The sequence below is a fragment of the Acrocarpospora pleiomorpha genome (genome assembly GCF_009687885.1).
Lineage (GTDB): Bacteria > Actinomycetota > Actinomycetes > Streptosporangiales > Streptosporangiaceae > Acrocarpospora > Acrocarpospora pleiomorpha.
In genome coordinates this window covers 1-57,671 of record NZ_BLAF01000056.1, presented here as the reverse complement: position 1 = coordinate 57,671, position 57,671 = coordinate 1, and the positions used below count along the sequence as shown (strand labels likewise).

Genomic DNA, 57,671 nt, shown 5'->3' with positions numbered 1-57,671 from the left:
ACGGTGTTGCGGTCGGGAAGGTAGTTCTTGAGGTTGGCGCGGATCGTGCGATCCCAGTCGATGTCGGCGGTGCGCCGGGGACGATGGGTGCGCGCGGCCCGGTCCAGCGCACCGGTCACCGCCGCCCGGGTCTTCTGGACGAGCTGCCGTTCCAGCTCGTTGACGACCTTCCGGACCACCATCCGCGCCGATTCGCGCGCCTGCTCCGGCATCACCCGGTTGAGCGACAACAGCGTCCCGACCAGGTGCACGTCGGCTTCGACGGCCTCCAGCATCTCCGGTTCCAGCAGCAGACGGCTCAGGTTGAGCCGTTCGATCGCGTCCTTCTGCATGACCTGAACGACGGAAGACGGGAAGTATGTCCTGATATCGCCGAGCCATCGGGTCACCTTGGGCGCCGACGACCCCAGCCCGGCACTACGCGAACTGTCGCTCCCGCCCTGGTCGTAGAGCGCGGCCAGGGCCGCGTCCATACCCGCGTCTCCCGCGCCCATTTCCCCGGTGGAACAGCCCGGCATGCCGTCGGCCTCGCTCCCGAGCACCAGCCGCCACCGGCGTAACCGCTCGTCCATCAAGCCCTCCCCAGAATCGCCAGCACGGTCCCTATGGCCCCGGCGGCCTGGCTCTCGTCATACGTGATCTCTACAGGCGCCGTCGCCCCGGAGGCGACCCGAGAGCCGATGGCCCGCCGTTCCGGCGGCGCGAAAGCCCCGAAGGTACGCCTCAGCAGCGGCAGCACATCAATGAACGCCTCCCCTTGGAGCCCGGTCAGCCACCCGTCCACCATCGCGAGCAACCGCGCGTCATGCACGAGCATCAGCCCGCCCCCGGACAGGAACCCCTCGATCCAGGCCGCAACCCGAACCGGCGGATGCCCCAGCGACATCGCCCTCGACATCCGGTCATCGGCGTCATCGATGACCTCGGCGTCGAACAGGATCCGCACGATCCTGCCTTCGATCACGCCCGGCACATCGGCCCGATCTGGCACCCCGCGCAACGCCGCCAACCATCTCCCTCTCGGCGATGCGACCGCATACGCCGCAGAGGAGTCCCCACTTCTTGATGCCACCGCACGCAATGCCGGAACCGCGCCCCCAATTGGCGTCCCGTCCTCCGACGAGACCGCAGCCTCCGGAGAACTCTCACCTTTGGACGAAACCTCACCCCCCGGAAAGACCACACCCTCCGGTGAAGTCACGTCTTCGGATAAAGCTGCGCCCTCCGGAGAAATCACACCTTCCCCTGAAACCGCACCCACGGGCGAAACTTCGCGACCGTGTGAGTGAGTGGCTTCATCTGAGGTCGCGTCCCCAGGCAAGGTCGCGTCCCCAGGCGAGGTCGCGTTCGTGGTGGCGGGGTCGTCGAGGAGGGTGACCGCTGAGGTCACCGCGTCTATTTGCCCGACCATTTCGCGGGCGGTGTCGTCGTCCAGGCCGGATACGGCTGGAGACAGGCCGGCGCAGCTGCGGGCCAGCAGGGAGGTGACGATCGAGCCGAGGCCGTCGGCGGGAGTGCCGCGGACGTCGCCGTAGCGTTGGGCGCGGACGAGAGCGGGCAGGGCGGCCATGAGATGCCGGACGTCGTGGTCGAGCGCCGCCCGGTCGCCGATCGCCTTCAGCACGTGCGGGAGCGCGTCCGGCAGATCGGCGAGCAGGCATTGCTCGACCAGACCGGTGAGATCCGCGAGGGAGACGCCCTGGGCCTCAGCCGCCGGAGAGCCGGGGGCGGGTCCTGCGGCGACTTCGCGGATCTTGGTCGTGGCGGCGGACGGGACGGTGATGCCGCAAGCTGCGGCTTCGATCAGGGTGATGTCGTATTCGGGATGCCATTCGAGGGTCCACGACTCCTTGAAGGTGCCCTTGCCGCGAGTCTCCCGTGGAGTGCCCCAGGGCACGCCGAGAACTCGCAGGCGGTGCAGCAGCTTGCTGCGCTCGAGGCCCAGGGGCTCGCGGAGGTCCAGATCGTAGTCGCGGGCAAGGGCGGCCGGCTTGAGACGCAGGCGCCGCTGTTCCTCGCGCAGGTGCCGTTGCAGCGGGACCATGGGGGTGGCGTCGGGGACATGGCCCAAGCTTTCGCCCACGACGAGCTGCCGCTGGATCAGTTCGACCGGGAGTTCGTCGCCCTCGCAGAGGACGGCCCTGGCCGCTTCGGTGACCTCGGCGAGGCCCGCGAGGGGCCTGCCGCGCAGGACGGCGAGGCTGTTGGCGAGCCGGACCGATTCGATGACGTGCGCGGAGGAGACGGGCAGCCCTTCCTCCCGGAGCACGCGCGCGGCTTTGGTCAGCCACCGTTCGATCGGCTGGACGGGGTTGTCGAACAGATGGTGATACCAGCCGGGCGAGGTGATGCCCGCGCCGTAACCACTCCAGCTGGCCAGCCGCCCATGAGTCCAGGGCACCCACGTCATCTCGGCCTTGACCTTGGGCAGCCCCTTAAGCACCCGATCATCGGCAACGGCCGTAGTCGCCTGAGTCAGGGCCGGCACATGCCACGCACCGCACACCACGACGATGTTCGTAAAGCCCTCTTTGACAGCCGCCCGAATAGTCCGGCGCATGTACGCCTCCCGCCGGGCCTCATACTCATCGGGCGTGTAACCCTCCCGAACAGCCGCCATCGCCTCAGCGATCACCTCGAACGGGGTATCCCCCCGATGCTCGACGGCGTCCTCCCACCAACGCTCCGGATCGTCATAACCAGCGGCAGCGGCCAGCGCCCCAATCGGATCCACCCGAAACCCAGCCCCATCAGCCTCCCGAGAAGATTCCTCCGAATCCTGCTCCACCGGCCCGTTCGGGCTGATCGCGCCCGGGCTACCGCGGTCGGGGATGGTCGCAATGACCTCACCCGGGCCACCACCGCCGGAAGCGGGCACAATGACCTCGGCTGGGCCAACGCCGTCAGAGTCGGGTTCGGTGGAGTCTCTTGGATCTTCGGGGGTGTCGCCTGAAGTGTCGTGTTGGGGACGGATGGCCAGAGAGTTGGTGGCGGGGAGATCGCAGAAGCGGGCGGGGATTGCGGCGTGGGCGGCGTATTGAAGGGCTTGCCATTCCGGGGAGAAGGTGGCGAAAGGCCAGAAGGCCGCCTTGGTGGGGTCGCCTGGGACGTGGGCTAGCAGGGCGACCGGGGGCTCCATCTCGGGGTCGCCGGCCAGGGAGATCAGAGCGTCGGCTTCGGGCGGGCCCTCAATCAGGACGATGTCGGGAGACAGCCGTTCCAACTCGGAGCGGACCGCGCGGGCCGACCCCGGGCCGTGGTGGCGGACACCGAGAACGGTCAGGCAGGGTTGCAAACTGCTCGAAATTGAGTCAACTCTAGTATGCATTGCAGCCTCTTAGTGATTGTTATGATCACTGCATGAACCTCAAGGAATGGGCGATAGCGAACGGTGTGCACCCGCATACCGCTTACCGCTGGTTCCGGGAGGGCACTCTGCCGGTCCCCGCCGAGCGGGTAGGGCAGCGCACGATCCTGGTGAACATCGAGGCGAACTCATCACCGTCCGTGACAGTCGGTGCGGGCTTGTATGCCCGCGTGTCGTCGCATGATCAGAATTCGGATCTTGAACGGCAGGTCGCGCGACTGGCCCAGTGGGCGGCAGCGTCCGGTCATCGCGTGGTGCGGATCGAGTCGGAGATCGCCTCCGGGATGGACGGGGGACGCGCCAAGGCCAAGCGTCTACTGGCCGATCCGGAGGTGAGCGTCGTGGTGGTGGAGCACCAGGACCGCCTCGGCCGCGCCAACGTGGAGCTGATCGAAGCCGCCTTGTCCGCGACCGGCCGCCGTCTGGTCGTGCTGGATGACGGTGAGTCCGAGGACGATCTCGCGCGCGACATGATCGAGATACTGACCTCGTTTTGTGCCCGCCTGTACGGGCGCCGCTCAGCGAACAACCGGGCGAGGAGAGCCCTAGAAGCGGCGACCGGTGATGGCTGAGCCGGACAAGCGGCCCCGTCCGATCGCCCCGTCGTTCGTCGCGCCGGGCCCCTCTGGCGTGTCGATACGCGACCGCCTTAAGGGTCTCACCGCGCAGGATGAAAAGGTGCTGCGTCTGCTCGGCGCGCATCTCGGGTCGCTGGCCTCGCGTGACCTCAAGGCCCGGTGCGCCGATGGTCTGGAGCACTCCGCGGACGCCTGGGCGGTGCGGAAGCGGGAACTGACCGCCGACTCGTCGTCGCGATGGGCCGGGTCGCTGACCAAAGCCACCCACGATCAGTGGGCGCTGGCCCGACGCGGCCAGGCCGCGCACATCCAGGGCCTTGAGGCCGGTATCAAGACCATCACGCACCGTCTGTCCCTCCCACTCGGGGACAAGGGCGGCACGCGCGCTCCGGGTGGTTACCGGTCGAAGGGCGAGTGGTTCCAAAAGACGCGCCGCCTGACGACTTTGGAGGACCGGCTCGCCGGTGTCCGAGCGGATCGCGACGCCGGGCGCGTGCGGGTGACACGGGGCGGCAAGGCTCTGATGAACAACCGCCACAACCTCACCAGAGCGCAGCTCACCGAGCCACAGTGGCGTGAGCGCTGGGAGAGCGCGCGCTGGTTCCTGTCGGCTGACGGAGAGTCCGGGAAGCGGTATGGCAACGAGACGATCCGCGTCACCCCGGACGGCGAGGTCAGTATCAAGCTGCCCGCTGTGCTGGCGGAGCACGCCAATGCCCGGCACGGCCGGTATGTACTGGCCGCGAAAGTGTCGTTCCGGCACCGGGGAACCGAGTGGGCCGACCGTGTGGAGGCCAACCGGGCTGTTGCCTACCGCATCCACCTGGATGTGCCACGGCAGCGCTGGTACGTGGACGCCTCCTGGACCTTCCCGCTCACCCAGACCATCCCCATGCAGACAGCTCTCGCACACGGGGTGATCGGCGTGGACACCAACGCCGACCACCTCGCCGCCTGGCGGCTCGACCGGCACGGCAACCCGATCGGCCGGCCCCGCCGCTTCTCCTACGACTTGTCCGGGACCGCCGGCCACCGCGACGCCCAGGTCCGCCACGCCCTGTCGGGGTTGCTGAACTGGGCCAAGACCTGTGGTGTCGCCGCCATCGCGGTCGAGGACCTGGACTTCACCGACTCCAAGACCCGCGAGAGGCACGGCCGCAAGCGCCGCTTCCGGCAGCTCATCTCCGGCATGCCCACCGGGAAACTCCGGGCGCGGCTCACCTCGATGGCTGACGCCACCGGTATCGCGATCATCGCCGTCGATCCGGCCTACACCAGCATGTGGGGAGCGCAGCACTGGCAGAAGCCCATGGCCGCGCCCCGACGTAAAACCAGCCGGCACGATGCCGCGAGCATCGCGATCGGCAGGCGCGCCCAAGGGCACCCGATCCGGCGACGGACGGCACCGCCCCACGACGACCGGAGCGATCGTCGTGGGCATCGGACCGTCCAGGCCCGACCGGAGACCCTTGGACGTGAGGAAACCCGCCGCCCCGTCACGGACCGTGGTCAAGAGCCACCGGCCCGGACGGGGAGAAAATGAGGAACGCGGGCGACCAGCACATCCAAAACCGTTCGGGATGCGCGCAGCGACGGGAAGCGGGTCCAAGACCCACTCCTGCTCACTGATTAGGAACGGTTCAGCTCGCATCGCGGCAGGCCCGGTAGAAGTCACGCCAGTCCTTCCGTTCCCGTACGACGGTTTCCAGGTACTCCTGCCAGACGACCCGGTCGGACACCGGATCCTGGATCACGGCCCCGACGATCCCGGCCGCGACGTCGGCGGGCCGCAGGACTCCGTCGCCGAAGTGGGCCGCCAGAGCGATGCCACTGGTCAGGACGGAGATCGCCTCGGCCGTGCTCAACGTGCCGCTCGGCGACTTGACCTTGGTACGGCCATCGCCGGTCACCCCGGCCCGCAGCTCGCGGAAGACCGTGACCACCCGGCGGATCTCCTCCATCCCGGCGGGCGTGTCGGGCAGCTCCAGGCTCCGGCCGAGCTGGGTGACCCGGCGGGAGACGATGTCGACCTCCTCCTCGGCGGTGGCGGGCGTCGGCAGCACCACCGTGTTGAACCGCCGCCGCAACGCGCTCGACAGCTCGTTCACGCCCCGGTCGCGGTCGTTGGCGGTGGCGATCACGTTGAAGCCCTTGGCCGCCTGGACCTCCTCGTTCAGCTCCGGAATCGGCAGCGTCTTCTCCGACAGCACGGTGATCAAGGCGTCCTGCACGTCGGACGGCATGCGGGTGAGCTCCTCGACCCGGGCCAGCCGCCCTTCGGCCATCGCCCGCATCACCGGGCTCGGCGTCAGAGCCTCCCGGGACGGACCTTCGGCGAGCAGGCGGGCGTAGTTCCAGCCGTACCGGATGGCTTCCTCGGCGGTGCCCGCGGTGCCCTGGACCAGGAGGGTGGAGTCGCCGCTGACGGCGGCGGCCAGGTGCTCGGAGAGCCAGGTCTTGGCCGTGCCTGGGACGCCGAGCAGGAGCAGCGCGCGATCGGTGGCCAGGGTGGCGACGGCAACCTCGACGATCCGGCGGGGGCCGATGTACTTGGGTGTGATCGGCCCGCCCGGGTAGTCGGCGTCGCCGAGCAGATATGTGGTCACGGCCCAGGGCGACAGCTTCCAGCCGGGCGGGCGCGGGCGGTCGTCGGCCTTGGCCAGGATCGCCAGCTCGTCCGCGTACTGATCTTCCGCGTGGGGGCGCAATACGGTGGTCACGAGAACTCCTTGGTCAGGTCGAATCGGAAACGCAGAGTGGTCGGGAGGACATGCAGGTCGTCGGGGAGGTGCCCCAGCTGGTCGTGCAGGGCGGGGTTGAGCCGTTCCGCGGCGAGTTTGGCCAGCTCGCCCGCGTTCCACGGCTGGCTGGCGGCGACTTCGACGACACGCTCGAGGACGGCGGCGGCCAGGGGGCCGCTCCACGGCCGGGCGATACCGCCGAGCATCATGATCAGCTGGCCGTTGACGCTCTTGGCGCGGACGAGCTCGGCGGCGCGGTGGGACTGCTCCGCGGGGGGCAGCACAGCCAGCAGGTCGGTTAGCGGCTCAAGGTCGAAGAGGGCGCGGGCCCAGCCGGGGTCGTGCTGGAGGATGGCCGCCCTGGTCCAGCCCATGACGACCTCGCGTCCCCAGTCGGGGATGGTCAGGCGGGTGATCTCGCTGACGCTGAGCCCGAGATGTCCGGGCCAGAAGTCGAGCGGGGTGTGCGCGATCAGCTGCTGCAGCCACCAGCTCTTGCGGCCGCCGCTGCGACCGGCGGGGAGCTCGCTTCTGATGCCGTCTCGCTCCATGGCGCTGTCGCACAGCTCTGGCAGCTCGACCGTCAGCGTGTTCCCGGCTCTGACCAGCAGCCCGGCCGCCCGCTCGGCCATCCGCTGCCCGAGTCGCGAGCCCCGCAGCCGGGTCAGCAGGTCAGCGGCGGCGCGGCGGACCTCGCGGCGGCGGTCATCGAGCGTGGCTTCCAGGAACGGCTCGTCGTCCAGGCTGAGCCCGTCCGCGAAGGTGCCGAGGAAGACCGCGCGTTCGGCGGGCGACTCCTTGTCCCAGCCGACGGCCAGGAGTTCCCGGGCGTCTCCCGGCGAGGCGGCCCGGAGCCGCTGCAGGAAGGCCCGGCGGTCGCCGCTGCTGCCGAACTCCCAGACGCCGTGATCGAGCAGCCCCTCCCCCGACGACTCCTGATGCAGATACGCCCAGGACGGGTTGAGCCCGGCCAGCCATCGACCCCGAGCCCCCGTCAGCACGCCGAGGTGAGCCCGGACCGATCGGTCACGCGCCCCGAGATCCAGCAGTTGCGGAATCAACCGCGCAGGAACACGCACGCCGTGCTCCACCGCGAGCTCCAGCCACTCGCCGATCAGACGGGAATGCTCCCCCGCCAGCATCCGAGCCAGCCGATCAGCAGCCCTGGACGACACCAGCGGCAAGCTCTCCACCGGAGCCGCGGCGAGCGGCTCAGCCCGCACCGGCATCTGCCCCGCCCTCCGGGCCACCACCTCCACAGCGGCCTGCTCCAACACGCTCGCGGCCGTGACACCAGCCCCGCGATCGCTCCCCATCAACGCCGCCGAAACCAACTGCTCCCATCCGGCCCGGCTCATCACCCGCTCATTCACAGGACCACCACCCGACACCGCCGACACCCGGCACGACCATCGCCCGGGGGCTTGAAGAGCCCACCCCACGCTGGCGACCCATCGCCCGAGCACTCGAAGAATCCACCCGACGTCGCCGACACTCGGCCCGGTTCATCACCCGGCGGCCCGAAGAATCCACCCCACGCTGCCGGTACCCGGCACGACCCATCGCCCGGGGGTTTGAAGAATCCACCTGACGCTGCGCGGCACCGCTGACCGCTCGGACGTTCACAGGATCACCACCCTGCTTTGTTCATCCCAGGTGGTGAGGGGGCGCAGGCCGTCGGGTGTCCACTCGGTGGCGACGGTTACCGGATGGCCGCCGGACACTGCGGCGAGTTGCCATGGTGTGCCGGTGGACGGGAGTAGGGGCACGGCGTTTTCCTCCTTCTGGTCGTGGTCGGCCAGGTGCCAGGCGGAGTCCGCCTGGGCGGGGACGACGTCGTTGAGGACGATGGGCCAGGATTCGGTCCACGGATCGCGGCTGAGGACGTCCGCGATCAGTTGCGGGACCTCTCCGGCCCGTACGCCGTGGGGAGGCGTCGCGCTGGAGGCGGCGGCCGAGTGGCGTTCGGCGACCAGGGCGCGCAGGGGTGCGGAGCCGGGATAGAAGCAGAGGCTGGCGTCGATGGTCGTGCCGAGGACCAGTGAGCTGTCCAGCGGCTGGCCGAGCGGGGCGAAGGAGAGCACCAAGGCGACGCGGCCGGTGGCGCGGCCGTGTAGCCAGACCCGGCGGGAGAGCAGGCGGTCGCGGTCCTCGTCGCGGGAGCCGATGACCTGCCAGTGGTCCCGCACCGGCGGCTGAGCCAGCACGTTCTCCTTCGGCGTGGTGAAACCCACCCGGGACCGGACCGTTTCGCGCAGGTCGCGGGGCAGCTCGGGGGATCTGCGGTGGGCGACCGCGAGCAGATGGACCAGCGCGTATTCCGACAGCAGGCGGGCCGGCCAGTCCTCATGCCGGAACACCCGGCTGAGTTCCGTCATGACGCTCGCGACCCCGGGCGCCTGCGCGTCGACGAGCCGTTTGGACAGGTCGGCCCAGTCGGCAAGCGCATTCTGGCGAGCGCCGGCGATGCCGTGCGCGATCTGGTCGCCCAGCCAGCGCTCCAGATCGGCCAGACCGGCGTCGACCCGCTCCTCCCGCTGCCGCGCCCGCCGATCGCCCCCGGAGCCGCCGCCGGAATCGCCCGCAGCCTCGCCCGCCACGATTGCGGCGATCTTCTCCGCGACCTTGGCCGTCTGCTTGGCAGCGCGCTCGCGGCGCTGATCCAGCCACTCCTCGACCCAGTCGACCGGCTCCTCGGCCGCGGGCACCCCGTCGGCCGACCAGAGCAGCAGCAGCCCGAGGGCATGCTTGCAGGGAAACTTCCGGCTGGGGCAACTGCACCGGTACGCGAGTTCCTGCAGATCCACACAAGCCCGGTACGGCTTGGCGCCGCTGCCCTTGCAATCCCCCCACAACGCGTCGCGCGCCACTCCGGCACGCGACCATTTCGCGGGCGCGCTCACACCCGCCGCCGCCTTCTGCGACGAGGCGTCCGGCGCGAGCGCCAGCACCTGATCCCGACTCCACCGTTCGATCACGCGCCGCACCATATCCGGGTCCGCCGACAATTCAACGTCGCCCAGCTCAGGACCGCATTCTGTCGGAGGCGCGTGAAATACTCACTCCGTGATGCCGCGAAACACGCAGCTCAACCAAGAGGCGCAAAGCGCCCAGGCGATACCACGCGGTCAAGAAGGCGGCCAGGCCGGACGAAGCGACGCGGAAACAGAGCGGGGCCGGGAAGCACGTGTGGGGCAGGACTCACGGGGTGGGCACGACGCACAAAGCCGCCAGGACTCACGGAGTACACACAACGCGCGAGGCGGCCAGGATGCCTGGGGTCAGCATGATGGGGAAAGTGGGAGAGCGGGCGCTGGGGGTTTGATTGGGCGGGGTGAGGAGCTTGAGCGGCTGGTGCGGGTGCTTGATGCGGCGGCCGGCGGGCTAGCGGGGGTTGCGCTTGTTGGTGGGGATGCGGGGATTGGGAAGACGCGGCTGATCCGGGAGCTGGTCGAGTTGGCCAGGCGGCGGGGTTTCGTGGTGCTGGTGGGTCAGTGTGCTGAGTTGGGCGATGCGTTGCCGTACCTGCCGCTTACCGACGCGTTGCGGGGGGCCGCGGACGGGGTGGTGGTGGATGGGCTGGCGGCGCGGCCGGTGTTGCGGCGGTTGCTGCCGGATTCTGATGCGGCTTCGGCCGATGCGGTGACAGGTGGGCTGGCGCAGCAGCGGTTGTTCGGGTCGATGTTGAGCTTGCTCACGGAGGTGGCGGAGCAGCGGCCGGTGCTGTTCGTGCTGGAGGATCTGCATTGGGCTGATCGTTCGACCCGGGACTTGGTCGTCTTCCTCACCCGGATGTTGCAGCGGGAGCGGGTGTGCCTGGTCGGGACGTACCGGACGGATGATCTGCATCGGCGGCATCCGTTGCGGCCGGTGCTGGCCGAGTTGCAGCGGTTGCCGCTGGTCACGGGGGTGGAGGTGCCGCCGCTCGCGGATGAGGCGATGGCGGCGCATCTGGCCGAGCTGGGCGACGGGGACGCGAACGCGATCGACGGGGTGGTGCGGCGGGCGGGCGGGAATCCGTTCTTCGCCGAGGAGCTGTTCGCCTCTACGGCGGGCTCGGAACGGCTGCCGGGGACGCTGGCCGACGTGCTGATGGCGCGGGTCGAAGGGCTGTCGGACACGGCGCAGCAGGTGCTCAGGGTGGCGGCCGTGGCGGGCCGGAGGGTCGATCACGAGGTGCTGCGGGCGGCGGCCGGGCTGGCGGACGAGCCGCTGGAGGAGGCGCTGCGGGAGATCGTGTCCCGGGGGCTGCTGGCTGTCGGGCACCGGATCGGCTACGAGTTCCGGCACGCGCTGCTGCAGGAGGCCGTCTACGACGATCTGCTGCCGGGCGAGCGGACCCGGCTGCATCTGGCGTTCGCGGGGCTGCTGACCGAACGCGGTGGATCCGCCGCCGAACTGGCGCACCACTATTCGGCGGCGCACGATCTGCGTGGCGCGGTGGTGGCATCGGTGGAGGCCGGGCGACGGGCGATCGAGTTGGGGGCGCCCGCCGAGGCTCATCGGCATTTCGATCGCGCGCTCGCGGACTGGGCGCACGTTCCGGACGCCGAGGGGCTGACCGGGACGACCCGGGTCAGGCTGACCCTGGAAAGCGCCGCGGCGGCGGCCGACAGCGGGGACTACCACCGGGCGATCGCACAGCTCAAACGGCTGCGGCAGCTGGTCGACACGCCGGAACTGATCGCCGAGACCAACGAGCGGCTGGCCTACTACCAGGCCGACGCGGACGACTCCGCCGGGATGGTCGACACCGCCCACGCCGCTGTCGCGGCCCTCGGCGACGAACCGGAGAGCCCGCTGCTGGCCAAGGCGCTGGCGACGTACGCGCGAACGCTGTGGGACAGCGGGCGGCCGGAGGAGGCGCACGCGACGGCGACCCGGGCGCTGGAGGTGGCGCGCCGGACCGGGGCGGCCGACGCGGAGACCACCGCGCTGATCTCGCTCGCGCTGTTCGAGGAGGTCACCGGCACGCCGGCGCGGGCCGAGGAACTGCTGTCCGGCGCGGCCGCGCAGAACTCCCCCAATCTGTCCATCAACCTGCGCGCCCGCTTTAACCACGCCCGCGTGCAGTACGAACGAGGCAACCTGGAGGCCGCCGCCAAGTCCACGGAGGAGGGGGTCATGCTCGCCCGCGAGACCGGCCTCACCTGGAGCATGTACGGCACCGACCTGCGTTTCCTGCAATATCTCGTGCATTATGTGGACGGCGACTGGGCCACGACGGAGACGCTGGCGAACGGGTTCGGCGTCCGGGTGGGCACGATAGCGGAGGCGGTCCTGTCGTCGTTCGCGCTGTTCGTCGAGGTCGGCCAGGGGCGGCCCGCCGCCGACGAGCGGCTGCGCTGGCTGGAGCCGTTCTGGCCCCAGGACGAGTTCGTGATCTACATGGCGCGCGGGCTGGCCGCCGAGCAGGCGCTGTGGCGGGGGGATCCCGCGACGGCCCTGACGCACGTCGAGGCGGTGCTGGCCACGCTCGCACGATTCGACGCCGGATCCATCAGGATGGCCGCGACCGGGCTGTGGGCGCTGGCCGAGCAGGCCCGAGATCACCGAATCACCGCCGAGCAGACCCGGACCATCCGGGAACACGCGGACGAACTGCTGGCCCGTGCCCGGTATGCGGCCGCCAACGGCCTGTCCGGGCCACGTGGGGAACTCGGCCCGGAGGGCAAGGGCTGGGCGGCGCGCGCCGAAGCCGAATGGCATCGGGTGTACGGCACGGCGACCCCGGAGATCTGGCGGACAGCGGCGGAGGCGTTCTCGTTCGGCTTCCGCTACGAGGAGGCGCGGTCGCGCTGGCGGCTGGCCGAAGCCCTGCTCGAAGCCGGTGACCGAGCTTCCGCCCTGGTGGAGTGGACTGCCGCTGTGAAAATCGCTGACCGGTTGCGAGCAGTTCCGCTCGGGGCGGCACTGGCCCAACTCGGTCGGCGGGCTCGATTTTCGCTGCCCGACGACGACCAGACCGGACAGAGTGGACCCGGCGGAACGGGCGGACCCGGTGGACCAGGCAGAACGGGCGGACCCGGCGTACCGGGTGGACCCGGTAGAACGGGCGGTCCGGACGGTCGAGGCGGTGCAGTCGGGGCTCTGCCGGTGAATGTGCTGGCCTCGCTGACCAGTCGGGAGCGTGAGGTGCTCGCGTTGGTCACGGCCGGGAACTCCAACCGGGAGATCGGTGAGCGGCTTTTCATCTCGCAGAAGACCGCGAGCGTGCACGTGTCCAACATCCTGGCCAAACTCGGGGTGGCCACACGAACCCAGGCAGCCGCGATCGCACATCAAGAAGGGCTTCCGCCGCCCGGTGACTGAGTCGCCGGGCGATTGAGGCGCCCGATGACCGAGCCTCCGGGTCAGGAGTCTCCCGGTCAGGAGTCTCCCGGTCAGGAGTCTCCCGGTCAGGAGTCTCGGGGGAAGAGTCTCCGGGTGCCGGGCCTCCCGGTGACCGGACGATCTGAGCACGAGGAGCGCCAACCTGGAAGGCAGCTCGGCCGAACTCGTCGAGGGCTCGATCCTGGACCGGCCGCTGCTTGACCAGCTGGCCGCCGCCGACACGGTGGTGCGCCTGGCCTTCGATGACCGGACTCCCGGTGGATGAGGAGATATGTGTCCGTGGAATACATGGCTGAGGAAATACGCGGCTGACGGAAATACTCTGTAGGCAAGCGCCCTTCGCGAAGGATTTTGGAGGTCAACGATGACCCGCCACATCGTTTCCGTCATCGGTGGTAAGGACAGCCAGGCCGCGACGCCGTACAAGTCGGTCAGTCCGGCTCGGGTGGAGCAGGTGGTGGCGGAGGTGGGGCTGGCGGACGCGGAGACGTTCGCGGGGGCCTGCCGGGTCGCGGCCGGGGCGCAGCGGGAGTGGGCGAAGGTGCCCGCGCCGGTGCGCGGGCGGGTGATCGCGTCGATCGGGCGGCTGGTCGAGGAGAACGCGGAGACGCTGGCCCGGCTGGTGACCGACGAGATCGGCAAGCCGTACGCGGAGGCGCTGGGCGAGGTCCGGGAGATCGTGGACACCTGCGATTTCTTCCTGGGCGAGGGGCGGCGGCTGTACGGGCAGACGGTTCCGTCGGAGATGCCGGACAAGAGCCTGTTCACGTTCCGTGTTCCGGTGGGAGTGGCTGTGATCGTCACGGCCGGGAACTTCCCGGTGGCGGTGCCATCCTGGTATCTGGTTCCTGCGCTGTTGTGCGGAAACGCGATCGTCTGGAAGCCCGCTGAGTACGCGGCCGCTTCCGCGCACGCCCTCTACCGGCTGTTCGCGGCGGCCGGACTGCCCGACGGTGTGCTCAACATCGTGTTCGCGGACGGCGCGGCCACCTTCGCCGGGCTGGACCAGGCGCTGGATGAGGGTTCGGTGCAGAAGGTCGGGTTCACCGGGTCCTCCGAGGTGGGGCGCAAGATCGGCGAGCTGTGCGGGCGGCACCTGCAGTCGCCCTGCCTGGAGCTCGGCGGCAAGAACCCGATGGTGATCATGCCGGACGCGGATCTCGATCTCGCCGTCGAGGGCGCGCTCTTCGCCGGATTCGGTACGGCCGGCCAGCGCTGCACCTCACTCGGCACGGTCATCGTGCACGAATCCATCCACGATGACTTCGTGGCCCGCTACACGGCGGCCGTGCGGGCCGCGTCGATCGGCGACCCGACCGGCGACGTGATCTGCGGCCCGCTGCTGGATCACAAGTTCGCCGACCGGTTCGAGGAGTACCTGACCTGGGTCGAACCCCACCACGAGGTTCTCACCGGCCCCACCGGCAAGATCACTGAATCCAGCCCCCGGGGTGAGTTCACCGGCGAAGGCGGCCTCTACTATCACCCCGTCGTCGTCGACGGCGTCCGCCCCGACGACCGCTTGTTCCTGGAAGAGACCTTCGGCCCCATCGTCGGCGTGACCACCTTCGAAACCCTCGACGAGGCCATCCACCTCGCCAACAAGCCCGGCTACGGCCTGTCCTCCTCGATCTACACCACCAACCCCACCTCCGCGTTCCGCTTCCGCGAAGCCGTCTCCGCCGGAATGCTCAGCGTCAACAACTCCACCTCCGGCGCCGAGGCCCACCTCCCCTTCGGCGGCAACGGCAAATCCGGCAACGGCAGCCGCCAGTCCGGCATGTGGGTCCTCGACCAGTTCACCCGCTGGCAGGCCATGAACTGGGACTACTCCGGCCACCTCCAAAAAGCCCAGATGGACGTCGCCGAGATCGTCCCCGACACCGGCTTCCGCCTCTAACCGAACCAAGAACGACTTTCCGGCTACTCGCCGTTATCCGGCGCCGTTTACGCCCGCACCACTTCTCACCGCACCGGCGCCAAAGGTGCCACTTTCGCACCAGTGGATATCCCGACCTGCGGAAACGCGCGTGGACAACCCGTAAGCAGGTGCTGCTCATCGTGACACACGAGGCCGCGCTGGTCGGTGTAGCCGACGCCATGCTCGCTGGTGGAGTAACCACCGTCACCCTCGCCGCGGTCACGGCGGCGTTGCGGCCGCTCGTGTCCGCCGTGAGGGTGGCGGTCCCCTGGGCGGTGCTGCTCGTGACCTCGGGCGGGTGTGTGTTGGTGGCACTGCTCACCAGCCTCGCCTGCGCTGCCCCGGCCGCCCGCCGGACCGTCTCTTGTCCCGGCTGATAGGCCAGGCGGTCGATGGTCAGCCGCAGGTGGCGACCTTGATCCAGTAGTTCGGGCGGGTTTGGCGGAGGGAGGTGGTGGTGCCGGTGGTGCCGAGGTATTGGCCGGAGCCGTTGGCGTAGGTGAGGAAGAAGAAGCGGACGGTGGCGCGGCCGGCGGAGGCGTGGGTGCTGTTGGCCGCGCGGAAGCAGGGCTGGGGTGACGGGGTGGGCGATGGTGACGCGGACGGAGTCACAGACGGGGTCACAGACGGGGTCGCGGTTGGGGTCGCCGTCGGGGTTGCTGTCGGGGTCGCCGTTGGGGTCGCCGTTGGGGTTGCGGAGGGGGTTGGGGTGTCGGTTGGGGTGTGGAGGAGGGTGTTGGGGGAGCCGGTGCCTGGGGAGGTGATCTTGCCGGGGGTTGCGTTGGAGATGAGGGTGTCGCGGATTTGCTGGGGGGTGGCTGTGGGGGTGGTGGAGAGGAGGAGGGCGGCGGCACCTACGACGTGCGGGGTGGCCATGGAGGTGCCGCTGATGGTGTTCTTCGCGGTGGTGGAGGTGTGCCAGGCGGAGACGATGTCGGTGCCGGGGGCGAAGATGTCCAGGCAGGGGCCGAAGTTGGAGTAGGTGGCGCGGGCGTCGGTGCGGGTGGTGGCACCTACCGTGATGCCGGCCGGGACGCGGGCCGGGGAGGAGTTGCAGGCGTTGGCGTTGCTGTTGCCCGCGGCCAGGCCGTACACGACGCCGGAGTTGATGGAGTTGGTGACGGCGGTGTCGAGGGCCTGGCTGGCGGAGCCGCCGAGGCTCATGTTGGCGACGGCGGGTTTGGCGGCGTTCTGGGTGACCCAGTCGATCCCGGCGATGACGCCCGCGGTGGAGCCCCGGCCGCTGCAGTCGAGGACGCGGACGGCGACCAGCCGGACGCCCTTGGCGATGCCGTAGGTGGCGCCGCCGACGGTGCCGGCGACGTGGGTGCCGTGGCCGTTGCAGTCGGTGGCGTCGGCGTCGTTGTCGACCAGGTCCCGGCCGGAGGTGGCGCGGCCACCGAAGTCCTGGTGGGTGGTAAGGATTCCGGTGTCGATGATGTACGCGGTGACGTTGGCGGCGGTCGTCGCGTACGAGTAGCGGTTGTTGAGGGGGAGCGCCCGCTGATCGGTGCGGTCGAGGCCCCAGGAGGGCGGGTTGGGCTGGTCGGTGTCGAGGGTGATGACCCGATCCTGCTCGACGTAGGCCACGTCGGGGTCGGCGGCGAGCCGCCTGGCCTGAGCGGCGGAGGCCCGGAGCGAGAAGCCCTTGAGCGCCCGCTGGTAGACGTTCCTGACCTGGCCGCCGTTCTCGGCGACGAGGTCACGGGACTGCGCCCGGACGTCGCCTTCGCGCGGATCCTTCAGGACCACGATGTAACTTCCGGCGATCGCCTCAGGTGAGTCCGCCCCAAGGATGGCGGCGGCGGACGCGGGGGTCGCTAACGACACCCCCATCAGAGCGGCGGCTAGCACGACTGCTACGACTCGCGAAGAACGAGACGGTGGTTCTCCCACCCACCCAGCCCTTTGATCTACCTCGGGGCTCCGCCCCGCCCCGCCCGATCTCCGTGGTTCCGGAAAGCCCCAAGAGCGCGAAGACCACCAAGAGAGCGGAGAGCCCCAGAAGCGCGGAGACGTCCAAATGCGCGAAAAGCTCCAAGAGCGCGGAACGATCCAAGAGCGCGAAGAGCTCCACGTGCGCGGGAACCGGCGTGGGACGGCTTGGGGGGATCGGTGCGTTGAGGGGCGCATCGAGGGTCCTTTCCTGGGCAGCGAGTCACGAGCTTCCAGGAAATTTCCGGCTGAATTAGGTCGTATGTCATTTTCGATCTGACGAGCGGAGGGCGCGCAGGACGGCGAGTACAGTCGGCAGTTCGTGGTCGGCCAGGGACTCGACCAGTTCCCGTAGTTCCTTGCGCTGCGCGGTGGGGTCGTCGGCGAGCCACCGTCCGCGCGGTCGGCGCGGGCCCAGCAGGGTCACCAGTGAGTGCGCGGGCAGCCCGAGGATCACCTCCAGCTCCCCGACCGCCACCAGCGACGACGACCGCTCCGGCCGGGACCGACCCCGCTGCCAGTTGCTCAGGCTCGCCAGACTGACCTGCGCCCCGCGCTCGGCGAGGCGCACGTGCAGCCGTTCCAGGGACAGCCCCCGGGCCGCGATGGCGGCCCGGAGCGCCCGTTCGAACGGACCGGTCCGCAGGAGAACAGCGAGTTCCCGTTCGGTCCCACGGACCCGGTCAGCTGCCACACATGTCACAGTTTCACCGCATCGCGGCGACGTCTATCACTGCTGTGTGATCTTCATGTCATCTATCCCGGCCTCGACCAGTGAGGCGGTCGAGGCGTCGGCGGCCTGCACCATGATCTGCACATTCTGCCCGGCGAAGCCCGAGATGTTCGCGGTCCCGGTCGCCCAGGCACCGTTGCGGTTGCTGGCCGCCCCGAGCTGCTGGAACACCTGGGTGCCGTTGACGAACACCCGCAGGTAGTCGGCGTTGGAGGAGTTGGACCCGTGCGCGAGATACCACGAGAACGACAGGGTCAGGGTTCCGGAAGCGGGCAGCGTGATGGACGGCGACCGGATCGACGTCACCCCGCCGTCCACGTCGAAGTCGCCCGCGGCGGTTCCCGCCGAAGCGCCGGTGACCAGGTCGAACGTGCCGCTCACGGTGGTGCCTAGCTGCTTGGCCCCGCTGGAGGTGGTGGCCGCCGGATCGGCCCGCTGCCACTGGCCGGAGGTGGCGGTGTCGGTGCCGAGCGGGTTGGTCGTCCAGCCGGTGGCGGTCTCGAACGTGTCGGTGTAGACGACCGTCGGCGGGGTGGCGTTGCAGTACTGGACCTCCTTGCCGATGATCCGGTAGACGCAGTCGGAGTATTCGAGGAACCGCAGCACGGCCTCGCGCAGGCGGGTGGTCTGGGGGACGATCTGCTCGTCCGGCGGGTAGAAGCCCGGGCTGGAGCTGACCGGATACATCTCGATGGTGTAGGCGAAGATCTTGTAGACGCCCCACATCCAGTCGTCGATGGAACCGTCGGTGATGTAGAGGTCGCTGGCCTGCTCGGGGGTGTATCCGTTGGTGGAGGCCATGTTCTGGCCGAGCGCCGCGTGCGCGTCGCGGTCGTCCTGGGTCAGCCCGGGCGCGGTGTTCGCGGTCGTGTAGCCGTACGGCCAGAGGATCAGTTCGCCGTAGGTGTGCCAGTCGACGGTGGACTTGATCTGCTGGACGCCGCCGACGACCCGGCTTCTGACGAAGTCGGCGACGGCCTTGACCTCGGGGGCGGATTCGGCCGAAGGGCCGCGGTAGGTCTCGCTGGAGGTCGTACCGGACGAGCCGCCGCAGCAGCCCCACTGGTAGCCCCAGTTGCGGTTGAGGTCGGTGCCGACGGCCGTGGAGCCGGTGTTGGGCTGGCGGTTCTTCCGCCAGGAGCGGTAGGAGCCGGTGGCGATGTCGTACTCGCCGCCGTCTGGGTTGAGGTCGGGCATGATCCAGATTTCCCGGCCGTTCACGATGTCGGTGATCCGGGAGTCGGTGCCGTAGTTGTCGGTGAGGAGGTTGAGCAGGTAGATCGCCATTTCCACGGTCAGGTGCTCGCGCGCGTGCTGGTGCGCGGTGAACAGCACCTCGGGCTCGTTCTCGTCGGCGGCCACATTGTCGCTGATCTTGACGGCCATCAGGTCCCGGCCCTGGTACGACGTGCCGTAGCTGATCTTCCTGGCGATCCCGGGATGGTCGGCGACCACCTGGTTCACCACCGCCGTCATCTCGGCGAAGTTGTGATAGGCGCTGTCGGCCGCCGGGAAGTCCAGCGGCTGCGGCACCTGGGGGCCGAGTTTGGGAGCGAGGACGGTGACGGTGTAGCCGAGTTGCCGGATCGCGGCGACCTCGGCCTCGGTGGCGGTGACCACGACCGAGGTCGCCGCCACTTCGTCGATGGCCGCGCCGGTGGCGGCGATGTCGCTGCGCTGGGGCTGCGTGCTCGCCCCTGAGACCAGATACTGCCGGTTGGGCAGCGGCTCCGCCGCCGACTGTGCCGCGCCGGCGCCGGTGAATGCCCATGCGCAGAACACAACGAACAGCACGAACCCCGTTAAGACGCGTTTCACCCTTTTTGACCTCCATCCGCGGACTTGTCCACAAAGTGGGATGGAGGCACCCGTCGTTCAAGTGCGCCACATGACCATAAGTCAAGATAGTTAAGCCACAGAGTCAGATCGCTGGACTTCTCCCCCAATACTGTGATTTTTCAATGACAAAGCCCGGCCTCCCTAGGGCGACCGGGCTGTCAAAGAAACAGCTGTCAAAGAAACAAGGGTCAGACCGGCTTGTCCCTGCCGTCGTACCCGAGCAGCCGCATGGCCACATCGGGTTCCATCGCCGCGGCCAGCAGCTGCGCCCGCTCGTTGGCCCGATCCCGGGCCTCCTCCGCGCGCTTGCGCGTCGCCTGCTGCGCCCGCAGCACCGCGACCATGGCGCCCACCAACCCGGCGAACACCAGGAACCCGACCAGGAAGGCGATCGCCGTGCCCGCCGTGAACCCGCCCGAGGGCATCTCGCCCGACTCCGGCGTGATTCCGCTGCCGAAGGTCACGACCAGCACGACCACGAACACCGCCAGCGCCAGCGAGGCCCCGAGCAGCGCCCACAGCATGCCACGCGACTTGGTCTCCTCCGCCGGCGGCGCCTGATACGGCTGCGCATACCCAGGTGCGTACCCCGGCGCGTACCCGGGTGGCGGAGGCGGCGGTTGCGCGCCGCCGTTCCACGGCACGAACTCGGGCGGCGCCGCCTCGGCCACCGGCCCGCCGTTGCCGTTGACCTTCACGATCTCGGCGGTGGCGAAGCTCGGCGGCGGAGTGCCCAGACCGGGGCCGCCGACCGCGACGGGCACCGGCTCCAGCTGGAGCACCGGCCGCGCCACCGGCAGCGGCAACATCGAGACGCCGTGCTCCAGGTGCGCCCGCAGCGCCGCCTCGTGGTAGGCCTCGATCTCCTCGATGAACTGCACGTCCTTGTAGACCGCGCCGTTCACGACCGTGCCCTGCACGCCCTCCATGACCGCCTTGACGTCGTCGCCGCTGAGCGTCTTGTACGTCTCGAGCGCGTGCGCCACCGCGAGCACTTCCTCCCGGTTCTCCCGGAGGATCTCCTCGGCCTTCTCCAGCAGGCGGGAGAGGGTGAACTCGATCCGCATGCCGAGCGCGTTGGGCGCGATCCGGTCCTCCTTGGAGCCCAGGTCCTCGGCGAGGAAGCCGATCGACGAAGGGCCGCCGCGCCTGCGCTGGTCCGGACTGCCGTATCCGATCCCCATCTGCTGGAGAGCGGGCAGCGAGGCGATCCCCGCGCCCATCCCCCAGTGCGACTCCATGTGCCCGGCGACCAGCGTGGCGCTGGTGAGGTCGCCCGAGACTCCGGAGGAGTTGTCGTCGCCGAAGAACAGCCGCTCCCCCGCCAGCGAGGCGAGCGAGACCAGGATGTCCGCCTCGTAGGTGGAGCGCCATTCGGTGAACTGGTCCTCCACCGGGATCTGGGACACCATGCCCAGGTAGTACGAGCCCTTCTCGATCGTGGCCAGGTCGATCTCCAGGTTGTGCTGGACCCGGACGGCCATGACCGCGTGGCAGGCCTCGTGCACGGCGGTGGCGTGCCGCTCGCGCTCGACATACTCGACGCCTTCGGGCGGGCCGAGCTTCTTGAGGTGCTTGGCCTTGATCACGTCCTGCCAGGTGATCACCTCGCGGCCGTCCCGGATGGCGGTGATCAGGGACTCGTTGACCAGGTCCTTGATCGTCGCGCCGGTGCCGTACGGCGTGATGGTGGCCAGCTTCTCCATCTGCGCGTCGGTGAGCTCGTGGTTGACCTTGCCGAAGTAGCCCTCGTAGGTACGCTTCCGACCGGCCTTGGAGGGGTAGCCGACCTTGTAGATGCGGTCGATCCGGCCGGGCCGCAGCAGCGCCTCGTCCAGCGCGTTGGGCATGTTGGTGGCCATCATGACGAGGATGCGGTATTTGGGCGGCGGCTTGGGGCGCATGCCGAGCAGGCGCCGTACGTGCCGGTTGATGATGCCGCGCGGCTTCTTCAGGCCGGACAGCTCGGTGAGCAGGGCCTGCAGGGTGCCCATGTCACCGCCGCCGCCGCCCATGCCGCCCATCATGAACATGTTCCGGCGGGATTTCGGCTCCTCGGGCGGCGTGAACGCGCTCGCCAGCTCGGAGAGCGTGTCGCCGGACAGGTAGGCGTGCCCGTTGCAGTCGGCCTTCCCGAACGCGCCGGACATGCCGGGCCCGGTCTGCGGGCCCTGCTGGGCCAGCGAGCCGCGGCGCCCGAGCGAGTCGGCCTCGTCGAAGAAGACGATCACGCCGCCGTACCGCAGGGCCAGCTTGCGCAGCTTGCGGAAGAGCGACTTGACCTTGAGGATGCCGATGCCCATGAACATGTTCACGAACGCGCCCGGATCCACGAACACGTACGGCTTGCCGGTCTCCCCCGCGACCGCCTCGGCCATCAGGGTCTTGCCGGTCCCGGGCGGGCCCCACAGCAGCAGGCCGCTTGGCACGTAGCCGCCGCGCTGCTCGATCTCGTCGGGCCGCTCCAGGAAGACGATGTTCTCCTTGACCCGCTCGACCACGTGGTCCTGGCCCCAGACATCCGAGAAGCGGGTCTTGATGTCGTCGGGGAAGTAGGTCTCCATCCCGCCCCGGGACAGGAACCAGAAGATGACCACGAACTGCAGCACGACGAACACCAGGATCATGCTGTATTGGATGATCATCGGCAGCCACGACCACACCAGGGCCGGAGCCTGGAACAGCGCCTGGATCGGCGTCGGGTCGTTGGGCAGCAGCTCGGCCAGGATGAAGGCGAGGAGCGTGATCCAGAACGCCCACTTGATCACCCGGGCCAGCCGGAACCTGCCCCAGTCGCTGAAGGTGCGGTGGGTCCATCGCTCGAAGCCGCCGAAGACGCCCTTGGTCCAGAAGCGGTGGTATCCGGCGGATCGCTCGCTGATCAGGAAGTGCACCTGGCGGAGCGCGTCGACGCCGATCAGCCAGAGAATCCACGGGGTGGCGGCGGCCTGCTCGTAGAAGGCGTCCTGGAGGGTCATGATGCCCTCGTACTCGCCAAATGTCTTGAAGCTGAGCAGCAGGAACGCCACGGCCAGGAAGATGATGATCTTCGAGCGGTCCCAGAAGGCCATCTTCTTGCGGGTCTTCGGGTCCCGGTCGTCAGGGCCCGTACCTGGGGGGCGGAGCCCTTCGTATTCCGGTCGGGTGGCCGACTTCATGGCAGCGTCACCACCCGGGTTTCTGATCGATGGACAAGGTGGGCTCCTTACCCGAGCGACTTCCTGATCTTGAATGACTGGGTGATCCCGTCCAGTTCGGTGGCACGCTGGCGGTAGCAGGTCGCCGAGCAGCGGACGAGCAGGACGGAGACCTTGGTGTTGCCCGCGTTCAGATACCCGGTGAGGTCGAAGGTGTGCGTCTCACCCTTCGGCCCGAGCTGGTAGTTGAAGCGGACGTGCACACCGCTGGCGCCATCCCCGGGCTCGAGCACCTCGTCGGCGAGCAGCTCGAAGTTCTGCAGGGGGAACTCCGGGTTCGTCTGCGTGACCTGGTCACGCAGCGACTTGGTCACCGGCCACACCCAGTTGCGCAGCGTGTTCAGCGACATGGTGTCTCGCTGCTCTTCGGTGAGCGGCTGAACCACGGAGTACACGAACGGTTCCTCGGCCCTGACGCCGAGGGGGATGAAATGCTGCGCGCCAGGGCTGGCGGCGTCACCGTCGAAGGCGGCCGTCCAGACGAACTGCGCGCGCATGCGGGCGCTCTCGGAATTGGGATCCTCGCCATAGAGGATCTGCTGGATGGGTTTGTGGTCGACCTTTGACCAGGAGGCCGGAACCTTGAAATAGGTCTCGCCCTCGTTGTCACGGACATACGTGAACTGGGAGCCACCACATCCGGCGAGTCCAGCGACGAGCGCACCCGCCGCGAGGGACACCAGTCCTGTGATACGCACCCGCGATCTTTTCACCTGGGCCATACCTCCGCTTTGCGGGTCTACGAGGTAGTAGTGCCCGTTTTCCCAGTATCCATCTCACGCGGAGCTTGTTACATCTGGGAAAACTTGACCAAATCTTGCCCAGATCTTAGCTCGACTTGTTACATGATCACAGCATGCGGAAACCCGGGTTTGGTTGAAGTATAAAACATCTTTTCCGCCTGGCCCTGGGGCGTAATCGGGCTGAGGATGGAGACAACAACCTGGGAGTCATAGATGAGCGAACATGAGGTCGGCGGGGTCGGGCAAGACCTGGGCGACCTGCGGACGCGCGGAATGGAGATCATGAAGCGGGTCTACGGCTGGGAGCACGTCGGCGACGCGCCCGGCGACTTCTTCGCCATGACGGTCGAGCACCTCTTCGCCCAAGTCTGGGGGCGCGGCGTGTTGTCGATGCGGGAGCGGCGCCTGCTGCTGGTCGGCCTGCTCCTCGGCCAGGGCCTGGACGACGCGCTCGGCACCCAGCTCGACGCGGCGCTGCGCGGCGGTGACCTGACCGCGGCCGAACTGCGGGAGATGGTGGTCTTCCTCACCCACTACGCGGGCTGGACCCGCGGCGCGAAGCTGAACGACCAGGTCGAGGAGATCATCGCGCGCACCCTGGACGCGGATCAATAAGCTGCCGCCATGCCCACCGCACTTATCACCGGCGCCACCGCGGGAATCGGCGCGGCCTACACCCGCCGCCTCGGCGGCGACGGCTTCTCGCTGGTGCTGGTCGCCCGCGACCGGGACCGCCTCGCCGCCGACGCCGCCGCCCTACGCCGCCGGTACGGCGTCACGGTCGAGACCCTGCCCGCCGACCTGTCCACCGACGCGGGCCTGACGGCGGTCGAGGATCGCCTCGCCCAAGGGGTCGACCTGCTGGTCAACAACGCCGGGTTCGGCCATCCCGGCGAGTTCCTCAAGGTCCCGGTGGAAGCCGAGCTGACCATGCTCAGGGTGCACTGCGAGGCGGTGCTGCGGCTGACCTACGCCGCGCTGCCGGGCATGGCGGAGAAGGGCCGGGGCGGAGTGATCAACGTCGCCTCGGTGGCGGCGTTCTTCTCCCGGGGGACCTACAGCGCGAGCAAGGCGTGGGTGGTCAACTTCAGCGGCTCGGTCGCGGCCGAAATGGCCGGGTCAGGCGTGCGGGTGATGGCGCTGTGCCCCGGTTTCGTGCGGACCGAGTTCCACCAGCGGGCCCACATGGACACCTCCGGCATCCCGGGCTTCCTCTGGCTGGCCGCCGATGACGTGGTCCGCGCCTCGATGCGCGACCTCGCGCTCGGCAAGGTGGTCAGCGTGCCCAGCCTGCGGTACAAGGCGATCGTGAGCGTGGGGCGGCTGCTCCCGCAGAACCAGATCGCCAAGATCTCCACCCGGCTGGGCCGCAGGTTCCGCTGAGAGCGCGCTAATAGAGCGGCGGCTTGTTGGTCTCGGCGGCGACGCACGGCTTGTCGGCGGTGCAGCCGCTGCCGGGCGCCACGACCGCGACCGAGGCGGTGAACGACGTGACGACGCCCACCGGCATCGTGCAGACCTGGGTGTAGGTCAGCGCGCCGCCCGCGGGCAGGTCGACCGTGATGTCGATGTCGCCCGTGCCTGCCGCGGCGGGGCAGACGGCGCCGCCGGTCGCGGTGCACTTCCACTTCAGCGGTTTGAACGCGGGCGGCCAGGTGACCGCGATGCTGGCGTCGTTCATCGCACCGGAGCCGGGGTTGGCGGCCGAGGCGGTGTAGGTGAACCTGCCCCCCGCCACGTACGGGTTCGGGCTGGACGAGATCTTCACGACCGGCTTGCCCACGACCGGCTTGAGGTCGGCGGGCTTCACCGAGACCGTGCTGGTCACCTTGGTGTCGCCCAGGCCAGCCTCGATGGCGCCGGTGGCGACGGCGCTGCCGGAGACGGACGTGCCGAGCGCCACATCGACCTTGACGGGCGGATAGTGCGCGCCGGGCGCGATCTGCGTCACGCTGGTGCAGGCGACGACCCGGCCCGCGATCGTGCAGGCCCACCCGTCGCCCTTGGCCGCGGTCGCGGTGACCCCCGCCGGGACGGTCCAGTTCAGCTTGACCGGGTCCTCGGACCAGCCGAGGTTCGGGTTCACGACGACGTCCAGGTTGTACGCCCCGGTCTCCCCGCCCTGCCAGGGACCGTTGTCGGTCACGTTCAGCTTCAGGTCGGCGCCGAGCGTGCGGGCGGAGAAGCCGCCGATCTCGTGCACCGCCGCCGCGTTGCCGGTCGCGGCGGCCCAGCCGACCTTCAGGGTCTTGGGCAGCGGCTCCTGGCCGGGCAGCTTGTCCAGGTCGAGGTCGGTGACGACCGGCGTCGGGCCCTTGCCGTCATTGAAGTTGATCCGGACGTTCATGACGTTGCTGGAGTTGATGTCGACGGTGACGTGGCGCTTGGCGTCCGCCCGCCGGGTGGCCGCGTCGATGGCGAGCGGATGGGTGGCCGGATCGAGCGACTTGCCGGAGATGTAGTCATACCCGGCCGCGGCGGAGCCGCGGACGGCGACGCTGTTCGGCTTGAGGCCGGGTCCGCCGGGGCCGCCGGGGGTGCTGGAGAAGTTACCGAACTCGTCGAAGCCGATGCCGACGAACGCACCGGACAAGCCCTTGTAGCCGAGACCGCCGCCGGCCTCACCGGGGTCCACCTTGGTCTCGGCGCCGTCCACGATCCAGAAGGCGATGCCGTTCGCGCCGCGCGCGCCGAACTTGTCGGTGGGCGGCTTGCCCTTGTACTGGTACATGTCGAACTCGAACGTGACCCCGCGGTCGGCCTTGATCGGCTTGTCCAGCAGCAGCGAGCCGGCGTTGAAGCTGCTGTTGTCGGTGAGGCGGAACGCGCCGCCGCCGTCGGGGTCCGGCTTCCCCTTTCCGGCCACGACCTCGCGGCAGGCCGGGAGGAAGCCGGCCACGGTGGCGGTGGTGGCCGTGGCGCACGGACTGTCGGCGCCCCGGGAGCTGCCGATCACCCAGCCGCTGGAGGAGATCCTGGCGCCGGCGAACGACTCGAAGCGGAGCTGCGCCGCCGACGCGGGCGAGGTCGTGACAGTCACGCTGAGGCCGGCGAGCACGGTGGCGGCCGCGATGCGGCCGACCACCTGCGCTCTCCGCGGACGCGAACGTCCGATATCCATAGCTTTCCCCCGATTTTGAGAAATCCGCACGACCGGCCGCGCGTACTCCTCTAATCGACGGAGATTTTCCTCAGAAAGCCGATGTCGGGCACGGACAGGCGTTCACGACATGTATCGGCAGTTCCGACCCAAAGGAAACATAAGCCAACTCGGGACAAATGGCTCTATATCCGCTTCACTTGGGGAATTCTTGACGGGAATCCAGCTACAGCAACTCCACGTTGTCCCCCTGGCAACGGCGGCGGGTGTCGAAAACGTAGGCCGCGTGCTCCTCCACCAGGGCGTAGTCGAACACGTCGTGGTCGGTGAGCAGCACCACCGCGTCGGCCCTGCGCAGCTCGGCGGCGGTCAACTCGACCGGCTCCACCCCGGCCGGCGGCTCCGCGTAGGGATCCACGGCCGCGACGTCCGCGCCGAGCCGCCGCAGCCGCTTGGCCACCTCCGCCGCGGGCGACTCCCGCGCGTCCCCGGTGTTCTTCTTGTACGCCATGCCGAGCAGGAGCACCCGGCTCCCCCGCATCGCCAGCCCCCGCTGGTTCAGCCCCAGCATCACCCGATGCGCCACATAGTCGGGCATGTGCTCGTTGACGTCGTTGGCCAGCTCCACGAACCGGAAGTTGTGCCCCAGCGACCGCTTCACCTTCCACGACAGGTACGACGGGTCGATCGGCAGGCAGTGCCCGCCCACCCCCGGCCCCGGCACGAACCGCAGGTAGCCGAACGGCTTGGTGGACGCCGCGTCGATGGACTCCCACACGTCGATGCCCAGCTCGGCGGCGAACACCGCCAGCTCGTTGACCAGCGCGATGTTGACGTGCCTGAAGGTGTTCTCCAGCAGCTTGGACAGCTCGGCGACCCGGGTCCCCGACACCGGCACGACCCGCTCCACGACGGAGCCGTAGAACTCCGCCACCGCCCGCAGCGAGGACTCCGACACCCCCGACACGATCTTCGGCGTGTTGGCGAGCCCCCAGTGCGGGTTGCCCGGGTCGATCCGCTCCGGGCTGTAGCCGAGGTGGAAGTCCTCCGGCGCGCGCAGCCCGCTGCCGTCCTCCAGGATCTCCTGCAGGAGCTCCTCGGTGGTGCCCGGATAGGTGGTGGACTCCAGCACGACCGTGCGGCCCGGCCGCAGCAGCGGCGCGATGGACCGGCCGGCCGAGACGATGTGGCTGAGGTCGGGCGCGCCGTCCCGGAGCGGCGTCGGCACCGTGATCACGCAGACGTCGAAGTCCGGGCTCTCGGCCGGGTCCAGCACCGCGCGGTAGCGCCCCGCCTCCAGGACCGCCTCCAGCCGCGGCGAGGACACGTCCTCCACGAAGGACTCGCCCGCGTTGAGGAGCTTGACCCGGCAGATGTCGACGTCCACCCCGGTCACGTCGTAACCGACCTCGGCGGCCCGCACGGCTAGCGGCAGGCCGACATAGCCCTGCCCGATGACCATGAGTTTGCGCATGTTCTTCACACCGTCCCAGCGGTAGTCAGAGTTCGTTCGAACCAGGCCACCGTGTGCTTCAGACCATCGCCCAGCGGCACCGGGTCGACGGACGGGAACAGCCTGGTGAGCTGGTCACAGGCGGCCTGCGAGTGGCGCACGTCGCCCACCCTGGCGGGCACGTGCCGGGTCGCCGGTGGCTTCCCGAGGATCTCGCCGATCAGGGTCACCAGGTGGTTGACCGTGATCCGGGTGCCGAAGGCCAGGTTGACCGGGGCCGGGCTGGTGACCCGGCGCAGGGCCGCGTCGGCCAGCAGCCGCACGACCGTGCCGACGTAGGTGAAGTCCCTGGTCTGCTCCCCGTCGCCGTGCACGGTGACCGGCTCGCCGCGCAGCGCCGCGTCCACGAAGGCGGGGATCACGGCGGCGTACGCGTGCCCGGCGGCCTGCAGCGGGCCGTACACGTTGAAGAACCGGAGCGGCAGCACCGGCAGGCCGAACGAGGAGCCGTAGGCCAGCGTGTACGCCTCGGCCGCCAGCTTGCTCGCGCCGTACGGGCTGAGCGGGCGGGTGGCCAGGTCCTCGTGTTTGGGCGTCACCTCGGTGTCGCCGTACACCGAGGAGGACGAGGCGAGGATCAGGTGCGCGCCGCTGGCGCGGCACGCCTCCAGCACGTTCATCGTCCCGGTCGCGTTGACGTCGTGGCTGGCCACCGGGTCGGCCAGCGATCTGGGCACGGACGGCCTGGCGGCCAGGTGCACCACCGTGTCGGCGGCGGCGGCCAGCTGGTCGAGCAGCGGCCGGTCCAGGATCGAGCCCTCGACGAGTTCGGCCGAGCTGCCCTCCAGGTTGGCGGCGCTCCCCGTGCTCAGATCGTCCAGCGCGACCACCCCGCGTACGCCGGGAAATCCCGTCAGAAAAGCGCAGAGATTCGCCCCGATGAATCCCGCGCCACCGGTGATCAGCACTCGCATATCCCACCCCAATGGCATGTGATCGATATTCGAGATCACTTTAGGACCGGGGTCGCGGAAATGCGTGTACCGCGATTTCCGTGTCGCCTGGCGGCGAAATTGCCATTCAGCGTGCGCCGGAAATATCCGCCAGGACCGGGTTGTGCTGATAAAGGTCCTCATAAAGCGCGCGCACGTCGTCCACGAAACGCGGAATGCCGAAGAGGCGTTCGGCCCGGGCGGCGGCGGCCCGGCCCAGCCGGTCGGCCAGGTCCCGGTCGGTGAGCAGCAGGATCGCCGCCGCCGCCAGCTCCCGGCTGTCGCAGCCGGTGAGCAGCCCGGTGGCGCCGTCCGCGACCACCTCGGGCACGCTGCCGACCCGGGTGGCCACGCACGGCACGCCGGACAGCGCGGCCTCGATCAGCGACAGCGGGGTGCCCTCGTTGTCGGAGGTGAGCAGGACCAGGTCGGCGGCCGCGTGCACAGTCTCCAGGTCGGGCCGCCAGCCGAGCAGGCGCAGCCCGGGCACGCCGCGCAGCGTGTCGGCGAGGTCGCCGTCCCCGCACACGGCGAAGTGCGCGTCCGGCACCGTGCCCCGGATCAGGCGGGCCGCCTCCAGGAACCGGTCGGGGCGTTTGACCTGGGTGATCCGGCCGATGAAGGCGACCACGGGCACGTCCTGCGGCAGCCCGAGTTCGACCCGGGCCTGCCGGCGCGGCGGCAGCGGCGGCACGCGGGTGCCCGGGGGCAGCACCGTGAACTTCTCCGGCCGCCCGATGCCGGCCGCGAGCAGGTCGTCGCGGACCTGCTCGCCGACCGCGACCAGGCGGTGGCTGAGCCGGGCCAGGCCGCGCTCGGTCGCGATCATCGCTGCCCGTTTCGGCCCGGTGAAGTAGCCGTGCAGCAGGTGCCCGTGGAAGGTGTGCACGCGGGCGGGCACCCGGGCGATGGTGGCGGCGACCCGCCCGAGCGCGCCCGCCTTGGCGGTGTGGGTGTGCACGATGTGCGGCCGGAACGCGCGCATCTCGCGAACCAGCCGGGCCAGCGCGCGGACGTCGTCGCGGGGCCCGATCGAGCGGCCGAGCCCCGGCACCCGGATCGCCGCCGCGCCCTGCCCGCGCAGGTCCAGGTAGTCGCCCTCGCCCGGGGCCAGCGCGCCGGTGTAGATGCGCTGCTCGAACCGGGCCGGGTCGAGGTGGTTGAGCAGCGTCACCGCCTGCAGCGCGGGACCGCCCACGTTCATCCGCGCGATCACCCTCATGACCCTGATCCGCTTACCCATGTACGGCCTCCGCGTGCTCCTTGGGGGCCGGTTGTTGTGGCCCGGCCGGAAGTTTGGTCCACGCCAGGGCCGACAACAGGCTCGTGACCATGACGATTGGCATGCGCTGGCGAAGGATTAGGCCTACGTTTGCCATCGTCGTCGCGTACGCGAGGGTCGCCGGAAGCAGGAAGAGTGCCAGGATCAGCAGCAGGCGCGGATCTCGGCGCCACAGCCGCCGGGCCCCGACGGCGGCCAGCACGAGCAGCACGTACCAGAGCAGGGTCTCGATCTTGCCGAGCTGGAAGACCAGGCTGCCCTCGGCCCACGGGAACGGCGAGAACACGGTGTAGAGCAGTTTCGGGCCGATGGCCGCCCACGGGTCGCCGCCGTCGGCGAACAGCACCCCGGAGCCGCCGCCCGCGTTGGCCTGCCGGACGAGCATGGACTGGCCGCGATCGAGCTGCTGCCGCATGACGTCCAGCGGCGGCCCCTGCAGCATGAGCAGCCCGGCCACCGCCGCCACCAGGCCGATCCCCATCGCCCGCCGCGACCGCAGCAGCCCGACCGCGAGCGGCAGCGCGCACATGAACACCATGTAGGGCCGCACGTGCCACAGCGTCCACAACGCCAGCGCCAGCAGCAGCAGCTTGCGCACGTCGAAGCGGTGCAGATGGGACAGGACCAGATAGAGGGAGAACACCACGAGGAACGCGTTGATGCCGTCCTTGAACGTGTCCGAGGTGTGGAACAGGAACGACGGCATGTAGGCGGCCAGCACCAGCAGCCGGAACGCTGCCCGCTCGTCCGCGCCCACCAGCAGCGCGGCCCGGTAGAGCACCACGCACAGCGCGCACGCCACCAGACCCACCACGGCCGTGCAGGCCAGCGGCGCCGGGCCGCCGCAGAAGGCGATGACCAGGGCGAACAGGTTGCACGGCACGGCCACCGCGTGGAGATTGCTCATCTCGGCGGCGGTGACGAAGCGGAAGCCCGACATATCCCAGTACCGCGCGATGTCGGTGGCCCAGGCTTCGTAGGTGAGGTTGTCGCCGCCGTACCCGAGCAGGTCCGCCCTGATCACCAGGGTGTGCACGATCAGCCGGACGGCGAGCGCCACCAGCAGGACCGGCAGCACCTTCACCGCCACGTGTTTCTTCACCGCCCCATGTCTAGGGAAGCAGGCCCACACCATCCAGGTGAGCAGCACCGCCACCAACCCCACCACCACGAACTCCACGCCGACCTCCTTGCACCGATGATCACGCTGAGTACTATCACGGTCATGCTCCGTAACTATCCGCGCCGTCCCGACATGGTGGTTCAGCTCATCGGTCATCTCGGCTCAGGTGGTGCGGAACACCAGGTCGTGCTGCTGGCCAGAGAGCTGAAGGCCCGGGGGGTGCGCAGCGAGGTCCTGGTGATGTTCGGCGGCGGGCCGCGCGAGGCGCACCTGCGCCAGGCGGGCATCCCGGTCGTGGACCTGGGCTTCCGCACATTCCTGCGGCACGGCTGGCGCGCGCTGCCCGCCAGCTTGCGGGCCTGCGTCCGGATGGTGCGCTACCTGCGGCGGACCCGCCCGGACGTGCTGCACGCGCACCTGTTCCAGTGCTATGTGGCCGCCGCCGCGCTGGCCCGACCGGCCCGGGTGCGGGTCCTGGTGGCCGGCCGTCACACCGCGCCCGACCAGCACCGGCTGTCGGCGCTGATGCGCGTGCTCGACCGGTGGGCCAGCAAGCGCGCCGATCATCTGGTCGCGGTCAGCCAGGAGCTGGCCCGGCAGGTCGGCCGGGTGACGAGGACGCCCGCGACCAAGATCGGGGTCGCCTACAACGGGCTTTCGGCCGCGGCCTTCGCCCGGCATGTCCCCGCCCAGCTCGCCACCGAGCGGCCAGTGATCCTTGCGGTTGGGAACCTGTACCGGTGGAAGGGGCACAGCGTCCTGGTCGGCGCGGCGGCCCTGCTGAAGCAGCGCGGCCTGGACTGCACGGTGATCGTGCTCGGCGAGGGCCCAGAGCGGGAGGCGCTGACCGTGCAGGCGCGGGCGTTCGGGCTGGACCTGCGGCTGCTCGGCGCGCGGCCGGACGTGGGGCGCTGGCTGGCGCGGGCCGATGTGGTCGCCCATCCGTCGCTGTCGGAACCGCTCGGGATCGCCGTGATGGAGGCGATGGCGGCCGGGGTGCCGGTGGCCGCCAGCGCGGTCGGCGGCATCCCAGAACTGCTGACCGGCCGTGGCCTGCTGGTCCCGCCCGGGGACGCCGAGGCCCTGGCCGGCGCGCTGGAACGGCTGCTCCGCGACCCCGCGCGCGCCGCCGCGCTGGCCGCCGCCGCGCAGACGTGGAGCTGGGAGCATCTGCACGCCGAGGTGACCGTGGACCGGCATTTGAGCATCTATGGCCAACTGCTGTCCTGCAGATAGCTCGCGCGTTCATGGCGGTGCGCGACCGCTGGACTACCCTGCGCGATATGCCGATCTTGACCAGGGCTCCGGCCCGCGTCCGCCGGGTCTGCCTGCTCATCGACCAGCTCGGGCGGGGCGGAACCGAGAAACAGCTGGTCCTGCTGGCCGCGGGCCTGCGGGACGAGGGCGTCGACGTCACCGTGCTGGTGCTGTTCGAAGGCGGGCCGCGTGAGCGGGAACTCCATGATCGGGGCGTCCGGGTGGTGCGGCTCGGGCTGAGACGAATAGGCGGGGCGCCGTGGACGGCGGCGGCGAACGGGTGGGCGCTGGGGCGGCTGGTGGCGCTGCTGCGCCGGGAGCTGCCCGATGTGCTGCACTGCTTCCTGACCAGGGGTTACCTGCTCGGGGTGCCCGCGGGGCGGCTGGCCGGGGTGCCGGTCGTGGTGTCCGGGCGGCGGAGCGTGGCTCCCCCGGGCGGGCGGGTGCTGAAGGCCGCCGTGCGCGGGGCCAACCGCCTGACCGACCTGGTGATCGCCAATGCGTACGCGGTGGCCAACCGGGCGGCGCACGCCGAATCGCTGACGCTGGGCAAGCTCGCCGTGGTCTACAACGGGCTCCCGGCGAGCGCGTTCGACCCGGTGCCGCCGCTCCCGCTGGACGCCCGCGCGCCGGTGCTCGCGTGTGTCGCCAACCTGCGGCCGGAGAAGGGGCATCGGGATCTGCTGGCGGCGGCGAGCCGTACCGGCTGCGTGGTGGCGCTCGCCGGGGAAGGGCCCGAGCGGGCCGCGCTGCAGTGCGAGGCCGGGCGGCTGGGCGTGGACGCCCGGTTCCTCGGCGCGGTCGCGGACGTGCGGCCGCTGCTGGCCCGGGCCGACGCCGTGGTGCTGCCGTCGCTGGTGGAGGGGCTGAGCAACGCGGTCATGGAGGCGATGGCAGCCGGGCGACCGGTGATCGCCACCGCCGTCGGCGGCACGCCGGAACTGCTCGGCGGTGAGCCCAGGCGCGGGCTGCTGGTGCCGCCGAAGGCCCCGGACGCGCTGGCTCAGGCGATCACCGAGGTGCTCGGCGGCGCCCATCCCGGGCTCGGGGAGACCGCCAGGAACTGGGCCAAGTCCACGCTCGGCATCGACCAGCTGGTGGCCGAGCACATCCGCCTGTACGGCGAGCAGTTGGAGCGGCTATGTGCGGAATAGCGGGACATATCTCCTCGGCGGGGGCCGACCACGCGTTGGTCCGGCGCATGTGCGACGCGCTCGTGCACCGAGGGCCCGACGGGGACGGCTACCACTGCGGCGAGACCGCCGGCCTCGGCATGCGCCGGCTGGCCATCATGGACGTGGCCGGGGGCGCGCAGCCGGTGCGCAACGAGCGCGGCGACGTCACGGCCGTGTTCAACGGCGAGCTCTACAACTTCCCCGAGCTGCGCGCCGAACTCCTGGCGAAGGGCCACCGGCTGGCCAGCTCCTCGGACTCGGAGCTGATCACCCACCTGTACGAGGACTACGGCGACGACCTCGTGCGCCGCCTGCGCGGCATGTTCGCCTTCGCCCTGTGGGACGACACCCGGCAGCGGCTGCTGCTGGCCCGGGACCGGCTCGGCAAGAAGCCGCTCTACTACCGCGACCACCGGGGGACCCTGACCTTCGCCTCCGAGCTGAAGGCGATGGACGTGCCGCGCTCGGTGGATCTCGCCGCGCTGCACCACTACCTGACCTACCGCTACGTGCCCGCCCCCCACTCGATCGTGGCCGGGGTGCGGAAACTCCCGCCCGGACACGTGCTCAGCTGGCAAAACGGCCGTACGGAGGTCCGCCGCTACTGGCGGCTGGACGCCTCGCCCCGGCCGGTCGGCGACGAGGCCAGCGAGGCGGAGCGGCTCAGGGAGCTGCTGCTGGAGGCGACGCGGCGGCGCCTGGCCGGGGAACGCCCGGTGGGGGCGTTCCTGTCCGGCGGGCTCGACTCGGCGGCGGTGGTCGCGGCCATGGCCCGGGTCAGCAACGCGCCCGTGCGCACGTTCACGATCGGCTTCACCGATCCCCGGTTCGACGAGCGCGGCCCCGCGCGGGCGGTCGCCGCCCGGTACGGGACCGACCACAGCGACTACGTCATCACGCCGTCGGCCGTCGAGTCCGTGGCCGAGGTGGCCCGGAGTTTCGACGAGCCGTTCGCCGACGCGTCGGCGATCCCGAGCCTCGCGGTGGCCCAGCTGAGCAGCGAGCACGTGACCGTCGTGCTCAACGGCGACGGCGGCGACGAGTGTTTCGCGGGTTACCGGCGGCACCTGCTGATGGCGCGGCTGGACCGGATGCGGGCGCCCGCCGCGCTCGGGCGCAGGCTGGCCGCCGCCGGGGCGGCGCTGATCTCCCGGGGCTCCCCGGGCACGCTGCCGCGCCAGGCCGGGTGGGCCCTGCGCGCGCTCGGCCAGCCGCCCGCCCGGCGCTACGCGGGCCTGATGACCTGCTTCGACCATGCGGCCAAGCGCGCGCTCTACACGCCCGAGGTCGCCGCGGCGCTGGCGCACCTGGACAGCGCCGCCCTGGTGGACGAGGCGTTCGCGGCCTCCCGCGCGGGGACCACGCTCGGCCGGGCCGTGGACGCCGACATCTCCACCTACCTGCCGGGAGATCTCCTGGTGAAGGCGGACATCAGCACCATGGCCCACTCCATCGAGGCGCGCTCGCCCTTCCTCGACCACCACCTGATGGAATGGGCGGCCGGGCTGCCCGACCACTTCCGGATCAGGAAGGGCAGGACCAAGCACCTGCTCCGCACCGCCGTGGCCCCCTGGCTGCCGGCCGAGACGCTCGCCCTGCCCAAGAAGGGCTTCGGCGTGCCGCTGGCCGCCTGGCTGCGCACCTCGCTGCGCGAGCTCGCCCACGACACGCTGACCGACCACACCGCGGTCTCCCGGGGGATCTTCCAGCCCGAGCTGGTGTCCCGGATGCTCGCCGAGCACATGGCGGGACGTGATCACGCCACCCGGCTCTGGACGCTGCTCCAGCTGGAGCTCTGGCATCGCTCCGCCGACCGGCCCGCCGTACCCGTATGAAGAACACCCGTATGAGCAGCCTGCGCCGGGCTCTGGACACCGTCGCCAGCCAGGTCCTCCGGCTGGGGCTCGCGGCGGTCACCGGGGTGCTGCTCGCCCGCGCGCTGGAACCGGAGAGCCGCGGCGTGTACGCGGTCGTCGCCACCACGGCCGGGATCACCATCCAGCTCGGCCACCTGTCCCTGCAGCAGTCCCAGATCGCCTTCTGGCCGGACGCCGGCAAACGCCGCGCGCTGCTGGCCAACTCGCTGTTCCTCAGCCTGGCGATCGGCGCGATCTGCGCCATGCTCTCGTTCGCCGCCAGCCTGGTGCTGCCGCTCGCCTCGCCGGGGCTGCTCGCGCTGGCGCTCCTCGCGGTGCCGTTCGGGGTGGCCGCGATCAACCTCAACGGCATCATGCTGCTGCGCTCCCGGCAGCGCCTGGTCAACCGGGCCTGGGTGCTGACCGGGCTGACCCAGTGCGTGCCGCTGCTGGTCCTGATCGCCCTCGGCAAGGCGTCGGTGACCGCCGTGATCGTCTGCTGGACGCTGTCCACGGCCGCGCCGTTCGCGCTACTCGCCGCCACGCTCAAGCTGCGCCGACTGCGCGGCAGGATTCGGCTGGCCCGGCGCCAGCTGGCCGTGGCCGGGCGTTACCACCCCGGCCGCCTGGCCTTCTACCTGCTGCTCACCGTGGACGTGCTGCTGCTCAACGCGCTCGCCTCCGCCCGCGAGGCGGGCCTTTACACGGTGGCGGTGGCCGTGCTCTCGCTGGCCGCCGCCCCGGCGGAAGCCGTACGCCAGCTGAGCCTGGCGCGGCAGGCCGACGCCGACGGCGACGGCGCCCGCCAGGCCACCACCCGCGCCCTGCGCCTCAACCTGCTCACCGCCACCGCGGTCGTGGCCGTCCTCGCCGCCGCCGCCCCGATCCTCATCCCGCTCGTGTACGGCTCGGCCTACACGCCCAGCGTCGCCCCCATGCTCGCGCTCGCGCCAGGCGCGATCATGCTCGCCCTGCTCAAACCGGTCGAGCAGTTCCTGGTACGGCTGTCGCGCCCGATGACCATGACCGCCATCTCGATCATCGCCCTGGGCGTGAACCTGGTGCTCAACGGCGTGCTCATCCCGCAGTGGGGCGCCGTCGGCGCGGCGGTGGCGTCCACGGCCGCGTACACGCTGGTCGCCGTGATCGAACTCACCTGGTTCGTCCGGGCGTCCAGGACCGCCCCCCGGGAACTGCTCCCCCGGCGCGCCGACCTTGTTCCGGCCCGCTCCGGCTAAACCATCCGCCGCCGCCGATGAAAATGACGGCAAAAGGCGCCGCAAGATCGCGCGTGGCGCCCCGGGTGTTCAATCCGTCATCTCTACCGTCTCACTGGCACAGATATGACACGTCGAGCGAGTGTTCGGCAGAGGAGTCACCTTGGCTGCTATTGGCATGAACTATCTGGTAACCGGCGGCAGCGGATTCATCGGGTCGCACCTGACCGATGCCCTGCTGGATCGGGGTGATTCGGTGACGGTGCTCGACAACCTCTCCACCGGTCGCGCCGAGAACCTGCGTCACTCGGCCGCGCATCCGGCGCTGCGGGTCGTGCACGGCTCGGTCCTGGACGAACTTGTGGTGGACGAGCTGGTGCACCAGTGCGATGTGGTCGTGCACCTCGCCGCCGCCGTCGGGGTCCAGCTGATCGTGGAGCAGCCGTTGCGGTCGCTGACCACCAACATCCGCGGCTCCGAGATCGTCATCGGGGCCGCGCACCGCTATCGCAGGAAGATCCTGGTGGCCAGCACCAGCGAGATCTACGGCAAGAACTCCGGCGGGCCGCTGGCCGAGGACGCCGACCGGATCCTGGGCAGCACGTCCGTCTCCCGCTGGTCCTACAGCACCGCGAAGGCCGTGGACGAGATCCTGGCCAACGCGTACTACCGGGAACGCGGTCTGCCGACCGTGGTGACGCGCCTGTTCAACACGGTCGGACCCCGGCAGAGCCCCGCCTACGGGATGGTGGTGCCGCGGCTGGTCCGCCAGGCGCTCAGCGGGCGGCCGCTCACCGTGTTCGGCGACGGCACCCAGTCGCGGTGCTTCGTGCACGTCCTGGACGTCGTCGACGCGCTGGTGCGGCTGCTGGACGAGCCGCTGGCGGTCGGGCAGACCTTCAACATCGGGTCCTCCGACGAGGTCACCATCCTCGAACTGGCCAAGACGGTGATCGAACTGACCCGGAGCACCTCCGGGGTGGAGATGATCCCCTACCACGAGGCGTACGCGAAGGGCTTCGAGGACATGGCCCGGCGGGTGCCGGACAGCTCGCGGCTGCGGGCCCTCACCGGGTGGCGGCCGCAGCGGAACCTGGACGACATCCTGCTCGACACGATCACGGAGACGATGCGCGAGATGTCCCGCGGGCGGCAGTCCGAAGCAGGGATCGACGCACGGTGAGTCTGGCAGTCAGTGTGGGGACGGTGGTGTCGGCGGCGGCGATCGGAGCCGCCGCCACCGTTCCGGTCCGGCGGTTCGCGCTGTGGACGCGGCTGACCGACCGGCCCGGTGGCCACAAGGCCCACCGTCGTCCCACCCCATACCTGGGCGGCCTGGCCATCCTGATCGCCACGCTGCCCCCGGTCGCGCTCCAGGCGGACAACCCGGCCGTGCGGGCCGTCATCATGGGCGCGGCCGTGCTCGCCCTGGTCGGCCTGATCGACGACCTGCGGCCGCTCGGCCCGCTGCCGCGGCTGCTGGTGGAGACGCTCGCCGCGCTGGCCGTGGTGTTCAACGGGGTGCAGGCCCCGGTCACCGGCACCTGGCTGGACATCCCGCTGACCACGATCTGGATCGTGCTCATCACCAACTCCTACAACCTGCTCGACAACATGGACGGCGCGCTGGGCGCGGTCGCCGTCGCCACCTGCGGCATGCTGGCCGTGGCCGCGTTCGTCACCGGCGCGCCCGCGGCGGCCGTCATCCCGCTGGCGCTGGCCGGGGCCTGCGCCGGCTTCCTGGTCCACAACTGGACCCCGGCGCGGATCTTCATGGGCGACTGCGGCTCGCTGTTCATCGGCTTCGCCATCGCCTGCTCCGCCGTGCTGGTGTTCGACGCGCCCGGGCAGGCTCCGGCGGGGCTGCTGCTGGTCACCTTCGTGGCCACCGTGGACACCCTCGTGGTGGTGGTCTCCCGCCGCCGGGCGGGCCGCTCGGTGATGCGCGGCGGGACCGACCATGTCACCCACCGGCTGCGCAAGCTCGGCCTTTCGGTCTCCCAGACGGTCCTCGCGCTCGCCGCGGTGTCCGCGCTGACCTGCGGCCTGGCCTGCGCGGTGGCCGTGCTGGCGCTGCCCCCGCTGCTCGCCCTGGCCCTGGCCGTCGGCTCGGGTCTCGTCCTCGTCGTTCTGCTGCAGGGCGTGGACGCCTACCCGGCCGCCCGCCCCGCGCTGCAACCCTCAAGGCGGTAAATCCTTGGAACTCCTCTCCTACCTGCGACTGGCCCGCCGGAACTGGTGGATCATAGCCCTGGCGGCGGGCACGGGCGCCGGGGGCGCGATGCTCGTGACCCAGCAGATGCCCGAGCGGTATGCCGCGACGGTGTCCATGCTCGTGGCCGCCGAGGACGACGAATCCAGCGCGGCCGGGGCGTACCAGGCCAACCTGCTGTCGCAGCAGCGGGTCAAGTCGTACGCGAACCTGATCACCAGCCGCCGGGTGGTGGCCGAGGTCGCCCGGCCCGAGGGCCTCAACCCGGATTCGCTGGCCAGGAACGTGAAGGCGGAAGCGGTGCCGGACACGGTGCTGCTGCGGGCGACCGTGGAGGACGTCGACCCGGCCAGGGCCGGGCGGCTGGCCAACGCGGTCGGCGAGCAGCTGACCGCGCTGATCGACCAGATCGAACGGCCGAACAAGGACAGCAAGTCCACCATCAAGGTCACGGTCATCGACAAGGCGGTCACGCCCGGGAAGCCGGTCAGCCCGCGCCCGCTGGTGAACCTGTCCATCGGCGTGCTGCTCAGCCTGCTCGCCGCCGGCTCGGCGATCATCCTGTACGACCGGCTCGACACCACCGTGAAGACCCCGGAGGACCTGCTGGAGGCCACCGGCGGGGCGGTGCTCGGCGTCATCAGTTACGAGAAGGACGCCAAGGAGTATCCGTTGATCGTGCGCGATCAGGGTAATTCCATCCGGGCTGAGGCGTTCCGGGCGATCCGTACGAACCTGCAGTTCGTCGGCATCGACGAGAAGCCCAGGTCATTGGTGATCACCAGCTGCCTGCCGGGCGAGGGCAAGTCCTCGACCTCGGTCAACCTGGCCATCGCGCTGGGCCAGGCCGGCTGGCGGGTGCTGCTCGTGGACGCGGACCTGCGCCGTCCCAGCGTGCCCGACTACCTCGGCATCGAGGGCGCCGTCGGGCTCACCAACGTCCTGATCGGCACCTCCACCCTGGCCGACGCCCTGCAGACCTGGGGCGACGACCAGATCCAGGTGCTGCCCAGCGGCCCCATCCCGCCCAACCCGAGCGAGCTGCTCAGCTCCCACCAGATGCGGCAGCTGCTCGTCCAGCTCCGCAAGTCCTACGACATGGTGCTCATCGACGCGCCGCCGCTGCTCCCCGTCACCGACGCGGCCACCCTGGCCGCCGTCGCCGACGGGGTCCTGCTGGTGGCCCGCAGCGCCAAGACCCAGCGCGACCACCTCGCGCACGCCACCACCCAGCTCAGCTCGGTCAGCGGACGCCTGATCGGCTCGATCCTCAACTTCACGCCGTCCAGGACCATCCACCACTACGGCTACGACTACAACTACGAACCCGTCAAGGAAGCCGAACCCGAGAAGATCCCGGTAGGGGTCTAGTTGCTCGCGCTCTCCGTGCCGCCGGCCAGCAGGCGCAGCGGCACGGAGAGCTCGGCGGCGATGCGCCGCCCCACCGCGCGATAGACGCGCCCCGACCGGCCGATCGGATCGACCACGTCAGGTTCCACCACTCGGACCATCCCCCGCCGCGCCGCCGCCTCGGCCAGCAGCGCCCTCCCCCGCTCCTCCGCCTCCAGGAAGCGCATCACCAGGCCCTCCGGGACCGCCCGGACCAGGGCGCCGAACTCCGCGATCGTGAACACCCGGCCGACCGACGCCGGCACCCTGGTCACCACCTCGGCCCGATGCCGCCGGGTCGCCGTCAGCACCAGATCGGCCTCGACCACCATCTCGGATTCCAGCGGGCGGGACACGAACTCGCCCACCTCCGCGCCCATCCGCCGAAGCACCTCGCGGGCACCCGCACTGATCGGCACCCCCGCCACCGTACGCGTCCCGGCGCTCCCCACCTCAACCCCCGAGACCGCCGCCAGCGCGGCCCTGGTCAGGCACTCCGCGATCGGCGAGCGGCAGATATTCCCCGTACAAACGAACAACACCCGGAACCCCATCCGACGAGGTTAAACGGGGGGCGTGGATCGTCTTCCGAGGTTTGGCAGAAACTTGATCGACAGTGCGTGGATGGCCACGGTGATGGCGGGAGCGGGCGGAGCCCGGAGAGAACAAACGGGTGGGTGGGACAACCCCGGATTGGCTGTCGTTTTGTTCGGGCGGCCACGGTGTCGGCGGGGCCGGGCGGAGCCCGGAACGAATCAAAGGGAGGGTGGGTGGGAGAACCACAGTGAGCGCTTGGCGGGAGGGCTCACCGAAACACAGAACCCTCGCCGTCGGAGGGGGGAGACGGCGAGGGTTCGTTCTGAGGTGGAGCTGGGTTGGTGGCCGCCCCCCGCCGGACTGGCGGGGGGCGGACGTTTCTTAGCGGCCGATGTTGGCTTCGTGGCCGATGCTGAGGCCGGAGTCGACGTCGAAGAAGTGCAGGTTGTGGGTGTCCACGACGAGTTCGATGTTCTGGCCGGGGCGGACGTGGCTGCGGGCGTTGACGCGGGCGGTCCACAGGGACTTGTCGCCGGTCAGCGGGAGGGCGGCGGCCTCTTCCTCGTCGCCGTCGTTGGCGGCGGCCACCGTGTCGCGGTGCTCGACGGGGGGCGCGTCGATGGTGAACAGCACGTTGATCTCGGAGCCGAGCTCCTCGGTGACGTTCGCGCGGACCGGGATGCGGACCCAGCCGGTGGAGGCGCCGTTGGCGGCCACCGAGTCCTCGAAGTCCGAGGGGCGGATGCCGAGGATGATGCGCTTGCCGATGTAGCGGTCGAGACCGGGCTTCTCGGCGAACGTGGAGTCCGGCACGGGGAGCTTGTAGCCGGCGAAGGCCACGGCGCCGCCGGCCCCGTCGCGGACGAGCTCGGCGTAGGCGAAGTTCATGGACGGCGAGCCCATGAACCCGGCGACGAACAGGTTGACCGGGTTGTCGAACAGGTTCTGCGGGGTGTCGACCTGCTGGAGCAGGCCGTCGCGCAGGACGCAGACGCGGTCGCCGAGGGTCATCGCCTCGACCTGGTCGTGGGTCACGTAGACGGTGGTGACGCCGAGGCGCTCGTGCAGCTGGTTGAGCGAGGCGCGCATGGAGACGCGGAGCTTGGCGTCCAGGTTGGAGAGCGGCTCGTCCATGAGGAAGGCCTGCGGCTCGCGGACGATGGCGCGGCCCATGGCGACACGCTGGCGCTGACCGCCGGAGAGCGCGGCCGGCTTGCGCTTGAGGTACTGCTCCAGGCCCAGCATCTTGGCGGCCTCGTTGACGCGCTTGGCGATCTCCGCCTTGGGCATCTTGCGGAGCTTGAGGCCGAAGGCCAGGTTCTCCTCCACCGTCATGTGGGGGTAGAGGGCGTAGTTCTGGAAGACCATCGCGATGTCGCGGTCCTTGGGCGGGAGGTGGTTGACCACCCGGTCGCCGATCGCGATCTCGCCGCCGCTGATGTCCTCGAGTCCGGCGATCATCCGCAGGGCGGTGGACTTGCCACATCCCGACGGGCCGACCAGGACCATGAACTCGCCGTCTTTGATCTCAAGATTCAGGCCGTTCACGGCCTTCACGCCACCCGCGTAGATCTTGTCGACGTTGCTCAGAACGATTGATGCCATGCCAGTCCTTAACGCTGCCCGAGGACCGGCACGGAACCCCCGCCGCCGGTCTCCACTAGGGGAAAAGTGGATACGTTTTCATGCATCTCACCCGAACCGGACATCCCTGTCAAGCGATTCGCCTAGTTTCCGCCTGTCATGACATCCCCGTTATCGCATTGAGACTGGCGGTAACTGTGGAATTCTGATGGAATCGTTTCCATGAGCAGTCCGGCGCAGCGCCGTACGACGATCAAGGACGTGGCCGAGCTGGCCGGCGTCGGGGTGGCGACCGTGTCGCGGGTCCTGTCCGGGGGGTCGGCGAGCGCGGAGACGCGGGAACGGGTGCTGGACGCGGCCACCAAGCTGGACTACCGGCCGAGCGCGCTCGGGCGGAACCTGCGGCAGCAGCGCAGCGGCGGGATCGCGCTGCTGGTGCCGGACATCACCGACAACTTCTACGCGCGGCTCGCGGACGGCGTACTCTCCTGCGCCCGCTCCTACCGCGAGCCGGTCACCATCGGGGTCACCGGCGACGACCCGGAGCAGGAGGCCGACCTGGTCGGGGCGCTGCTGGAGCAGAGCATGGACCGGGTGATCGCGGTGCCGTCGGGGGACGGCGAGATGTGGGCGCCCGCGCTCCGGGCGGGGCTGAGCGTGGTGTTCGCCGACCGGCGGGTGTGGCGCGACCCGGTGCCCGGGCAGCAGCGGGTGCTGGACGAGGTGCCGGCCGTGCTCGCCGACGACCGCGCCGGGGTGCGTACGGCGGTGGAATACCTGACCGGGCTCGGCCATCGCAAGATCGGCTTCCTGGCCCGGCACGGGCAGACCCAGCGGACCCGGGCGTTCCGCACCGCGATGGGCGAGTTGCTGGACGAGGAGCTGGTGGTGCCGGCGCGGGCGAGCCGGGACTCCGCGTACGCGGCGGCGTCCGGTCTGTTCCAGCGGCGACCCGACATCACGGCCGTCCTGACCGGGGACAACATGCTCGGCGAGGCGGCCGTGCTGGCGGCCAGGGAGCTGGACGTGCGGATTCCGCGGGATCTGTCGCTGGTGATGTTCGACGACGTGCCGTGGGCCGAGCTCTGCGCGCCGCCGCTGACCGTGGTGGCGCAGCCCGCGCAGGACATCGGGTATCGGGCGGCGGAGCTGGTGATGCGCCAGGGCCGGCGGCCGAAGACGGTCATGCTGCCGACCCAGCTGATCGTCAGGGGCAGCTGCGGCCCGCGCAGGTGACGGTGGTGCGCTGGGGGCGCACCAGCGGCTGGACCGGGACGTTCGGGCGGGCCGCGCTGTGGGGCTCGCGGAGATCCAGCTCGATGGTCGCGGTCCTTCGGGGGCCGAGTTCGATGACCTTGGAGTAGACGGGGTGGAACCGCTCCTCCTCGGTGATCATCTCGGTGGTGGCGCCGTTGATCCTGGCGGCTTTGAGGGTGGCGCCGACGGGGGCGTACAGGGAGAACCAGATCTTGTTCGCGCCGACGGGCGGCTGGTCGTGCGGGGTGTCCATCCGGTACGTCACATACTTGGGGAGGGTGCCTTCGGGCACGTCGTTGGTCAGCCGGATGCGGATCCGGCTGGTGCGCCAGTCGCCCTCCCGGGGACCGAGGTCGTAGTCGAGCTCGCGGTCGAGGTAGTAGTCGAGCTTGGTGCCACCGGAATTGTTGACCACCAGACCCGCGTACGGACCGCGCGCGGTGGGCAGCGTCCCGCCCAGGAGGGTGGTGGCGATCAGTGCCTGGTCGCGGTCGTGACGGCTCCAGATCCGCAGGCGGCCCTCCTCCACGAGCTGGAAGAAGACCGGCAGGGCCTCGAGCCCGGGCAGCCGGGTCAGCGCGTCGCCGACCGACCGCGCGATCGTGACGAGGAAACGTTTGCGCTCGATCGGATCCTGGTAGCGGGCGTAGGCCGCGCGCTCGGTGAGATCGACCACGTTGGCGGCCGTGACCTGCTCCCCGCCGGGCAGCGTGACCGGTCCGACCACGGACAACATCCGGGCCAGGCCGACCGGATCGGTCGCGATGGCGCCGTCCAGGCGGGTGCCGGTCTGCCGTTGCCAGAGCCGGGTCCACGTCTCCGCCGCGTACGGGAAATGGGGTGAGAGGTTGGAATTGGACAGCAGTTCCGTCGCGCTCGGGCCGTAACGCGCGACATACGCGGGCCCGTGATCGACCACGGGCGTGGTGGCGTTCCTGAGCCCGTTGTTCGCGGCCAGGTTATTGATCGCGAAACTCCCGCCGCCGGCGGAGAGGATGCCGAACGCGCCCACCAGACCGCCCGTGCCCCGGGCCTCGGCGTTGGTCTGGAACGCGAGGAAGTAGCGGCTGGGCTTGTCCCGGCCGAACAGCGCGGGCAGCGCGACGAGCTGCGCCGCCTTGTCCACCCAGCCGCGCAGCCGGTCGATCTCCTTGATCGCGTTGGCCCGCGCGGCGTCGATCGCGTCGACCCCCGTGCTCTCCGGCACGCGGGTCAGCTCGCCGCGAGCCAGCAGCAGCCGGACTCGCGCCCGCTGCACCGCGTCCGCGACGTCGGTTCCGGCCAGCTTCGCCAGCAGCCCGGTCAGGCCGGGAACGCCGGAGACCGAGCCGCGCAAGGCGACGGCGACCTTCTGCAGCTCGTCGAGCGCGGCGGTCAGCTCGTCCGCCGCCCGCGCGATCCCCCGGACGACCGCCGCCTCCTCGCCCATGACGGGCAGCCGGGAGAGCAGATCCCAGTCCGCTCCCCCGGTGACCCGCCGGGCCGCCGCCGCGTGCTCCCGAGCCTCCGACAGCGCCTTCGCGAAGTCCGGCAGGGAGTCCAGCAGCGGCTTCCCCGCCTCCTGCGTCCCCGTCCGCCCGGCGCGCGACCGGGCGGACGACAACGCCGACGAAAGATCGTCATGCGCCTCGGCCAGGGCTGATCGGGTCGCGCTCAGGTGGTGCCAGGTGGTCAGGCCCAGGTAGGCCGACCACCCGGCGGCCATGGCGGGCAGCGCGCCGATGAGCGCGAGGCCCGCCAGCAGGCGGCGTTTGTTCACTCTGATTACTCGGCGGCGCTCGCGCGGCGGCGACGCACCGCGATCAGGGTTCCGGTCACGCCGGCGGCGAGCAGGCCCCCGCCGACCGCGGCCACAGCGCCGATCGGCGCTCCGGTCCACGGCAGCTGAGCCGCTGCGGCGCCGCCCCCACCGCCGCCACCGGAGACCATGCGCCCGCGGGGCGGGCCGTACCCGCTGACATCCCCGGGGTCGGCGAAGTCGCCGGCGTCCATGAGGTTGCCGAACTCATGGATGTCGTTACGCGACCACTGGTGCCCGTGATCCCCGTCATCGCGACCCCAGTGTCCGCCGTCGTGATGACCATGGCGACCGCGGCCATCCTTATCACCGTGGTCGCCGCCATCCAGCAGGATGTGATCGGCCCGTTCGCTGTGATCGAGCTGATCTCTGCTGTCCGCGTGGAACACGTTGGCCCCGCGAATCACGTTGTTATGGCGCCGATCGAAGTTATGGCGCCGATCGAAATGCCCGCGCTTACGATCGTTCACACGCTGATCGACGGACTGGCGCTGATCGTTGTCCTGGTGCTGATCATTGTCCACGCGGATGTCGACGTTGTCCCGATTCTTGTTGTCGTTCTCGATCTCGTTCTCGTTGTCGTTGTCGTTGTCGTTGTCGCCGTGCTTCTTGTGGTGGTGGTGGCAGTGGTGAACGAGCTTGGTGACGCACGGGGTCGCCGTCACCACCGGCGGGTCGGCCTCCTCGCCGTCCTCGTAGCCCTGCTCGTAGCCCGCCAGGAAGCCCGCCCGGAAGCCGGCGGCGTACGCCAGCGCGCCGGGTGGGATGATCGGAGCCGCGTTGGCCCCGGTCCCCGTCGCGTTGGCAGCCGCGGCCGCCCGGCCGGCCAGCCAGCCGATGGTGAAGCCGGCGGCGTAGCCGTCCGCGTAGCCCTGTTCGAACGTGGGAGGTTGGGGTGGGTACGGCTGAGCGATCGCCGCCGCCAGATACCCGTTAGTAGGTGGTGCCGCCGCGATCGCGGTGGCGTTAAGGGACAGTCCGCTGAGAGCGACGCCGACGGCCGCCCCCAGCAGAAGAGTGAACTTACGTTGTGCGGCCATTCCGACTCCCCGGCGCCAGATGTGCTGAGCCCCGCATTCGGGTCACATGGCCCCATTCCACGATGAGAGCGGTGCGTGAATCGGCGTGGACGCGCTCACTTCAGAGAATGATCACTCTTTGTTGACCAAGATCAGAGCATCTTCTCCAGGCTGGAGACCAGCGTGGGGTCGTCCGGCTGGACCTTCGGCGCGAACCGGCCCACAACCTCGCCATCGGCGCTCACCAGGAACTTCTCGAAGTTCCACTGGATGTCGCCGCCGTCGCCGATCAACTCGCGGTAGAGCGGGTGCCGGGTGTCGCCGTTGACGTCGGTCTTCTCCAGCAGCGGGAAGTCGACGCCGTAGGTGGTGGAGCAGAACTCCTGGATCTCCTCCGCCGATCCGGGCTCCTGGCCCATGAACTGGTTGCAGGGCACGCCGACGACGGTGAAGCCGCGCTCGCCGTAGGTGTCCTGGAGCTGGACCAGGCCGCCGTACTGGGGGGTGAGGCCGCAGCGGGAGGCGACGTTGACGACCAGGGCGGACTTGCCGCCGAGCAGCTCGCCGAGGGTGGTGGGGGCGCCGGCCAGAGTGGTCACTGGGATGTCAAGGATGCTCATATGCCCGACTTTACCTAGAACATGATTCCGCCTCCGCTTCGGAGGCGTGTCCCGCGCGCATCACCGGGCTCCGATCTCAAACCCCACGCGCGGGCCATCTTCTGGGCAGCCCACGCCTTGATCGTCTTCGGGCCCGGTCAGGTCAGCCTCGCGAGACGTGCCGTGTTCGGTGCGTGATCGGCAAATACCTCGCCGTAGCGTGTCGTAGTCGGCGCGGGAGGCCGGGTCGGCGTACTTCAATCCGCGCTAAGGACCCGTCGCGGAGCCGCCGGATTGCCCCAGGGAAATCCGGCCCATGGCCGAGCGGACGGCCACGCCCACGCCATGGGCGGGACCGCGCACGGGCGCGTTCACGCGCCCGTCTCCGCACGCGACCCGGAGAAGGGAGCGTTATGGACAGACAGCGCGCCATGCGCAGCACCACCGTCGCGGCCGTGCTCACGATCGCGGCTCTAGGTTCGACTCCGGCGCTTGCCGAGAGCGAACCCGAGCTGATCGGAGCGCGGCAGAACGGCGAGTCGCAGGTTCACTACGGCACCTGGCGGACCACCGCCAAGCAGATCCGCCGCCCGGCCCGCGAGATCCGTAGCAGCGAAGTCAAGGTCTACGCGTCACGACTGGTCAGCCGGCGGCGCTGGTCACCTCTCCAGTTCCGCTGCCTGGACAGCCTGTGGACCCGGGAGAGCAACTGGAACCACCGCGCCTACAACCGCTCGTCAGGCGCGTACGGCATCCCGCAGGCACTACCCGGCCACAAGATGGGCCTGGTGGCCTGGGACTGGCGATTCAACCCGGCGACCCAGATCCGCTGGGGCCTGAGATACATCAAGGGCCGATATGGCTCACCATGTGGTGCGTGGGGGCACTTTAGGTCGCACAATTGGTACTAGAAGAGAACCCAGGGGAAGGGGTCCCTCTTCGGTGAAACGCCCGGGCCCAGCCCGGGCGTTTTGCTTTGGTGGTCAGGCGCAGGACTTCGCGACCTTCTCCATGGTGCCCGTGCCGCCCGCGATCGCGGTCTGGGTGGCGTCGACGGCGGACTTGCGGGTGGTCACCTCGATCTTCTTCAGCTCGTCGGCGAAGCCCTGGACGGCCTGCTTGATGGCGGTGTCCTGGATGCTCGCGGCCTTCGTCTCGACCTCGGTGGCCGCGGCCGCGATGCTGGCCTTCAGCTCTTTGGGCTTCTCCGCGAGCGAGCTGAACTCCGACAGTTTCGCGCCGATCAGGACCGGCACCTCCGAGCACTCCTTGGGCAGGTCGGCGCGCGGCGCGGTCACCGGCGTGGAGCACCCGGCGGCGAGAATGGCCGAAAGCAGGATCAAGGGGAGGGTTCGCATGAAGCCGCACCCTAGCGACGCCTTGCGGAACCACCACATCTCCGGCGTATTGCCGCAGGACAGCAGCTGAAATATTCAGAAAAGAAGGAAAACAAGCGATCCGGCGATGACGGCCAGGGTGCCCGCCCAGGCGAGGAGCGCGTCGAAGGTGTCGTCCAGTGGCAGGCCATCCCGCAGGGCCCGCTGGACGCGAGAGAAACGCAGGCCGGTCCTGGCCAGCAGGACCGCTCCGGCCAGCGCGGCCAGCAGGAAGAAGGCTCCGGTCAAAGGGTCCGCCCCGTGCCGGAGGGCCGAGCCGCCCGCGCCCAGGCCGATGGTGGCCAGCGCGGCCGCGGTGCGCACCCAGGCCAGCCGGGTGCGCTCGCTCTGCAGGCCGGTCATGCGCTGATGACGATCAATACCAGGGCGATGAGGGCGACCAGCGCGACGCCGTACCCGAAGAGGGGGGCGAGGCGGGGCGGCGGGAGGGGTTCGGCGCGGCGGAGGGCGCGCTGGACCTGGCGCCAGCGCGGGTAGGCGAGCAGGGCCGCGAACGCGGCGAGGGTGACGAGCACCAGCGCCAGCAGCGTGCGCACCCAGGAGACGAAGAGATGTTCCGGCAGGGCCGCGATGGCGACCCCGCCCGCGCAGAGCGCGAGCGAGGTGCTCAACCACGTCAGAAACGTGCGTTCGTTGGCGAGGGTGAAGCGGGGGTCAGGCTCGTTGCCTTCCATGGAAAATAGGATATTTCACCACATTTTCCCTAGGGATTCAGGAGCATGCCTTCGTCAGCGTCTCCACCCACGCGACCGAATCCGTGGCGATCTTCTGGAGCGCGTCGACCGCGTCGTTGGCGTCCTGCACGTTGTAGCCGTCCAGCTTGGCGGCCACGCCGTCGGCGGCCTCCTTCAGCGAGGTGTTGGCCGCGTCGTCGGCCAGTGTTGTGAGCTTGTTCGCGCCCTCGTTGAGCGCCTTCTCCACCTCGGCCGGGTCGCTGGCCAAACTGGTGATCTTGGACACCGTCTCGGTGACGATGCCCGCGGCCTCGATGCACTGCTGGGTCTGCTGGGCGGCTCCGGTGACCTCCTCGATCGCGCCACATCCTGTGACCAGAACCGCCGCCATCGAAAGGGTAATAACGGGGAGAAGTCGCATGCCCGCGACTCTAACGCACGGAGCCGGGTGACGACGGGAGCCCTGATCGGAACACGTACCATCTGCTCTATGGGGACTTGTGAGCATCTGACCACGGCCGGCGATCCGTCGGCCACCACACCGGAAGGCTGCCAGGAGTGCCTGCGGGAAGGGCGGCGCTGGGTTCACCTGCGCCGCTGCCTGAGCTGCGGGCACATCGGCTGCTGCGACTCCTCACCGGGGCGGCACGCCACCGCGCACTACAAGGAGACCGGACATCCCGTGATGAGCTCCTTCGAGCCGGGCGAGACCTGGCGGTGGTGCTACCTCGACAACCTGATGGGCTAGTCGCGTTCGAGCGTGGCCTCTTCGAAGTCCAGCTCTGCCATGACGCGGCGCAGCACCTCGTCGTCGATGCGGCGCTGGTCGCGCATCCGGATGAACACCTGGCGCTCGGCGGCGAGCATCTCCCGGCGCAACCGCCGGTAGACGGTGGCGGGGGTCTCCTCGCCCTCCGGTCCCGTGCCGCCGCCGAGCCGCTCCCACGCCTGCAGCGCCGAGTGCTCCGAGCGGGTACGGAGCTGCTCGACCACATGCTCGTGCACGTCCAGGACGCCCTCGGCCACCAGCTCGTCGAGCCTGGCCAGACCCGCCGCGGCGGCGGCCTGCTGCGCCGCGGCCTCGGTCAGATTGTCCTGGAAACGTTCGCGCTCGTTGCTGATGCCCAGTCTCCTGATCAGCCACGGGAACGACAGGCCCTGGATCACCAGGGTGCCGATCACCACCGCGAAGGTGAGGAAGAGCAGCAGGTTGCGCTCGCGCTGCGGCAGGCTCCCCACTGGCAGCGCGAACGCCGCCGCCAACGAGACCACGCCGCGCATCCCGGCCCAGCCCACCACGACGACCTGCTGCCACGGGATCGGGGTCTCCCGCGCGCGGATCTTACTGGACAGGACCCTGGGCAGGTAGGTGCCCGGGATCAGCCAGACGAACCGGGCGAGGACCGCGACCAGGAACAGCGTGACCGCGTATCCGGTCATCTGCCAGGGGTTCTCGCCCTCCAGCCCGCGGATGAGCGGGAGCAGCTGCAGGCCGATCAGGGCGAACACGATCGCTTCCAGCAGGTAGTCGACCACCTGCCAGACGGCCCTGGACAGCAGGCGGGTGCCGTAGGAGGTGTTGCTCATCTGGTGGCCCAGATAGATCCCGACGATCACCACCGAGATCACGCCGGAGGCGTGCACCACCTCGGCGGCCAGGTAGGCGGCGTACGGGATCATCAGCGAGAACGCGTTCGCCACCAGCGCGTCGTCGATCTTCGTGAGGAGCAGGCCGGCCAGGTAGGCGATGACCATGCCGATCATGAGGCCGACCCCGGCCGCGTACAGGAACTCGCCCGTCGCGGTCAGGAAGCTGGCGCTCGCGCCCGCGATCACCCCGACCGCGACCCGGTAGGCGGTCAGCGCGGTCGCGTCGTTGAACAGGCTCTCCCCCGTGAGCACCGTCATCGTCCGCCGCGGCAGCCCCAGCTTGCGGCCGATCGCCGCCGCCGCCACCGCGTCCGGCGGGGCGACGATCGCGCCCAGGGCCATCGCGGCGGCCAGGGCCAGGCCGGGAATCATCGCGTACGCGGTGAGGCCGATGGCCAGCATGCTGAACAGCACCAGGCCCACCGACAGCAGCGCGATCGGGCGTTTCACGTCGCGCAGCTTCAGGTAGGAGCTGTCCAGCGCGGCCGAGTAGAGCAGCGGCGGCAGGAAGACCAGCAGCACGATCTCCGGGCTGAGGTGGTACTCCGGGACGCCCGGGATGACCGAAACGATCAGCCCGGCGAGCACCAGCAGCAGCGGAGCGCTCCAGTTCATCCGCCGGGCGAACCCGGCGACCGCGAGCGCGCCCGCGGGCAGCAGAAGCAGCTGGAGTGCCGAGATCGCGTCCATCAGACGATCAGCGTAACGCCGCGCCGGGCGTGCTCAGGCCCGGCCGGTCTCACCAGTCGCGCTGGTCGTCGCGGTCCGGCGGGCGCAGGCGCTCGCCGGTGGCGTACATCTGCTCGTTGGGCGGCACGTACGGCCGGGCCACGGGCCCCAGCCCGAGCGGGTCGTTGGGGTCGACCTGGGGGGGCTGCTGCTGGTAGCGGGGGTCCCTGGGATCCTGGTACTGCTGCTGCTCCGGCTGGTAGTACGCGGGTTCCTGCTGGTAGTCCTGGTAGCGGGGCTCAGGGGGGTAGTTCTGGTACATGTGGTCCGGATACTGCGGCTGTTCCTGATACTGCGGTTCCGGCTGGTATTGCGGTTCCGGCTGGGGCTCCGGGTCGAAGCGGTAGGCCGGGCGGCCGGGGATCGGCGACGGGAACTGGTAGACCGGTTCCGCCGGGGCCGTCTGGGCCGCCGGCTCGTAGGGGTTCTGCTCGCGGGGGGCCTGCCGGGGCAGTTCCCTGGGCACTTCGCGAGGCACGGGGACGCGCTGAGGGCCGGAGTCGACCGCCACCAGGCGGTCCCGGTTCGGGTTGCCGCGCGCGACGAGCACGTCGTTGGGCCCGAGCGCGGCCGCCGCCGGTGCGGGCTGGCCGTAGGCGGGGGTGTCCGGGTAGCCCTGCTCGTACGGGCCCGGCGCCGGTGGCCGGGTGTACTGCCCGGTTCCGGGGTAGTCCTCTAGTTCGGGTTGCGGGAAGGGACCGGTCCCGTCCACGACGGTGGTGTGCGGCGTCTCCAGCGTCCCGCCGGCCTCGGCGAATCCGACGTCGAGCGTCTCCAGGAGACGGCCGACATCGTCCATGGGCATACGGAAACTGGCCGTGCACATCTCGCCGCGCCAGAGGCTGAGCACGAGGGTCCCCTCATGCCAGGTGACGCGCAAAACACGGTCCTGACCTCTAGCGTCAAAGAAAACTTCGCCGAACGACGGCAGCGGGACGACTTCCGACATGACAGACATAGTGCCTTTACCTGCCCTTATCCGTCCACTCGACCTCTAGAAACACTACCGAAACGCGCATTCCGGCCTTGCCGGACCGTCACCAGAACACCCGAGGTAGATCGTCTTTGATCGTCTTTGGCCTAGGGCCGGTGGGGCCAGTGTGCCATGGCATCTCGCCCGCGGACTCCCGAACTTCGGGATGTGGTCCCCCGGTCACAGACCGATAACACGACACGGATGTCAGTGGTAGCGGGTACGGTTTCCCCGTGCCAAAACCCGACCTGCCGTCCGTGGAAGACCTGCTCACCACCGCTGTGAAGGAGCTCGGCGGCGCGGAAAGACCAGGTCAGGTCAAGATGGCCAGAGCCGTCCAGGACGCGCTGGAGAAGTCGGAGCACCTGGCCGTCCAGGCGGGAACCGGCACCGGGAAGTCGCTGGCTTACCTGGTGCCCGCGATCCGGCACGCCGCCGGTTCCGAGCACGCCGTGGTGGTGTCCACGGCCACGATCGCGCTCCAGCGGCAGCTCGTTGACCGGGACCTGCCCCGGCTGGCCGAGGCGCTGGAGGCCGAGCTGCCGAAGAAGCCGGAGTTCGCCATCCTGAAGGGGCGGCGCAACTATCTGTGCCGGTACAAGGCCACGGTGGGCATGCCGGACGACGAGGGCGACCAGCTCTTCGATCCGCGTGAGGTGAGCGCCACCGGGCGGATGGTGCAGAAGATCCAGGAATGGGCGGAGGAGACCGAGACCGGCGATCGGGACGAGCTGGTGCCCGGCGTCAGCGAGCAGGCCTGGCGGCAGTTCTCGGTGACCGCCCGGGAGTGCCTGGGCGCCCAGCGCTGCCCGAGCGGCGGCGAGTGCTTCGCGGAACTGGCCAGAGAACGTGCCGGCCTGGTCGACGTGGTGGTCACCAATCACGCGTTGCTGGCGATCGACGCGATGGAGGACTTCGCGGTCCTGCCGGAACACGACGTGGTCGTGGTGGACGAGGCGCACGAGCTGGTGGACCGGGTGACCTCGGTGGTCACCGACGAGCTCTCCGACACCGGCGTGGGCATCGCCGCCCGCCGGGCCGGGCGGCTGATCGAGCAGGGCGTCGCCGACCGGCTCCAGGCCGCCGCCGAGGACCTGCAGTCCCTGCTGGCCGCCGCGCCCCCCGGCCGGATCGACGATCTTCCCAACTCCCTCGGCATGTCCCTGGCTCTGGTCCGGGACGCCGCGTTCGGCTGCCTCACCGCCCTGGGCCCCCGCTCGGGTGACAAGGACAACCCCGAGAACGCGAGCCTCCGCAAGGCCGCCTTCACGGCTCTGGACGAGGTCCACGACACCGCCCAGCGCATGCTGGACGCGTTCGGCGGCGACTCGGAGGTGGATCGCGCCGAAGTGGTCTGGCTCGACGCCGGGCACGGCCGGGTCCCGCCCACTCTGCGCGTCGCCCCCCTCTCCGTCGGCGGCATGCTCCGCGACAAACTCTTCGGCGACCGGACCGTCATCCTGACCTCCGCCACCCTCGCCCTCGGCGGCACCTTCGACGGCATGGCCGCCCAGTGGGGCCTCGGCACCGACGGCTGGACCGGCCTGGACGTCGGCTCCCCCTTCGACCACACCCGCAGCGGCATCCTCTACGTCGCCAAGCACCTCCCCCAGCCCGGCCGCGACGGCCTCCCCGAGGCCTACCTCACCGAGATCGCCGAGCTCATCGAAGCCGCCGGCGGGCGCACCCTCGGCCTCTTCTCCTCCACCCGTGCCGCCAACGCCGCCACCGAGGCCCTCCGCGACCGCCTCACCGTGCCCCTGCTCTGCCAGGGCGACGACTCCACCTCCCAGCTGGTCAAGAAGTTCGCCGCCGACCCCGCCACCTGCCTGTTCGGCACCCTGTCCCTCTGGCAGGGCGTGGACGTCCCCGGCCCTTCCCTCACCCTCGTCATCATCGATCGCATCCCCTTTCCCCGCCCCGACGACCCCCTCTCCTCCTCCCGCCAGCGCCACGTCGCCGCCAAAGGCGGCAACGGCTTCATGACGGTCGCCGCCACCCACGCCGCACTCCTCCTGGCCCAGGGCGCCGGCCGCCTCCTCCGCTCCACCACCGACCGCGGCGTCATCGCCGTCCTCGACCCCCGCCTCGCCACCGCCCGCTACAGCTCCTTCCTTCTCAACTCCCTCCCCCCGTACTGGCGCACCACGGACCCCCAAAAAGTCCGCCAAGCCCTAAAACGCCTGACCACCCCAACCTGAAACGCCGCCGGGGGTCGGCGGGGAATTCTCGGTTAGGTGGGGACGGTTACCGGGTCACCTATGTGGAGTTCGCCTCGGGTGCGGGAACGAGGCGGATGCCCAACCAGGTTTTGCCGTTCCAACGACGGTGGCGAGCGAGGGTGCGGAGGGGGTTCCTTGCCCTTTTCGAGGGTGGTCGGGTCGTAGGTGGTGATGGCGCAGCGTTCGGAGACGCGGAAGTCCAGGGAGCCGATGCGGATTTCGCGCCAGGCGTCCTCGGCGTAGGGAGTGCGCCGTCGATGACGATGTTGGTGCGAAAGCGGGCCATGTTCGAAGGGGCGCCAGCGGGTCCTCCTGGCGTTCCAGAGCGCCTTCGAGGATCCAGTCGTCCAGTTGGCGCAGAGAGCGAGGAGAAGGGGCGCGTCCCGGCGAGACTGACGACTGGATCGATTCTGCGGTCACTCGTCGAAGAACGTGAGGTCAGGGCGTTTCGCGGTGACGTTGTCGCCGGACGAGGTTCCCCGCAGCCGCCGCCCGATCCACGGTCCGAAATGTTCGCGAAGCCACTGCGCGTCCTCCCGGCGTTTGGCCGAAAGATTCACGTGTTCCCGCGGCGGCCACACCTTCCGCCAGTTGTCCTCGGCCGAGACCCCCAGCACATCCAGCACCTTCGCCGCGACCATGCGATGACCGTCCTCGTTCATGTGCAGACGATCGTCACTCCACGCCCGCCAATCCCGCAGCCCCTGCATCGACCACTGATCCACCACCAGGCACCCGCACAGATCCGCGATCGACCGCAGATGCAGGTAGTAGGTGGCGAACTTCCCCCGAGCCCGCCGCATGATCGGCGTGTCCCGCGGATCAACCCCGGTGAACATCAGCACATCGGCCCCGGTCCCCCGCAGATCCCGTACGGCCGCCGCCACCTTCTTGGCCATGCGATCCGGATCGCTCCCCGGCCGGAGCAGGTCATTCCCACCCGCGCAGAAACTGATCAGATCCGGCCGCATCTCCAGGGCCACCGGCACCTGATCCGCGACGATCTGGTCGATCAGCTTGCCCCGCACCGCGAGATTCGCATACCGGAACCCCGGCTCCAACCGCGCCAGCCGCTCCGCCACCCGATCGGCCCACCCCCGGAACCGCCCATCCGCCCCAGGATCGTTGAGCCCTTCGGTGAAACTGTCCCCCAGCGCGACAAAAGACCGATACCGCGTCATCTCACCATCCCCATTTCGCCCACAACAACCTAGCGGGGGATGGCCCCACGTCAGCTCTCGCCCTCCGCGATAGCCCGCAACGCCAGCACGTACGACTGGAACCCGAACCCCGCGATCGTCCCCGTCGCCACCGCCGCCACCACGGACGTGTGCCGGAACTCCTCCCGCGCGTTCGGATTGGAGATGTGCACCTCTACCAAGGGCGCGGTCCGCTGCGCGATGGCATCCCGAAGCGCGTACGAGTAATGCGTGAACGCGGCCGGATTCAACACCACAGGCGTCCTCCTATCGGCCGCCTCATGAATCCATTTCACCATCTCCGCCTCATCGTCGGTCTGCCGCACCTCAACCGCCAGCCCCAGCCCCCGCCCAGCCTCCTCGCAAAGCACCACAAGGTCCTCAAAACTATGGGCCCCATACACATCAGGCTCCCGGCTCCCCAACCGCCCCAAGTTCGGCCCATTCAGCACCAACACAGCCCGCATCCCACAACTCCCTTCGACTCCCAGCGCCCCACAAAACGCCGGCTAATTCCCGAACCACGACCTGTCGACCTTAGCCGTTCACCGAGTTTCCGTGTTTCTCAGTGAGCCTTTCCGCGTAAGCGTTCATGAAGCGAGGTGAAGGGCTGCGACGTGGCGGCCGTGTTCCAGGCGGAGGGACGTGTGCGGCCTTGACGATCGCGCTGATCCGGCGTGGGTCGAGGCTGACCCGCCGCAGTGCCTGGCCTTGAGCAGGGAGTTCGCCGGGGAGAACTGTGAGGCATTGCCCCTTGGGTCGTCCCTTGGCAGGGTGGCGAGGGCCACGACGAGGAAGTCATGGCGATCTAGTGCTGCGATCTCCCGCAGATCGGTCGGCGGGCATCCGCGCTGTCCACGTCGAAGGACCCGGCGGAGTCGGAGCCGACCAAACGGAGAGTCGGCACGCGAAGTCGGCACGCGAAGTCGGCACGCGAAGTCGGCCAAGCAGGGAGCCGTCGCGGACGGTTCCCGGCCCGAGGTGGGTGGCGCGCTCGTGCCGGCCGGTTCAGCGCCGGAATCGTCCGGCGAAGCGGCCTCTTTTGCCGAGGTAGAGCAGGGTCCAGGTGCCGTCCTCGTTGCGGCGGACGCAGTACCGCTCGGGATGGGCCGCTTTGTCTCGGTTGTGCCAGGTGCACGCGGGGGCGAGGAGGTCCAGGTCGGTGGTACCGCCCTCAGCCCAGCCCTTGACGTGGTCGATTTCGCACATGTCGGCGGGGATGGCGCAGTCGTCGCGGTAGCAGGTGGCGTAGCGGGCCAGGATGGCCTGCCGCTGCGCCGGCGTGGCCAGGCGCACCGCACGACCCATGTCCAGCACCCGGCCCTTGGCGTCCACGACCATCCGGACCAGCCTCGAGGTACGAGCCAGCCGATGGACATCGGAGATCGGCAGCAACTGCCCGGTAGCGATCAACAGCCCGGGCGCCAACCGGTCCGGCGCATGCCCACAGGTCCTGCACGCCTCCCCCACCGACCCCACACCCGAGCCCGCGCTGCCCGCACCCGCCCCGGTCGAACCCGTGCCCGTGCTGCTAGTACCTGCCCCGGTCGAACCCGTATTCGCGCTGCTAGTACCTGCCCCGGCTGAACC

47 protein-coding genes (1 of these 47 running past the window's edge) are annotated in these 57,671 nt (G+C 69.9%); 18 read left to right on the top strand and 29 right to left on the bottom strand.

The genetic code is table 11. The annotated features are described in order from the left end of the window. Together Aple_RS37945 and Aple_RS37940 are read right to left on the bottom strand one after the other, a co-directional pair. Window positions 1-572, bottom strand: partial view of a VWA domain-containing protein gene (locus Aple_RS37945; protein ID WP_155349593.1) — the start only. It extends 586 nt beyond the left edge of the window; 572 of the gene's 1,158 nt are visible here — the first part of the coding sequence; it begins with the start codon at window positions 570-572; its stop codon lies off the left edge, out of view. Then, the gene (locus tag Aple_RS37940; RefSeq protein WP_373869684.1) at window positions 572-3,295 is read right to left on the bottom strand and encodes a DUF5682 family protein; all 2,724 of its coding nucleotides are present in this window, start codon (window positions 3,293-3,295) and stop codon (window positions 572-574) included. The genes Aple_RS37945 and Aple_RS37940 overlap by 1 nt, the downstream gene beginning before the upstream one ends. A 65-nt stretch (window positions 3,296-3,360) precedes the next feature. On the opposite strand from Aple_RS37940, the gene Aple_RS37935 reads away from it, so the two are divergent. After that, the gene (locus tag Aple_RS37935; RefSeq protein ID WP_155349591.1) at window positions 3,361-3,939 is read left to right on the top strand and encodes an IS607 family transposase; all 579 of its coding nucleotides are present in this window, start codon (window positions 3,361-3,363) and stop codon (window positions 3,937-3,939) included. Window positions 3,940-4,045: 106 nt separating this feature from the next. Continuing rightward, on the top strand, window positions 4,046-5,488 hold the full coding sequence (locus tag Aple_RS37930; RefSeq protein WP_218038712.1) for a transposase: 1,443 nt from the start codon (window positions 4,046-4,048) through the stop codon (window positions 5,486-5,488). A gap of 97 nt (window positions 5,489-5,585) precedes the next feature. Here Aple_RS37930 and Aple_RS37925 read toward each other — a convergent pair whose 3' ends face one another. The 3 genes from Aple_RS37925 to Aple_RS37915 form a co-directional block, all read right to left on the bottom strand. Beyond that, window positions 5,586-6,665: an ATP-binding protein gene (locus tag Aple_RS37925; RefSeq protein WP_155349590.1), complete on the bottom strand. Its 1,080-nt coding sequence runs from the start codon at window positions 6,663-6,665 to the stop codon at window positions 5,586-5,588. After that, complete coding sequence (locus tag Aple_RS37920; RefSeq protein WP_155349589.1) at window positions 6,662-8,044, bottom strand: DUF5691 domain-containing protein; 1,383 nt, start codon at window positions 8,042-8,044, stop codon at window positions 6,662-6,664. The genes Aple_RS37925 and Aple_RS37920 overlap by 4 nt, the downstream gene beginning before the upstream one ends. Before the next feature lie 264 nt (window positions 8,045-8,308). Next, window positions 8,309-9,664 (bottom strand): SWIM zinc finger family protein, encoded by a 1,356-nt coding sequence (locus Aple_RS37915; protein WP_155349588.1) that lies wholly within the window; start codon window positions 9,662-9,664, stop codon window positions 8,309-8,311. 343 nt (window positions 9,665-10,007) lie between these two features. Between Aple_RS37915 and Aple_RS55795 the strand changes: the two genes are divergently transcribed. The 3 genes from Aple_RS55795 (at window position 10,008) to Aple_RS37900 (ending at window position 15,317) form a co-directional block, all read left to right on the top strand. Beyond that, window positions 10,008-12,998 (top strand): helix-turn-helix transcriptional regulator, encoded by a 2,991-nt coding sequence (locus tag Aple_RS55795; RefSeq protein ID WP_281361652.1) that lies wholly within the window; start codon window positions 10,008-10,010, stop codon window positions 12,996-12,998. Window positions 12,999-13,383: 385 nt separating this feature from the next. After that, the gene (locus Aple_RS37905) at window positions 13,384-14,919 is read left to right on the top strand and encodes an aldehyde dehydrogenase family protein (RefSeq protein ID WP_155349586.1); all 1,536 of its coding nucleotides are present in this window, start codon (window positions 13,384-13,386) and stop codon (window positions 14,917-14,919) included. 161 nt (window positions 14,920-15,080) lie between these two features. Further along, entirely contained in the window at window positions 15,081-15,317 is a 237-nt protein-coding gene (locus Aple_RS37900; protein WP_155349585.1) for a hypothetical protein, read from the top strand. A gap of 19 nt (window positions 15,318-15,336) precedes the next feature. Here the strand turns inward: Aple_RS37900 and Aple_RS37895 are convergent, their stop codons facing one another. The 5 genes from Aple_RS37895 to Aple_RS37875 form a co-directional block, all read right to left on the bottom strand. Continuing rightward, complete coding sequence (locus tag Aple_RS37895; RefSeq protein WP_155349584.1) at window positions 15,337-16,776, bottom strand: S8 family peptidase; 1,440 nt, start codon at window positions 16,774-16,776, stop codon at window positions 15,337-15,339. A 364-nt stretch (window positions 16,777-17,140) separates the two neighbouring features. Beyond that, the gene (locus Aple_RS37890) at window positions 17,141-17,569 is read right to left on the bottom strand and encodes a hypothetical protein (RefSeq protein ID WP_218038710.1); all 429 of its coding nucleotides are present in this window, start codon (window positions 17,567-17,569) and stop codon (window positions 17,141-17,143) included. 36 nt (window positions 17,570-17,605) lie between these two features. After that, window positions 17,606-19,426, bottom strand: coding sequence for a M14 family metallopeptidase (locus tag Aple_RS37885; RefSeq protein WP_155349583.1), 1,821 nt, complete (start codon window positions 19,424-19,426; stop codon window positions 17,606-17,608). 209 nt (window positions 19,427-19,635) lie between these two features. Then, on the bottom strand, window positions 19,636-22,605 hold the full coding sequence (locus tag Aple_RS37880) for an AAA family ATPase (RefSeq protein ID WP_155349582.1): 2,970 nt from the start codon (window positions 22,603-22,605) through the stop codon (window positions 19,636-19,638). A 47-nt stretch (window positions 22,606-22,652) separates the two neighbouring features. Next, window positions 22,653-23,342, bottom strand: a complete 690-nt coding sequence (locus Aple_RS37875; protein ID WP_155349581.1) for a hypothetical protein — start codon at window positions 23,340-23,342, stop codon at window positions 22,653-22,655. 258 nt (window positions 23,343-23,600) lie between these two features. Here Aple_RS37875 and Aple_RS37870 point away from each other — a divergent pair, with 258 nt between their 5' ends. Both Aple_RS37870 and Aple_RS37865 read left to right on the top strand, forming a co-directional pair. Further along, a complete protein-coding gene (locus tag Aple_RS37870; RefSeq protein WP_155349580.1) occupies window positions 23,601-24,002 on the top strand; it encodes a carboxymuconolactone decarboxylase family protein in 402 nt (133 codons plus the stop codon). A gap of 9 nt (window positions 24,003-24,011) precedes the next feature. After that, the gene (locus tag Aple_RS37865) at window positions 24,012-24,770 is read left to right on the top strand and encodes an SDR family NAD(P)-dependent oxidoreductase (RefSeq protein WP_155349579.1); all 759 of its coding nucleotides are present in this window, start codon (window positions 24,012-24,014) and stop codon (window positions 24,768-24,770) included. A gap of 7 nt (window positions 24,771-24,777) precedes the next feature. Here the strand turns inward: Aple_RS37865 and Aple_RS37860 are convergent, their stop codons facing one another. The 5 genes from Aple_RS37860 to Aple_RS37840 form a co-directional block, all read right to left on the bottom strand. Next, on the bottom strand, window positions 24,778-26,472 hold the full coding sequence (locus Aple_RS37860) for an L-type lectin family protein (RefSeq protein WP_155349578.1): 1,695 nt from the start codon (window positions 26,470-26,472) through the stop codon (window positions 24,778-24,780). Between the two features lie 241 nt (window positions 26,473-26,713). Further along, window positions 26,714-27,961: a nucleotide sugar dehydrogenase gene (locus Aple_RS37855; protein WP_155349577.1), complete on the bottom strand. Its 1,248-nt coding sequence runs from the start codon at window positions 27,959-27,961 to the stop codon at window positions 26,714-26,716. Between the two features lie 5 nt (window positions 27,962-27,966). Further along, complete coding sequence (locus Aple_RS37850) at window positions 27,967-28,914, bottom strand: NAD-dependent epimerase/dehydratase family protein (RefSeq protein WP_155349576.1); 948 nt, start codon at window positions 28,912-28,914, stop codon at window positions 27,967-27,969. A gap of 106 nt (window positions 28,915-29,020) precedes the next feature. Further along, complete coding sequence (locus tag Aple_RS37845) at window positions 29,021-30,154, bottom strand: glycosyltransferase (RefSeq protein WP_246265029.1); 1,134 nt, start codon at window positions 30,152-30,154, stop codon at window positions 29,021-29,023. A 13-nt stretch (window positions 30,155-30,167) separates the two neighbouring features. After that, the gene (locus Aple_RS37840; RefSeq protein WP_170321877.1) at window positions 30,168-31,394 is read right to left on the bottom strand and encodes a hypothetical protein; all 1,227 of its coding nucleotides are present in this window, start codon (window positions 31,392-31,394) and stop codon (window positions 30,168-30,170) included. A 45-nt stretch (window positions 31,395-31,439) separates the two neighbouring features. Between Aple_RS37840 and Aple_RS37835 the strand changes: the two genes are divergently transcribed. The 7 genes from Aple_RS37835 (at window position 31,440) to Aple_RS37805 (ending at window position 40,425) form a co-directional block, all read left to right on the top strand. Beyond that, a complete protein-coding gene (locus Aple_RS37835) occupies window positions 31,440-32,573 on the top strand; it encodes a glycosyltransferase (RefSeq protein WP_170321876.1) in 1,134 nt (377 codons plus the stop codon). A gap of 47 nt (window positions 32,574-32,620) precedes the next feature. After that, window positions 32,621-33,748 (top strand): glycosyltransferase, encoded by a 1,128-nt coding sequence (locus Aple_RS37830; protein WP_170321875.1) that lies wholly within the window; start codon window positions 32,621-32,623, stop codon window positions 33,746-33,748. Beyond that, window positions 33,736-35,604 carry an asparagine synthase (glutamine-hydrolyzing) gene (asnB, locus tag Aple_RS37825; protein WP_155349571.1) on the top strand — a complete coding sequence of 623 codons (1,869 nt, stop codon included), beginning with the start codon at window positions 33,736-33,738 and terminating at the stop codon, window positions 35,602-35,604. Before Aple_RS37830 ends, asnB begins: the two co-directional genes overlap by 13 nt. After that, window positions 35,601-36,863, top strand: a complete 1,263-nt coding sequence (locus Aple_RS37820) for a lipopolysaccharide biosynthesis protein (protein ID WP_155349570.1) — start codon at window positions 35,601-35,603, stop codon at window positions 36,861-36,863. Before asnB ends, Aple_RS37820 begins: the two co-directional genes overlap by 4 nt. Before the next feature lie 157 nt (window positions 36,864-37,020). Next, window positions 37,021-38,025 carry an NAD-dependent epimerase/dehydratase family protein gene (locus tag Aple_RS37815; RefSeq protein WP_155349603.1) on the top strand — a complete coding sequence of 335 codons (1,005 nt, stop codon included), beginning with the start codon at window positions 37,021-37,023 and terminating at the stop codon, window positions 38,023-38,025. After that, window positions 38,022-39,035, top strand: a complete 1,014-nt coding sequence (locus tag Aple_RS37810; protein ID WP_155349569.1) for a glycosyltransferase family 4 protein — start codon at window positions 38,022-38,024, stop codon at window positions 39,033-39,035. The genes Aple_RS37815 and Aple_RS37810 overlap by 4 nt, the downstream gene beginning before the upstream one ends. Window positions 39,036-39,039: 4 nt before the next feature. After that, complete coding sequence (locus Aple_RS37805; protein WP_155349568.1) at window positions 39,040-40,425, top strand: tyrosine-protein kinase domain-containing protein; 1,386 nt, start codon at window positions 39,040-39,042, stop codon at window positions 40,423-40,425. Here Aple_RS37805 and Aple_RS37800 read toward each other — a convergent pair. Continuing rightward, window positions 40,422-40,997, bottom strand: a complete 576-nt coding sequence (locus tag Aple_RS37800) for an arsenate reductase/protein-tyrosine-phosphatase family protein (protein WP_155349567.1) — start codon at window positions 40,995-40,997, stop codon at window positions 40,422-40,424. The two genes, Aple_RS37805 and Aple_RS37800, sit on opposite strands and share 4 nt — an antisense overlap. Before the next feature lie 364 nt (window positions 40,998-41,361). After that, on the bottom strand, window positions 41,362-42,585 hold the full coding sequence (locus Aple_RS37795; protein WP_155349566.1) for an ABC transporter ATP-binding protein: 1,224 nt from the start codon (window positions 42,583-42,585) through the stop codon (window positions 41,362-41,364). A 201-nt stretch (window positions 42,586-42,786) separates the two neighbouring features. On the opposite strand from Aple_RS37795, the gene Aple_RS37790 reads away from it, so the two are divergent. Continuing rightward, a complete protein-coding gene (locus tag Aple_RS37790) occupies window positions 42,787-43,800 on the top strand; it encodes a LacI family DNA-binding transcriptional regulator (RefSeq protein ID WP_155349565.1) in 1,014 nt (337 codons plus the stop codon). On the opposite strand, the gene Aple_RS37785 is transcribed toward Aple_RS37790, so the two are convergent. From Aple_RS37785 to Aple_RS37775, 3 genes are all read right to left on the bottom strand, one after another. Then, window positions 43,772-45,580, bottom strand: a complete 1,809-nt coding sequence (locus tag Aple_RS37785; RefSeq protein ID WP_155349564.1) for a DUF4012 domain-containing protein — start codon at window positions 45,578-45,580, stop codon at window positions 43,772-43,774. The genes Aple_RS37790 and Aple_RS37785 overlap by 29 nt on opposite strands. 5 nt (window positions 45,581-45,585) lie before the next feature. Continuing rightward, window positions 45,586-46,659: a hypothetical protein gene (locus Aple_RS37780; RefSeq protein ID WP_155349563.1), complete on the bottom strand. Its 1,074-nt coding sequence runs from the start codon at window positions 46,657-46,659 to the stop codon at window positions 45,586-45,588. 131 nt (window positions 46,660-46,790) lie between these two features. After that, window positions 46,791-47,258 (bottom strand): glutathione peroxidase, encoded by a 468-nt coding sequence (locus Aple_RS37775; RefSeq protein ID WP_155349562.1) that lies wholly within the window; start codon window positions 47,256-47,258, stop codon window positions 46,791-46,793. Between the two features lie 392 nt (window positions 47,259-47,650). Here Aple_RS37775 and Aple_RS56465 point away from each other — a divergent pair, with 392 nt between their 5' ends. Then, on the top strand, window positions 47,651-48,148 hold the full coding sequence (locus Aple_RS56465) for an aggregation-promoting factor C-terminal-like domain-containing protein (RefSeq protein ID WP_155349561.1): 498 nt from the start codon (window positions 47,651-47,653) through the stop codon (window positions 48,146-48,148). 72 nt (window positions 48,149-48,220) lie between these two features. Here Aple_RS56465 and Aple_RS37765 read toward each other — a convergent pair whose 3' ends face one another. From Aple_RS37765 to Aple_RS37750, 4 genes are all read right to left on the bottom strand, one after another. Next, window positions 48,221-48,595 carry a DUF8711 family protein gene (locus tag Aple_RS37765; protein ID WP_155349560.1) on the bottom strand — a complete coding sequence of 125 codons (375 nt, stop codon included), beginning with the start codon at window positions 48,593-48,595 and terminating at the stop codon, window positions 48,221-48,223. Window positions 48,596-48,670: 75 nt separating this feature from the next. Next, window positions 48,671-48,976: a DUF202 domain-containing protein gene (locus tag Aple_RS37760; protein ID WP_155349559.1), complete on the bottom strand. Its 306-nt coding sequence runs from the start codon at window positions 48,974-48,976 to the stop codon at window positions 48,671-48,673. Then, complete coding sequence (locus Aple_RS37755) at window positions 48,973-49,308, bottom strand: YidH family protein (RefSeq protein ID WP_155349558.1); 336 nt, start codon at window positions 49,306-49,308, stop codon at window positions 48,973-48,975. Before Aple_RS37755 ends, Aple_RS37760 begins: the two co-directional genes overlap by 4 nt. A 37-nt stretch (window positions 49,309-49,345) precedes the next feature. Further along, window positions 49,346-49,699, bottom strand: coding sequence for a DUF8711 family protein (locus tag Aple_RS37750; RefSeq protein ID WP_246265028.1), 354 nt, complete (start codon window positions 49,697-49,699; stop codon window positions 49,346-49,348). 99 nt (window positions 49,700-49,798) lie between these two features. Between Aple_RS37750 and Aple_RS37745 the strand changes: the two genes are divergently transcribed. Next, on the top strand, window positions 49,799-50,056 hold the full coding sequence (locus Aple_RS37745; protein ID WP_155349556.1) for a ubiquitin carboxyl-terminal hydrolase 14: 258 nt from the start codon (window positions 49,799-49,801) through the stop codon (window positions 50,054-50,056). On the opposite strand, the gene Aple_RS37740 is transcribed toward Aple_RS37745, so the two are convergent. Both Aple_RS37740 and Aple_RS37735 read right to left on the bottom strand, forming a co-directional pair. Beyond that, complete coding sequence (locus Aple_RS37740; RefSeq protein ID WP_155349555.1) at window positions 50,053-51,648, bottom strand: Na+/H+ antiporter; 1,596 nt, start codon at window positions 51,646-51,648, stop codon at window positions 50,053-50,055. The genes Aple_RS37745 and Aple_RS37740 overlap by 4 nt on opposite strands. Window positions 51,649-51,697: 49 nt before the next feature. Beyond that, on the bottom strand, window positions 51,698-52,636 hold the full coding sequence (locus tag Aple_RS37735) for a hypothetical protein (protein WP_155349554.1): 939 nt from the start codon (window positions 52,634-52,636) through the stop codon (window positions 51,698-51,700). A 257-nt stretch (window positions 52,637-52,893) separates the two neighbouring features. Between Aple_RS37735 and Aple_RS37730 the strand changes: the two genes are divergently transcribed. Then, window positions 52,894-54,861: an ATP-dependent DNA helicase gene (locus tag Aple_RS37730; RefSeq protein ID WP_155349553.1), complete on the top strand. Its 1,968-nt coding sequence runs from the start codon at window positions 52,894-52,896 to the stop codon at window positions 54,859-54,861. Window positions 54,862-55,298: 437 nt separating this feature from the next. On the opposite strand, the gene Aple_RS37720 is transcribed toward Aple_RS37730, so the two are convergent. The 3 genes from Aple_RS37720 to Aple_RS37710 form a co-directional block, all read right to left on the bottom strand. Next, window positions 55,299-56,063 (bottom strand): SGNH/GDSL hydrolase family protein, encoded by a 765-nt coding sequence (locus tag Aple_RS37720; protein WP_155349552.1) that lies wholly within the window; start codon window positions 56,061-56,063, stop codon window positions 55,299-55,301. Between the two features lie 50 nt (window positions 56,064-56,113). Further along, window positions 56,114-56,548: a type II 3-dehydroquinate dehydratase gene (aroQ, locus tag Aple_RS37715; protein ID WP_155349551.1), complete on the bottom strand. Its 435-nt coding sequence runs from the start codon at window positions 56,546-56,548 to the stop codon at window positions 56,114-56,116. 541 nt (window positions 56,549-57,089) lie between these two features. Next, window positions 57,090-57,671 (bottom strand): HNH endonuclease signature motif containing protein (locus tag Aple_RS37710; protein ID WP_218038709.1); only part of this gene is annotated, 582 nt, incomplete at its 5' end.

What these genes read in the sequence shown, in the direction of transcription:
- Aple_RS37935 (WP_155349591.1), top strand. Translation starts at nt 3,361, where the DNA reads ATGAACCTCAAGGAATGGGCGATAGCGAACGGTGTGCACCCGCATACC.
- Aple_RS37920 (WP_155349589.1), bottom strand. Translation starts at nt 8,044, where the DNA reads ATGAGCCGGGCCGGATGGGAGCAGTTGGTTTCGGCGGCGTTGATGGGG.
- Aple_RS37905 (WP_155349586.1), top strand. Translation starts at nt 13,384, where the DNA reads ATGACCCGCCACATCGTTTCCGTCATCGGTGGTAAGGACAGCCAGGCC.
- Aple_RS37895 (WP_155349584.1), bottom strand. Translation starts at nt 16,776, where the DNA reads ATGGGGGTGTCGTTAGCGACCCCCGCGTCCGCCGCCGCCATCCTTGGG.
- Aple_RS37880 (WP_155349582.1), bottom strand. Translation starts at nt 22,605, where the DNA reads ATGAAGTCGGCCACCCGACCGGAATACGAAGGGCTCCGCCCCCCAGGT.
- Aple_RS37870 (WP_155349580.1), top strand. Translation starts at nt 23,601, where the DNA reads ATGAGCGAACATGAGGTCGGCGGGGTCGGGCAAGACCTGGGCGACCTG.
- Aple_RS37865 (WP_155349579.1), top strand. Translation starts at nt 24,012, where the DNA reads ATGCCCACCGCACTTATCACCGGCGCCACCGCGGGAATCGGCGCGGCC.
- Aple_RS37855 (WP_155349577.1), bottom strand. Translation starts at nt 27,961, where the DNA reads ATGCGCAAACTCATGGTCATCGGGCAGGGCTATGTCGGCCTGCCGCTA.
- Aple_RS37850 (WP_155349576.1), bottom strand. Translation starts at nt 28,914, where the DNA reads ATGCGAGTGCTGATCACCGGTGGCGCGGGATTCATCGGGGCGAATCTC.
- Aple_RS37845 (WP_246265029.1), bottom strand. Translation starts at nt 30,154, where the DNA reads ATGAGGGTGATCGCGCGGATGAACGTGGGCGGTCCCGCGCTGCAGGCG.
- Aple_RS37835 (WP_170321876.1), top strand. Translation starts at nt 31,440, where the DNA reads ATGCTCCGTAACTATCCGCGCCGTCCCGACATGGTGGTTCAGCTCATC.
- Aple_RS37830 (WP_170321875.1), top strand. Translation starts at nt 32,621, where the DNA reads ATGCCGATCTTGACCAGGGCTCCGGCCCGCGTCCGCCGGGTCTGCCTG.
- asnB (WP_155349571.1), top strand. Translation starts at nt 33,736, where the DNA reads ATGTGCGGAATAGCGGGACATATCTCCTCGGCGGGGGCCGACCACGCG.
- Aple_RS37820 (WP_155349570.1), top strand. Translation starts at nt 35,601, where the DNA reads ATGAAGAACACCCGTATGAGCAGCCTGCGCCGGGCTCTGGACACCGTC.
- Aple_RS37815 (WP_155349603.1), top strand. Translation starts at nt 37,021, where the DNA reads ATGAACTATCTGGTAACCGGCGGCAGCGGATTCATCGGGTCGCACCTG.
- Aple_RS37800 (WP_155349567.1), bottom strand. Translation starts at nt 40,997, where the DNA reads ATGGGGTTCCGGGTGTTGTTCGTTTGTACGGGGAATATCTGCCGCTCG.
- Aple_RS37795 (WP_155349566.1), bottom strand. Translation starts at nt 42,585, where the DNA reads ATGGCATCAATCGTTCTGAGCAACGTCGACAAGATCTACGCGGGTGGC.
- Aple_RS37790 (WP_155349565.1), top strand. Translation starts at nt 42,787, where the DNA reads ATGAGCAGTCCGGCGCAGCGCCGTACGACGATCAAGGACGTGGCCGAG.
- Aple_RS37780 (WP_155349563.1), bottom strand. Translation starts at nt 46,659, where the DNA reads ATGGCCGCACAACGTAAGTTCACTCTTCTGCTGGGGGCGGCCGTCGGC.
- Aple_RS37775 (WP_155349562.1), bottom strand. Translation starts at nt 47,258, where the DNA reads ATGAGCATCCTTGACATCCCAGTGACCACTCTGGCCGGCGCCCCCACC.
- Aple_RS56465 (WP_155349561.1), top strand. Translation starts at nt 47,651, where the DNA reads ATGGACAGACAGCGCGCCATGCGCAGCACCACCGTCGCGGCCGTGCTC.
- Aple_RS37765 (WP_155349560.1), bottom strand. Translation starts at nt 48,595, where the DNA reads ATGCGAACCCTCCCCTTGATCCTGCTTTCGGCCATTCTCGCCGCCGGG.
- Aple_RS37760 (WP_155349559.1), bottom strand. Translation starts at nt 48,976, where the DNA reads ATGACCGGCCTGCAGAGCGAGCGCACCCGGCTGGCCTGGGTGCGCACC.
- Aple_RS37755 (WP_155349558.1), bottom strand. Translation starts at nt 49,308, where the DNA reads ATGGAAGGCAACGAGCCTGACCCCCGCTTCACCCTCGCCAACGAACGC.
- Aple_RS37750 (WP_246265028.1), bottom strand. Translation starts at nt 49,699, where the DNA reads ATGGCGGCGGTTCTGGTCACAGGATGTGGCGCGATCGAGGAGGTCACC.
- Aple_RS37745 (WP_155349556.1), top strand. Translation starts at nt 49,799, where the DNA reads ATGGGGACTTGTGAGCATCTGACCACGGCCGGCGATCCGTCGGCCACC.
- Aple_RS37740 (WP_155349555.1), bottom strand. Translation starts at nt 51,648, where the DNA reads ATGGACGCGATCTCGGCACTCCAGCTGCTTCTGCTGCCCGCGGGCGCG.
- Aple_RS37735 (WP_155349554.1), bottom strand. Translation starts at nt 52,636, where the DNA reads ATGTCGGAAGTCGTCCCGCTGCCGTCGTTCGGCGAAGTTTTCTTTGAC.
- Aple_RS37720 (WP_155349552.1), bottom strand. Translation starts at nt 56,063, where the DNA reads ATGACGCGGTATCGGTCTTTTGTCGCGCTGGGGGACAGTTTCACCGAA.
- aroQ (WP_155349551.1), bottom strand. Translation starts at nt 56,548, where the DNA reads ATGCGGGCTGTGTTGGTGCTGAATGGGCCGAACTTGGGGCGGTTGGGG.